The following is a 57,671-nucleotide window of genomic DNA, read 5'->3' as shown; positions in this document are numbered from 1 at the left end:
GGACACAAACAAGAAGCTATAGATACGCTCGCTCGTGAAAAGAGCACCACTTTTAATAAACTCATGCGATTATTTGAATCCGCTCGTGATCAGATCATGCTCGACCATAAACCTATCATCGTCTTTACCACTCAAGATGGCCAAAGTCCGCATATCGGTTTGCTTGTCGATAAGGTAGAAGATAACGTTCACTGTGATGAAAGCGATATTAAATCACTGCAGGAAATGACCAGTATTGGTTTTGAAATAGATGCGCAAACCAAAAAATTGATGAAAGGCTTAGTCAAGATGGGAAAACGCCACAGCGTATTGATTGACCCTAGCGCCATTTTCCGCCCTGAACATTTACAAAATTATGAGCCAGAAGAAACGGAAGAGTACGGCTTATTTTAGAGTTAGCAAATGGAGCACAAAAAAACGCCGCAAAAATTGCGGCGTTTTTTGTATTCTAAGTAACCTGCCTTCAAGATACGTTGTTATCTCAAGTCCAGGTCAACTATTACTTAGCTTGGCGGCTAGCGCGTTTACGCTCGCTTTCAGTCAATAATTTCTTACGAATACGGATGCTTTCAGGCGTTACTTCTACAAGCTCGTCGTCATCGATGAACTCAAGTGCTTGCTCTAAAGACATAACAACAGGTGGCACAAGGTTTTGTGCTTCATCAGTACCAGATGCACGTACGTTGGTTAACTGCTTACCTTTAAGCGCGTTTACCGTTAGGTCGTTATCACGGCTGTGAATACCAATAACCATACCTTCGTACACTTCAACACCGTGACCGATGAATAGGCGACCACGCTCTTGTAGGTTAAATAGTGCGTTTGTTAGCGCTTTACCTGCTGCGTTAGCGATTAGTACACCGTTCTTACGCTGACCGATGTTACCGCCTTTGTGTGGACCGTAATGTGAGAACGTGTGGTACATCAAACCAGAACCAGACGTTAACGTCATAAATTCAGTTTGGAAACCAATTAGACCACGTGCAGGCATCATGAAGTCCATACGCACACGGCCTTTGCCGTCTGGAGACATGTCAGTCATTTCTGCTTTACGCAGACCAAGCTGTTCCATGATAGAACCTTGGTGCTCGTCTTGACAGTCAATTGTCACTGTCTCGTACGGTTCTTCTAGCTGACCATCCACATGGCGCAAGATTACTTCTGGACGAGATACTGCAATCTCGTAGCCTTCACGGCGCATGTTCTCGATAAGAATACCTAAGTGAAGTTCACCACGACCAGATACACGGAAGCTATCTGGGTTATCTGTTTCTTCAACGCGTAATGCAACGTTGTGCACAAGCTCTGCTTCTAGACGCTCAAGGATATTACGAGAAGTTACGTATTTACCTTCTTGGCCTGAGAATGGTGACGTGTTTACAGAGAAAGTCATTGTTACTGTTGGTTCATCAACAGACAGTGGCGGTAGTGCTTCAACGTTATTCTGACAACAGATAGTATCAGAGATTTTCAGCTCACCAAGACCTGTGATTGCGATGATATCACCCGCAGTTGCTTGCTCAACTTCGTGACGATCAAGACCTAAGTAACCAAGTACTTGGCCAACTTTACCGTTACGCGTCTTACCATCAGCACCTACAATAGTCACTTGTTGGTTAGGCTTAACTGAACCGCGTTTAATACGGCCAACACCGATAACACCTACGTATGAGTTGTAATCAAGCTGAGAAATTTGCATCTGGAACGGACCTTCAGGATCCGCGTTAGGCGCTTCAACTTCGTCTACGATAGCTTGGAACATTGGTTCCATATTGTCAGACGGCTCATCTAGGTCAAGTGTTGCCCAACCGTTGATTGCTGATGCGTAGATCACTTTAAAGTCTAGCTGTTCGTCAGTTGCACCTAAGTTATCGAATAGATCAAAAACTTGGTCCATTACCCAATCAGGACGAGCACCCGGCTTGTCGATTTTGTTGATTACAACAATAGGCTTAAGACCCTGAGCAAACGCCTTTTGCGTTACGAAACGCGTTTGAGGCATCGGACCTTCTTGTGCATCAACTAGTAGTAATACTGAGTCAGCCATCGAAAGAACACGTTCTACTTCACCACCGAAGTCGGCGTGTCCTGGAGTATCTACGATATTGATACGGTAGTCGTTCCACTTGATTGCGGTATTTTTTGCAAGGATGGTGATACCACGCTCTCTTTCAAGATCGTTTGAGTCCATCACTCGCTCTTCATTACCACCGCGCTGCTGTAGTGTACCTGATTGCTCAAGTAGCTTGTCTACAAGCGTTGTTTTACCGTGGTCTACGTGCGCGATAATCGCGATATTTCTTAACTTTTCGATGCTCATATTATTACTCAGTGAAGTTGGCCCTCAGTGATCCTAGTCGATCTACGCAAAAATGCGCGTTGAGATTGCCCGATTGAGAATTAAAGGTCGCGTATTATCTACTATTAATGTGACAGATGAAAGTTTATCCAACATTTTTTTCAATAATCCTGATTGGTGCGCGCATAAATCAACAACCTAGTGTGGCTTCAGCACTACTTTTTAAGCTTTTGCAGAGGGTTTGTCATTCCTGCCATATGTGTAAGAATTTCAACGCCAAAAGAGGATTTTCATCTGTCGGCAAATTTGGTTCCTGTAACTTTGGGCTTTTACTTCACAGCTTCAATAAACTAGTTTTTGCTTTATCTGTGCTCTTAAACTATACCAATGCTTAACTTAAGCGAAAACGGCTATCACAGGGAATCGCTTGCACCAACATCGCGCACCACAATGAAACATTTACGCACCAAATTAGTGCACCAAGCTAATCCCTAAATTTCCCAAAAGTTAAAAATCATTATTTATCAAAAACTTAAAAACATGGCACAGATCACGCTTATCTGTGTGCAATTGCAGTACATTGCAGCAAAAAATAACCCAACGAGTCGGAGGACACATGTCACAATCGGTTTTAGATTTTATTAAAGAGCACGACGTAAAATTTGTTGATTTACGTTTCACAGATACAAAAGGTAAAGAACAACACGTATCGATCCCACATCATCAAGCCGATGAAGACTTCTTTGAAGACGGCAAAATGTTTGACGGCTCATCTATCGCTGGTTGGAAAGGCATCAACGAATCTGACATGGTACTTATGCCTGACGCAGAAAGCGCTAAGCTAGACCCATTCGCAGAAGAAACAACGCTTATCGTTCGTTGTGACGTGGTTGAACCAAACACACACCAAGGTTATGAGCGTGACCCACGTTCAGTAGCTAAACGCGCTGAAGAGTTCATGCGTTCAACGGGCATTGCAGACACCGTATTATTCGGTCCAGAGCCAGAGTTCTTCTTGTTTGACGATGTTAAATTTAAAACTGACATGTCTGGCTCAATGTACAAAATCGATGCTGAAGAAGCAGCTTGGAACTCAGACAAGCACTACGAAGGCGGCAACACAGGTCACCGCCCTGGCGTAAAAGGTGGTTACTTCCCCGTAGCACCGGTAGACTCGTCTAATGATTGGCGTGCAGCTACTTGTTTGGTACTTGAAGAAATGGGCCACGTTGTTGAAGCGCACCACCACGAAGTAGCAACTGCTGGTCAAAATGAGATTGCGACTCGCTTTAATACTATGGTGACTAAAGCAGACGAAATCCAAGAGATGAAGTACGTTATCCACAACATGGCTCACCTATACGGTAAGACAGCAACCTTTATGCCTAAGCCAATTGTTGGTGATAATGGTTCAGGTATGCACTGTCACCAATCACTTGCTAAAGACGGCAAGAACATCTTCGCAGGCGACAAGTACGGCGGCCTATCTGAAGAAGCGCTTTACTACATTGGTGGTATCATTAAGCATGCTAAAGCAATCAATGCATTCACTAACCCAGCAACAAACTCTTATAAGCGTCTAGTACCAGGGTTTGAAGCGCCAGTTATGCTTGCATACTCAGCACGTAACCGTTCAGCATCAATCCGTATCCCTGTGATCCCATCAGAGAAAGGTCGTCGTATCGAAGTACGCTTCCCAGATCCTGCGGCTAACCCATACCTAGCTTTCGCAGCTCAGTTGATGGCTGGTCTTGACGGTATCCGCAATAAGATCCACCCTGGTGATGCAATGGATAAAGATTTGTACGACCTACCAGCGGAAGAAGCAGCAGAAATCCCAACTGTTGCAGCATCACTTGATGAAGCGCTTGCTTCTCTAGATGCTGACCGTGAGTTCTTAACTCAAGGTGGCGTATTCACTGACGACCTAATCGATGCATATATCGCACTTAAGTCGAAAGAAGTTGAAAAATTAAACATGACAACTCACCCAGTTGAGTTCGAAATGTACTATAGCGTTTAATCGCTAACCGACTACTACGCTCAATACTGTCGTATTGAGCTTGTAGAGCCAAAACTCATTATGCGTTTCTGGCACTCTTAATCATATGTGTTCTCAAGCCCGTTGTTACGGGCTTTTTTAATGCAATTCAAAAGCTTAAAGAAATTCGCCTTTATGTTGTCATTATGGGAATTATTCATTTGTAACTCGCAATTCCAACTGCGCTATACTACAGTATGAACAGTAGTTTACTGTGGAGATTTGTGGTGCGTCAGTGGTTTCTTATAATGTCGGTTAGCATGACGCTAGCCCTAACAAGCATTGATGCTGCAGCAGAGTCCAATCCAAAAATCTATCGCTGGAAAGACAAAAACGGCCATTGGGTCTATTCGGATGTACCGCAACCTGGCTCGAAAGAAGTCAAACTCAATGCCAATGCCCTAACCATGCCAAGTGTTGATACCAAAATTCTTGAGCAAACGGACACGACACCAACTATTCAATATACAGCTAAAATCACTTCCCCAGAGCATGAGCAAACTATCCGTGATAATAGCGGCAGCGTATACGTAACAGGCACTATAGAACCAAGATTTACCCAAGGACTAAGCGTGCAACTGTTTCTCAACGGAACAGCCATAGGGCCAAAACAAAGTAATACTCAGTTTTCTCTGCGTGGTATCAATCGTGGCGAGCACTCTTTGGTTATGAAAGTGTTTAATCAAAAAGGCATGTTAGTCGCCCAAAGCGATGCTCATAAGTTCTTTTTGCACCGCAATACCGTGAATAATTAAAGCGATATTGCTTACCTACACTGACTTTCAACCAGTAGTTGCAAACATACTATGCTCATTTCCTCTGGTATTGAGGAAGCCAAATTCGACATGTCATTGTGTTCAATCCACAACCTTTGCTCACCAACCTGAACTTGATAGTAGACCTCGGCCTTTGTTCGCAATAAATATTTATCTCGCCAGTTAGGTTGGACGACCCGTATCACACCTGTAAGGGTGGCTTTCTCGCCATTCGTAGCTCGATGTACACTCACAGCTTGAGGAGGAAAGCAGTCACCCTGTTCGGTAACATACTTAGCGCTTTGAAAGTCACACCCGCTCATGCAAAACGTGACAAAAAGACTCCCCCCACAGACACGAGCTAGATGTATACTAATAGTCTCGGCACCTTAAAGTTGGCATGCTTTATTAATAACAAGTTTAGGATACGAGTTCGAAAACCCCTAGTTTCTGAGCTTAAGTAATAATTTACTTCAATGAATGCAAAGCTATGCTATTCTCATTGCACCACATTGGTGCACGGTGAACATATATGGATCAACATAACTCGATTGACTTGGATAAAGTTTGGCAATCTCTCTCAACCGCGATTTTAGTGCTCGATCAAAATTTAATGATCCACTATGCCAATTACAGCAGTAGTGAACTGCTGGGACTCAGCACTAAACGGCTTGTTGGACTGGCGATTGATAGTGTGTTTAATCATCATCATATAGACCTGCCTCGGCTCTCTAAATACGTGCTACAAGATGGTGTAGACTGCCAGCAACACAGGGTAGACGTGGTATTCGTAGATAATCGTGTTGCGACACTAAGTCTGCATGCCAGACGAGTTTACCTTGCAGAAAAGGCGTATATTTTAGTGGAATGTCGCCGTGTTGATGATGCCCTGCGTTATGACCAAGCATCCAATCAAATGCACCAATTTCAGGCAGCTCGAAACCTCATTCGCGGTCTTGCCCATGAAATAAAAAATCCACTTGGTGGGATCCGCGGTGCGGCGCAATTATTGCAGTACGAAACTGATCAACAAGAACGGGAAGAATGTGCCACGCTCATTATTGAGCAAGCAGATAGATTGCGCGAGTTGGTAGATAGATTACTTGGACCCAATCAGTTACCACAAAAAGAGCCGTGTAATATCCATCAGTCGTTAGAATCGGTGATTAAATTAACCACCTTGGAGCGCGATGCCGATATCATCTTGGTAAAAGATTATGATCCCAGTATTCCAGCCATTGTGATAGATCAAGCCAAAATTCAGCAAGTTCTGCTGAATATGCTACGCAATGCTCAACAAGCGCTACAGCATGACGGTACGATCACCATAACAACGCGCATTAAACACCGTCTTCATCATGGTGAGCGGCTATTGAAAAAAGCATTACTCATCCGTATCAGCGACAACGGTCCGGGGATCGCCGATGAGGTAAAAGAGACATTGTTCTTTCCGATGATCACGAATAAAGAAGGAGGATCTGGACTTGGACTCTCTATCGCGCAAACTTTGGTAGAGCAACATCAAGGGTTTATCGAATGCGATAGTTGGCCAGGACACACTGAGTTCAGTATCTACCTTCCCTTTGACAACACCGAAACAGGAAACGTGCAATGAAATCAGTTTGGTTAGTCGATGATGACGCTTCAATCCGATTTGTTTTAGAAAAGGCATTAAAGCGAGCTGAGTTTGAAACCGAGAGCTTCGCCAGCGGTCAAGATGTATTGACCGCGCTTGAATATGAGCAACCCGCAGTGCTGATCTCAGATGTACGTATGCCAGGTATCGATGGCATGGCCTTGTTAGATAAAATTGCAGGGCTCTACCCAAACTTGCCGGTGATCATTATGACCGCGCACTCGGACTTGGACTCTGCGGTCAACGCATTTAAGAAAGGAGCATTTGAATACCTCGCCAAACCTTTCGACTTAAATGAAGCCGTTTCCCTTGTGCAACGTGCATTTCGCGCAGGCCAGCAAACTAAAAAGCAAAAACGCCACAGTGAAAAAGCCAATAGCCCCGACATTATTGGTGAAGCCCCAGCGATGCAGGAAGTGTTCCGCGCCATCGGTAAACTTTCTGCTTCAAGCATGAGTGTATTGATTAACGGAGAATCAGGCACGGGTAAAGAGCTTGTGGCAGGCGCGCTGCACAATCACAGTCCGCGTAAAGACGCTGCTTTTATCGCTCTCAATATGGCCGCCATCCCCAAAGATCTCGTCGAGTCTGAGTTGTTCGGCCATGAAAAAGGCGCTTTTACTGGCGCTGACAGCATGCGCCGTGGTCGCTTTGAGCAAGCCGACGGTGGCACCTTATTTTTAGATGAAATCGGTGATATGCCACTGGACGTGCAAACTCGGCTATTGCGCGTACTCGCCGATGGTGAGTTTTATCGGGTTGGTGGCCACAACAGTGTGAAGGTCGATGTCCGTATCGTCGCGGCTACCCATCAAGACTTAGAGACACTGGTCAAGCAAGGTAAATTCCGTGAAGACTTGTTTCACCGCCTAAATGTCGTCAGGTTAAAACTACCAGCCTTACGTGAACGCTCTGAAGATATCGCCGCCCTGTGCGATCACTTTCTTGCAAAAAGCGCAAAGGAACTAAAAGCCGAGCCAAAAATCATCTCCAAACATGCTCTGCAAAAAATGCAAGCCTATCATTGGCCTGGCAACGTGAGGCAATTGGAAAACACCTGCCGTTGGTTAACGGTAATGGCCCCGGGTGAACTTGTTACCCCAGCGGATCTGCCCGAAGAGCTAGAAAAACCACAACAGATTGACTCCTTAGAACATGGCAATTGGTTGGACGCATTCCAAACGTGGTTAGACGCAGAGTTACGTAAAGGCAAAGACCATATTTGGCCCGATGTGCAGGCACAATTAGAAACACGACTAATCAAATCCGCACTCAATGCCTGTCATGGTCATAAGCAAGATGCGGCTTTAAAGATAGGCTGGGGTCGCAACACGTTAACGCGAAAACTAAAGGAAAGAAATATTCAGGACTGACTCGATTGCTTGAGTCACATAGTTCCGCTACGTGGGCAGCAATTAAGTCAGAAAAATAACTTAACCTAATGATATATAAGTGACTTTAAAAATCCATTAGAACAGTCTACACTCTCTAAGTTGGGTTCAGTTAAATAGTGCTAGTGTGTCATCTTTTATAGTCGCTTTAATAATAACCTCAAGTGCTTTAGGTGCAGGAGAAGCTAAGGTAGAGCATACCTATGAATATGATAGAGCCGAGTATTTTCTCAATAAAGACCCTGCTCGTGCTTTACAAATCATTCAGCAGGTTGAGCCAGATAGGCAAACGAATACAGCTCAATATATCAAAAGGCAGCTTTTAGAAGCTACAGCACTAATGCTGCTGCGAAACAATGATGTTGCGCAACAGCCTGTGGCACGGCTTTTTGAGCTTTCTCAGACTGCGGAGTTTCGAGGCGAGCTTTTCCAAATCACCTTTTTATCCGCAACTTTGCTTAGACGTGCAAATCGCTTGGAAGACGCCACACAAGCTTATACTTGCGCACTTAAACACACAACTAATTTGAAGCAACAGCTGAGGGTATTAAATGGACAAGCAAACACACTCAGAGAACAAGGACTATACCCAAAAGCAAGCGCCATTTACGGTCAAGCAATCAAGGTCGCAGAGCAACTCCCTGATAATATAGCCATAGCTTCTATCTACAACAACTTAGGGGTGCTGCATCTAGATGCCAATAACTTAACAGATGCAAAATCAGCCCTTCAGCATGCTTTTGAACTTTTCCAGCTAGCCACAGTCAAGTCAGCCGTTTTAAATTCCGGTCTCAATCTTCTACTCGTCGCGGTGTTAAGCAAAGATGAAGCCCTTTATCAGCGCCTCCAGCCTAGATTACAAGCACTAACAGAGGATTACTTAAATGAGTCTCGAACGGCTTATCTTGACTGGATAAAAGCAGGACATGCGTTTTCCCAAGGAAGCAGCCTCAACGGATCAGAAAAAGCCAAGTTAGCGGCATCTTTTTTGAAAATAGATGACTTAGGCTTGAAGCGACTATTAAAAACACACTTAGCTGTACCAATGAAGGTGCGCCTAGATGCATCAGCATTTAAGCAAAACGCGTTTTCACTGAGTAGCTCAAAAGCAGATCCTGTGTGGGTCAAAAAGTTACTCAACTGCAACTGGTAAGTTGATTTATTCACGGCAGCTTGTATTCATACCTCAGAATCAACCTGCAAACGGGGGGTAATCATTGACGAGAAAGTCAAAAGCACGCAATATTCATGAATAAATTTGATTACCGAATGGGTTGCATGAAGTTACTTGAAAATGTCCCACTGTTTAAACAACTAGAGATCATTAATCGCTTAGCGTTTTTTAAAGAGTTTACGCTTGCCGAACGCCAGGTGTTACTTGAGTCTTTTGGTCACTTATATCTGGTGCAGCAAGAGCGTCACGCCTTCAAACGCTTTGAAAAAGACAATCGTCTGTATATTGTGTTAAGCGGTGAGTTTTTGATTTTTAAACAAGATGCGGCCCATGATTTAGGTAAGGTTGGTCCTGGTGAATTTTTAGGTGAAGGCGCATTTATCACTAACCGAGAACGCAGCACCAGCGCACAAGCGTTAAAAGACAGCATTATATTGGCAATAACCCCAGATGCACTAACACGCTTGCCCAATGTGATCCGGGAAAAAATCAAAGACAAGCTTATTGAAGGTATGAGCCATCGCATTGCTAAGCTCAATGCATTTATTGAAGGGCAAGACACCTAAATTAGCAGTGGGAGCCGTAGCTCCCACTTTGTATTATGCTAATAGCTCACTAAATGCATCAAACAAGCTATCTAGTTCTTCTATGGTGTTGTAATGCATACAACCAATACGCACCACGCCACCTTTATCCATCACACCCAGCTGCTCACATAAACCTTGGGCGTAGAAGTTGCCATCCCATACACACATGTGCTTTTTACCTAAGAATTCAGACACGGTACGTGGCTCGATGCCCTCAAATGTCAAAGCAAACGTTGGTGTGCGCTCAGCGAGTCGCTCGCGTGATTCAATACCAAAAAGTTTAACCTGTTTAAACTCGGCTAAACGCGTTAAGAAGTGTTGGCTAAGCTGCATCTCATGCGCTTTTGTGCGTGCAAACGCCTCAACCAGCTTCTCTCGGCGTGGTGTATCCGCACTCATCTCGCTTAGTGAAGCAATGTAGTCAATCGCCGCAACGACTCCCGCAAGCCCTTCGAAACTCTGCGTACCAGTTTCCCAACGACCTGGAATAATGTCTTTTGCTGGCTCCACCTTATACGGAGTAAAACCTTCTAAATGCTCACGCTTACCATAAACAATGCCCACATGAGGACCAAAGAACTTATAGGCAGAGCACGCAAGGAAGTCGCAATCCAATGCCTGTACATCGATTAGCTCATGAGGAGCATAATGCACAGCATCAACATATACCAATGCACCAACTTGGTGCGCAAGCTCCACAATCCGTTTGATATCGTTGATTGAGCCCGTTGTATTTGATGCATACGTCACCGCAACCAACTTAGTCTTGCCGTTTAGTAATGATTCAAAATGCGCAAGATCAAGCGTACAATCGGCTTCATTAATACGCACTGCATGCACCGTCGCACCTTTATCTTCGGCGGCTTGACGCCATGAAGAAACGTTTGAATAGTGATCGGCATTGGTCACAATGACTTCATCACCCGCTTGCCATTCGCGGGATAGCGCACGGCTAAAACTAAAGGTTAAGCTGGTCATGTTGGCACCAAATACAATTTGATCTGCACTTGGCGCATTGAGTAAGTCAGCAACTGCTTGGCGCGCTTCACTCATCAAACTGACGGTCTTATCGCTTGAGAAAAATGCACCACCTAAGTTAGAGTTAAAATAACCAAGGTAAGCAGACATCGCGCTCAACACGGACTGCGGGACTTGAGAGCCACCCGGGCCATCAAGGAAAATTGGCGCGGTTCCACCAATACTTTGCATAAGCGCAGGGAACTGACGACGCACTTGATTTAAATCCATACTACCCTCTTAGGCTGTAAATACGAAGCAGTCTAGATAACCAACTTGCTCGGCATCTAGCTTGTTCATCGGTGTTGCGTTATGCCACACTTCACGGTCATTCACGAGTGCAAATAAACCGTCTTTGATTTCCATTTTGAAGCAAGGTTCGGCTTCTTTGTGCTCATATACCAATAGCTCACCACCGGCGATATTTTCGTGAGAAACACCGCAAACACACACATGGTCAAAACCATCTTGGTGCACACCTTCTGGCGCTGGAGGGGTATCGCTTTCAATCGCTAACATGCGAAACTGATGCACTTCTATGCTGGTATCGTCTGCAATTCCTGTCATGGCTTTAAATTCAGCAAGCATATGCTTAAAGCCATCAGTGTTTAACATGTCCAGCTCAAGGTTTTCGTAAACACGCTCAATATTACCTTGGAAAGTATTAATTGAATCGTCTTGAACGAAAGCCTTAGTCGGCTGCAATGTCACTTCACCGCCAGTGAATCTAACCACAGAATAGCGGCGCTTTCTGAATGCACCATCGGCATAAGGGTTATCTGGAAGTTGATTGAAAAAAGGCTTAACTGCGTCGATATGTGACTGCGGTAAAAAGCGTAGTTGTAATAAATTCTGGTTGTTTACTGTTGTCATGATCCTCTCGCCCATTGATGAGAATTTGCCGACAATTCTAATAAAACCAGAGAAAATTACTGTTTAAAAAAACGGGATTTTAATTACCAATACGCAATAAAAACCCAATTATTACCATTTTAGTAGATTACTTATCTAGGTTTAAAATAATGCTTGATAACAACATTTAACTTGAGCGTTTTATGTGCATAAAAAAAGCCAACATGCGCTGGCTTTTTTCTTTCAATGTATTCTAGAGCGAGTAATTAAACCGCTTGTTGAATGATCACTGAGTCTGCCTTTTTAGTGTACTGAGGCATCTTGTGGAAGTTCAAGTAACGGTACGTGTCCGCAGCCGTTGCATTGATCTTCTCTGCATACTCTTGATATTCAGCAGGCGTTGGTAGTTTACCAAGAATAGCAGCTACCGCTGCAAGCTCTGCTGATGCAAGGAATACGTTTGCACCTGTACCTAAACGGTTAGGGAAGTTACGAGTCGAAGTAGAAACAACCGTTGCTTTATCAGCAACACGTGCCTGGTTACCCATACATAGTGAACATCCAGGAGTTTCGATACGTGCACCTACACGACCGTAAATACCGTAGTAACCTTCGTCAGTTAACTGATCGCGGTCCATCTTCGTTGGTGGAGCAACCCACAGTTGCGTTGGTAGACGACCACCGAAATTATCCAGTAGTTTACCCGCTGCACGGAAGTGACCGATGTTAGTCATACAAGAACCGATGAATACTTCGTCGATCTTCTCACCTGTTACCGCTGAAAGTAGACGTGCGTCATCAGGGTCATTCGGTGCACAAAGGATTGGCTCTTTGATATCAGCAAGATCAATCTCAATGGTATGCGCGTATTCTGCATCCGCGTCAGCAGTCATTAGCTCAGGGTTTGCTAGCCACTCTTCCATCTTAGTGATACGACGCTCAATGGTACGTACATCACCATAGCCTTCAGAGATCATCCACTTAAGCATAACGATGTTAGAGTTTAGGTACTCTTCGATAGACGCTTGTGAAAGCTTAACAGTACAACCTGCTGCGCTACGCTCTGCAGATGCGTCAGATAGTTCGAACGCTTGCTCAACCGTTAGGTGCTCAACACCCTCGATTTCAAGGATACGACCGGAGAATTCGTTGATCTTACCTTTTTTCTCAACCGTCAATAGACCTTGCTGGATTGCATAGTAAGGGATAGCGTGTACTAGGTCACGTAATGTGATACCCGGCTGCATTTCACCTTTAAAACGAACAAGGATTGACTCAGGCATATCCAACGGCATTACACCTGTTGCGGCTGCAAATGCTACTGCACCTGAACCTGCAGGGAATGAAATACCTAGTGGGAAACGAGTATGCGAGTCACCACCTGTACCTACCGTATCAGGAAGTAGCATACGGTTTAGCCACGAGTGGATAACACCGTCACCAGGGCGTAGCGATACACCGCCACGGTTCATGATGAAATCAGGAAGTGTGTGATGTGTGTTTACATCGATTGGCTTAGGATAAGCTGATGTGTGACAGAATGACTGCATTGTAAGATCTGCAGAGAAGCCAAGACAAGCAAGGTCTTTAAGCTCATCACGCGTCATTGGACCCGTAGTATCCTGAGAACCTACCGTTGTCATTGTTGGCTCACAGTATTGGCCTGGGCGTACACCTGCCATATTACATGCTTTACCAACCATCTTCTGTGCAAGCGTAAAGCCTTTACCAGAATCAGCCACTAACTTAGGCTTACGGAAGATATCTTCTGCTTCAAGACCAAGTGACGTACGTGCTTTGTCTGTAAGACCACGACCGATGATCAGTGGAATACGGCCGCCTGCACGCACTTCATCAAGAATTACGTCTGATTTCAATGAGAACGTTGAAATAACTTCGTCAGTACCGTGACGCTTAACCACACCTTCGTAAGGGAAGATGTCGATTTGGTCGCCCATGTTTAGTTCGTCAACTGGAAGCTCAATTGGTAGTGCACCAGAATCTTCCATGGTGTTGAAGAAGATTGGCGCAATCTTGCCACCTAGACACACACCGCCAACACGCTTGTTTGGTACGAATGGAATGTCATCACCCATGAACCAAAGTACAGAGTTAGTTGCAGATTTACGAGATGAGCCTGTACCAACAACGTCACCTACATACGCTAGCGGTAAACCTTTACCATTAAGCGCTTCAAGTTGTGCAATTGGACCTACCTCACCTGGCTTATCAGGGTTGATACCATCACGCTCGTTTTTAAGCATAGCCAGCGCGTGTAATGGGATATCAGGACGAGACCAAGCATCTGGTGCTGGAGACAAGTCGTCTGTATTTGTTTCGCCAGTTACTTTAAATACAGTCACTGAAATCTTGTCTGCAACGGCAGGCTTCTCAAGGAACCATTCTGCATTTGCCCATGATTCAATCACTTGCTTAGCAAACTCATTGCCCGCTTTTGCTTTTTCTTCTACATCGTAGAATGCGTCAAACATCAGTAGCGTGTGAGACAAACCTTTAGCAACGATTGGCGCGATAGCAGCATCATCTAGAAGGTCTATCATAGGCGCGATGTTGTAACCACCAAGCATAGTGCCAAGTAGTTCAGCTGCATACTCTCTTGAAATGAGCGGTGATTCCGCTTCGCCTTTCGCTAGAGCAGCCAAAAAGCCTGCTTTTACATAAGCGGCATCATCTACACCTGGCGGTACACGGTTGATAAATAGATCAACGATGAACTCTTCTTCACCTGCAGGTGGAGTTTTTAGTAATTCGATAAGGTCAGCAGTTTGCTGCGCGTCTAACGGCTTAGGCACGATACCTTGCGCGGCACGCTCTTCTACGTGTTTACGATATTCTTGAAGCACAATATTGCCCTCTTGGTGACGTGGACAGACAAGTAAATGATCTGGCTGCGATTATTGATGCAATCGCCTGAACCATTCCCTTGACCATAAAATATAATGAACAATTATAAGGTCTTTGAGTATAGATGAAAATCTTGCATGCGATACCTCGCCTTATAGTCACTATAAATACAATGAATAAGCATACCGAAACAAGTATATTTTGATGAATATTAGTCAAACGAGAATCATTTTAATTTTGCGAAAAGGTATGCTTGGTGGGATCAAAAAAGGCTCCTGAAGGAGCCTTTTTGCATAAGCTAAGTGAAAATTAACGCTTAACTTTTACTTTCTCTTTAGAAGAAACGTGCGCTTCTACACGACGGTTTTCCGCATGTGCTTTTAGCGTGTTTGCTGGGTTTTTCAAACGCTCTTCACCGTAACCAACCGTGGTAATACGCATTGAATCTACACCCATATCAACGAGTTTCTCAGCAACGTTTTTCGCGCGGCGCTCAGAAAGCTTTTGGTTGTAATCAGCATCACCCACAGCTGACGCGTGACCTTCAATCACTACATCTGCATTTTTATGCTCTTTCAAGAACTTAGCAACCGCGTTGATATCATCAACATATTGCTGTGAGAAAGAAGCATCGTCATGCGGGAAGCGGACTAGCAGACTTACTTTGTCTTCTTTAGTTTCGTACAAAGTACAACCAGACGCATCAACAGCATCCGTCATTGGTGTGTTAGCACACTTGTCTTCACTATCCACAACACCGTCTTTATCACTGTCTTGCGGTGCTTCTGCAACTACAGGAGCCGGAGCTGGGGCAACTTCTTCCGACTTACCAGCGCTACCGAACGAGTAGTTAATACCGATTTTACCACCAACATCAGTAAAACCAGCTTCTAGGCCTTGGTAAACTGCTGCTTCTGCATTTACGAACAAGTGATCGGTGAAGTAATGACGAACACCAGCACCTACGTTAGCAAAGGTGTTATCTGAGATTACATCTAGGTTCATCTTTTTGATACCCACTAGACCGTAGAATGGACCACCATCAAAGTGATACAAGCCGTCGATACCGTAACGCTCTGCATCTAGTGAACCATTGCTGATACCACCAAGGTCGAAATCCATATCTGCATATTCGATACGGCCACTCCAAAACTTGTCAAAGCGGTAGCCAATTTCAGCACCCCAGCCTGTAGAGTCTTCTACGTCTAGACCAGCCATATCACGGTGATTCTGCCAATCAGCATCATAGTAATCACCAAATACACCAAGATATACACCTTCTGTAGGCTCAGTAGTATTTGCATTTGCATTGGCTGTCACTGCCATCGCAACTAGTAAGCTCAAAGTTTTAATTTTCATCATTCCTTCCCATCTCTGTTAGTTTACGCATTGACTATCGACTCGGATAGTCTATCAGAAAATGCGTCTACCGATTACGTTGCATAGATAATATTAGCTCGTCTATTAATGTTTACTTAACGTTACATAAGGAATTTTTGCTATTTATGAATTAATTTTGATGACCAAATAGGATTTGATACAGACCTTGTTCCTTTAACAAATCCTTGTGTTCTCCATACTGGGACACTTCACCATCATCTAAAACATAAATTAAGTCGGCTTGTTTTATTGCGCTCAATCGATGTGCAATAATCAAAGTCGTTCTATCAGCCAAAAACGCTTGCAAATTGCGATGAATTTTTGCCTCAGTCTCAATATCAAGTGCCGAGGTTGCTTCATCCAGCACCACCACTTTAGGGTCGGCAACAACCATTCTAGCAATGGCTAACCTTTGCTTCTGTCCTCCGGACAATTTAATTCCGTTGCGACCAACTTGCGCATCTAATTTGTCGGCCAGAGCAAGTACGGTATCAGCTAGCTCTGCAACTCGGAGTGACTGCCACAGTACTTGGTCAGATACCTCTCGTCCCATTGCTAGATTTTCACGGATGCTGGTATTAAAGAGTATCGGCTGCTGCAATACGGTTACTATATTATCTCGCACTGCTTCGTAACCAATTTGCTCTACTGGCGTGTCATTTATATGAATCTCGCCACTTTGCTTTTCATACAATCCCAAAAGCAATTGCACCAAAGTGGATTTACCACCTCCAGACACCGCTACTAACGCTACTTTCTTCCCTGCTGGAATATGCAAAGATACCTGCTTGAGCACGGGTTGCTCTGCAACGTAAGCGAAGTCTATATTGGCAAATTTGATATCAACCTGAGATGAATCAAAGACGGTTTTCGTAGCGGGATATTGTGCTTCTGTCGCAAAATTAAAAACCTGATTTAACCTACTAAGCGCCGCCGAGGCACCATAGTACGCATATTGAATACCAAGAATTTCCTGCACCGGCCCCATCATGAACCAAAGGTAACCAAATACCGCAAATATCTGGCCGACCGTTAAATCAGAAAACACCACCATGAACATAGCGACAGCACGGAAAAACTCGAACCCGACCAAAAACACGGTAAAGCTTAAGCGGTTAACGGCATCCGTTTTCCATTGTGACTGCACCGCGTAATGTTTGAGATCTTTGGCGGCTACTTTAACTTGTGCAAAGTAGTTCCCCTCTCGACGAACGGCTTTTAGCTGAGAAATAGCATCTAGCGTCTCGACTAGTGAAGTTTGCAGTGCTTCAAATGCAGCATTCTCTTCCTTTTTCAGCTCTTTAACATGTTTGCCAAACTGCCGAGAAAAATAGATGACCGCCGGATTGAGCAACAGGATCACCAGCCCCAACATCCAATCAATCCAAAGCAAAATCGCCGCAGTGCCAATGATTGTGAGTAAACCGATTAAAAAGCGTGACAAGGTTTGGCTGATAAATTTATCCAAGGTTTCTACATCGGTAATACAGCGAGAGCTAATTGCAGCACCACCTTGGCTTTCGTACTCCTTAAGTTGAACTTTAGGTAAATGCGTAAGTAAGCGCTCACGAATTTGATAACTAATGTCTTTGCCAATAATAGTAAACTGGCGTGACTGCATCACCCCTAGCACCAAACTGGCCAAGCGCATGGTTATTACAGCCAACAAAATAACCACGATATAGCCACTGGGGCCATGCCATTGCTCGGGCAATACTGAGTTCATCCAAGCCACTGCTCTGCCTGGTGTATCTAGTAAGACTTCATCGACCAGCAACGGCATCATCAAAGGAATAGGTACACTCACCAACGCGGCAAATAAGGCGATGATATGCGCATTAATAAGTGGCCGTTTGTGCTCAAGGACTTTACGTTTAATTTCTTGCCAAGAAAGCTGCTGTTCTGCCATTTAGGTTCCACAAAAAGTTTGATAGTGGGCCGGTGTAGACGCGCTGGTCCACGACTCAGGATAATCTTTGTAATCATAGGGCGACGTCAACGCGGTTAGCCAACTTTCTAGCGTTTGACTCATGCCTTGCTGATTAAATAGCGCAATCTCAGCCTCCACCAACGCATTACGGGGGATTAGTATCGGGTTAGCTTGACTCATCAGGTTAGCCGCAACGTCATCGGCAGCACGCCTTTGTGCCCATTGTCGCCCCCAGCTCTCCAACTCCGTTGGCACGGATAAAGCTTTGTTTGGATGACCAAGCAAACTATTGGTTAGTGCCGCAAAGGTATTGGTAAAGTCTAGTTCATGCTCCGTCATCAACTTGAGTAAGTCACTAAGGAGCATGTCGTCTGCGTCGCTCCATTCATCAATACCAAGCTTAGCCGCCCACATATCTTTGTACTTGCGATTAAACGATTCAGAAAACTCCGCCAAAATTTGACTAAATGCTTCAATTCCCGCTTGCTCATCTTGCCACAACACCAATAAGGCCTCGGCAAGTCGCGCACAGTTCCAATTCATGATGTTTGGCTGATTACCAAACGCATAGCGGCCTTGGCGGTCGATAGAGCTAAACACGGCGTTAAAATCAAACTTTTCCATCATTGCACAAGGGCCAAAGTCTATCGTTTCACCACTGAGCAAAATATTGTCGGTATTCATCACGCCATGAATAAAGCCAACCCGCATCCACTCCACGACTAAGTCAACTAACTGTTCACACACTTCACGAAACAATTCGAGTACATCCTGTTCAGTTTCAACTTTAAAACCCTCGAATAATTGCTCGCCCAGCAAGTTGAGCAGGCTCCATAGCTCATCTTTATTTTGCTGTATGGCCAGATATTGCAAGGTACCGATGCGGATATGACTTTTTGCCACACGACATACAACCGCGCCAGGTACTTCACCTTGACGATAGACATGGTGCCCAGTGGTTACAACAGTAAGGCATTCCGTGGTTGGAACACCCAAGCCAACCATAGCTTGGCTCATGATGAACTCGCGTACCGCTGGCCCTAGCGCACAAAAGCCATCACCGCCTCGAGAAAATCGCGTCGCTCCAGATCCTTTTAAATGCAGATCGTATTGACGTCCGTCATCAAGCTTTACCCCACCAATTAAATGCGCTCGGCCATCACCAAGTAACGGGTTAAATTGCCCAAACTGATGGCCACTGTAAGCTAAGCTCGTCGGTTCAATATTACCTAAAGAACGTTGACCACTTAACAGCTCAGCAAGCGCTGTGGTGTCATATTTTTCTAGCTCAAGCTTAACTAGCAACGGCGTATTGGATAGCAGTAATGTGGGCTGATTAAACCTTGCTGGTTGCTCCTTAAAGAGCAGAGCAGAGCCTTGATAAGGCTGAAAAAATACCATGCGGTCATCTCCATTTTTAGCGCATTTTACTAGCGAATATTATCACCAACACTCATTGACACAATTTGACTTAACTCTTGTAAGCTAAGCCCGCTATATTGACGCATTTCATTGAAAAATTGCTGCGTCGCTTGCAGTGACTTCTGACTTTGCAAGCCACCGTCGATAATCTCCTCAGCACGCAGTACCGTTTCGACATCTTTACTCAGTAAAAACGTATCTTTACCTAACACACGAAGTGCGTAAGGACCGGTATTCCCGCCGAGTCTCGAGCCATGCTTTTTCAAGTACAGCCACAAACCAACAATATTGTCTTCCGGCCAGTTTGCGACGAATTCACTAAAACGACCATGCTGTTGTTGCACTTCAAAAATCATATGGCAATTGTCAGCGATACTTTTTACCTTTTTAGCATTACGAATGATCCGTTCATCCTGACTACGTTGCTCATACATTTCAGGAGACATCATTAACAGCTTCTCGATTGAGAATTGCCAAAACACTTCTCTAAAGCCGTCCCATTTATTATCAACCACTGCCCAATAAAACCCGCTTTGGAATATCTTGCGCGTAAATTCTTCTAGCCATTGATCATCACTTAATGCCAATAACGATGTGGTACTCAATGGTTGACTAAGCTTCGCTTTTAACGCCGCCTCAGAGCCTTTACGCTCAGCAGCCCTATGATAAATTTTTTCGAATACTTTCATGCTCGTATATACGTCCGGTTTGCATTCCCTACAGAGTAACTGATCTCGGGGTTGGATGTGAGGTTTTTAGCGCAAATTACCTTTGAATCGTAGGCTAAAAATACGCACCATCTTATTGCATTTTTACTAAATATTTACAGCCAAGCTTCGTCAACTAGGTATCTAAAATTGCGCCGCAGCGCTGGGAAATGAGGACAAACCATGTTGAGTGAAATATCTGCTTTGCAATCCACCAATACAACGCTTGAGTCCATTGACTTATCACAACAAGCTTTTTTTGTTTCGGGCACACGGTGCCTCGTAACTCAACGGCCGCATCATAGGTTCACTACTCAGATAAAAGATCACGATGTATTAGTGAGCCAGTTAAAACGAGAGCTAGCAAAGTGCAGCAGCAATGATGCGATAGCATTCGGTGTGCTACCATTTTGCAAAACTCAACAAGCTCAATTTATTGTAACTGAGCAAGCGCACCAATATGATAAAGAGACTTTCAAGCAATGGTTAAACGCCAAAGGCACGCTTAAGCAGGACACTATGCCATCGCTTGAGCGTATCTCGCATAGACAATCACAGCATCACTATGAGAGTGCGATACGTGAAGCCAAAAAGCTATTTGCCAAAGAACAATTAGAAAAAATTGTTCTTGGCAAACAAGTAGACCTCTATTTTGATGCACCACTTTCACCGGAAACCATTCTGACAAATTTATTAACCCAAAGCCCTAGCGGTTTTCACTTCTCTTTTCCAACGGAACAAAATTCCACCTTGATGGGCGTGAGTCCAGAATTACTCTTACGCAAACATGGGCAAGCGGTTCTCAGTAATCCCCTTGCAGGCTCAGCTAAACGTTCAAATGATAAGGCTACGGAGTTTAAACTCAAACAAGCATTAATGGCATCAAAGAAAGATCGGTATGAACATGCTGTTGTATTGGTAGAAATGTCACAGGTTTTACAACCTTGGTGTCAAAAGCTTACCATACCCAGCTCGCCCTCATTGCTGAGCACAGCAACGATGTGGCACTTGTCCACAGAGGTTGAAGGTCAACTCGCCGACGCTAACACTCATGTATTAGCACTAGCCAACCGTCTACACCCTACGCCTGCACTATGCGGTAAACCGACTGCCGATGCCTATCCTTGGATCCACTCACTAGAAGGAGAAAGTCGTGACTTTTTCTCAGGGATCGTTGGTTGGTGTGACAAACATGGAAATGGTGAATGGGTGGTGGTTATCCGCAGTGGTGAGATAAGTGCGAATCATGCCAGACTATTTGCGGGAGCTGGTATTGTCGCAGCTTCTGATCCGACTGCTGAATGGCTAGAAACTGAAGCAAAACTTTCAACCATGCTAAATGCGCTTGAATCCAATCAGACTTACCATCAACTTAGCCAAATCAAGATGCGCGCAACTGCTTAACTACAAAACGATAAAAATGCCCAGCATTTTACTGGGCATATTAATTTTCGGAATTAACTTACCTGCGGTATTACACGTTTATAACAGCAGGTGCTAACCCAGTTAAAACTGGTAAGATACACTTGCTTTAATGTTTCTTCCTGGTTCATAGTCCATTAGGAATAATTCACCAAATACTGGGTGAAAAGAAACCCCGTTTTTAGAAGATTGTGAAGAGTAAAACTCATCAAACAAATTATCTACACCTAGACGAACATGCAAACTAGGTACTGATTCAGGCTGCCAGTGTGCGCTGATATTATGCACGGTGAAGCCATCTTTACTGTTGTCTAAGTCTGCGCCATAGAGATCGGTACCTTGTGCTACATCATCAACAACCATAAAATCCCAATTCAGCGTCAAGTTATACGCCGTAATTTGGTAAGTAAAGTCAGCTGAAATAGTATCGCCCTGCTCTCGCTCTAAACGCGCACCATCTAACGAGGCATACTGTGTAAATGCATCAAGTTCACTCTCAGAGTTAGAGTAAGTTAACTGGAAAGAAAACGCATCAAGCGCAAAACCAGCATAAGCTTCAAACCCATCTACAGTCATATCACCGACGTTGTCTTTCCACGTTTCACGGGGTGCGCCGCCAGGTAATGCTGCATTATCAAAAATATAGTCGTCAATTTGCGTTCTGAATATCGTTGCGCCTAAACGGAGTGTCTTGTTGGTCCCAACTTCACCATCATAGGCAATCGAAAACTCGGTATTAACGCCCGTTTCCGCTTCAATGTCTTGATTGCGGTTATCACCTAAACCAGCACCAACAAATACCTCACTTATCTCTGGGCCTTTAAATAGCTCAGTCGAACTTAACTTCACCATTAGATTTTCATTAAATTGATACTCAGCAGCCAATGATAAAGAAAATTCCGAATAATCATTGTTCACTGTGCCTGAATCTATATCGTAGCTATCGTGCCTAACACCAGGAATAACCGCCAAACCATTACCAAAATCAATTTTGTCCTGAATGAAAAAGGCTAGATTTTTCGCACTTTCTTCAGAGTGCTTTGAACCACCTGATGCAATAGCTAGATCGTACTGAGTATCGTGCTTCACATAATCTGCACCATAAGTGAAGGCATGCTCTTCTTCGGCAAAAAGCCCTGTTACCAGTGTTTCACCAAGCAAATTTAGCCCCGTATTTTCAGCTTCACCCGTCACTTCTCCAGCGTACGCTTGGAACCTAGGAGAAGGAGACATAGACCAACCTGATTCGTCGCGATAAAGTTCACTGGTATTGGAATATAAGCTCGCCTTTAATGAAGAGTTTTCGCCCCAGTTAAGATCATAGCTCAGCGTAATTGTGTCTCTTGTAAACTCTGTCGGCCATAACAAAGGGATCTGCAAGCTATTGGTAATAGCAACATCTGTCGCTAAGCCCATATCAGGGCGATAACTGTAGTCACCTTCATCTTTATAAGTCTCGAAACTCAGTGCAAGACGTTGGTTGTTATTAATATTCCAACCAAATTTAATTAGCGCATCAGAAACTTCACCTTCAAGACCTTTTACCTCACCATCAGTACCAGCAACGACTTCATCGTTTTGGTCTAAGATCTTGCCACCACCCACTTCGTAATTATCACGCTCAACATGGTTGTAATATGCAAGAAAGTCGACATCATCGGTCAACAAACCAAAACCCGTTACCGAGTAATTATGCCCGGCATTGTCTGCAGCCCCTGCTGAAACACGAACGGCAAAGCGATCGTCACCAGAAAGCAATTCACGTGCTTCTTTTGTTTCGAACCGCACTGAGCCACCAAGACCGCCGTTAATTACTGAGTTAGTGCCCGTTTCAATATCTACTGACTTTAGAATATCAGCATGAATTTGAAGGTTACCCATGTGGTGGTACATGTAAGTATTTTGTGCTGCACCATCTATTGAAATTTTAAGATCTTTGTCATCCATACTACGGATAGTGATTCGCTGGTTCAGCGAGTGTGCACCACCGACATCAATGCCAGGAATAGAGCGAAGTAAATCAGAAATATGGTCTGCTTGTTTATCCGCAATTTCTTGTTCTTTTAAATACAGTGCAGAAGTTTTTACCGCAGTTGACCAAACTTCTATTCTTTCTATTTTACCTGCATCACCTGAGTCAGCCAAAGCTGGTGCTGATAGTACCCCCGCGAGTGCTAAAGCGAGGGTTGAAGGGCGAAAGCCTAACTGCTTAGTGCGAGAAACCAACATAAATATCCTTTAAATTTTGATGTTAATACGAATCACTCGCAATATTGTACACTTTTACTTTTGTTGCATTTTGAATATTAGTTATGCAAAATCGTCAATCTATTATGCGTTTTAGAAAATTGTGGCACTTACTATGGAAGGGAATATTTCCAACGCGGAGCTCAACAACAAGTTGTTATTGGCGAGCGGATTAAACTGCCGTATCAACGGCTTTGATATTGAGCAACTTATTGCGATTGGTCGACTCTCTTTTTTGCCATTGAGCGATGACCTTCAACTTCATACCTGTCAATGTATCGAGCAGCAGCAAACTAGCAGCTGTGCAGAATTGCAACCAAGTGTGAACATTACTGTATTGCTTAAAGGCGTTGTGGAATTTAGAGTTGCGAATAAATATTACCGTTTCAGCGCTGAAAACGCACCTCAGGCATTTGTCAACCTCATCACTCAGCCCGAGCCTTTCACTCGCTATCTGCAAAAACACCAAGAAGTAGAAAAGGTCACACTGAGCGTCAGTCCTCGCTGGCTCGTTGCGAGACTGTCACAGCAATATCAATCTCTATTTACCACCACGAAAGTGATTGAGTTACCGCTACAAGCAAAAGCAATTTCGCTGTCACAACAACTGCTTCAAACCCCAAAACAACCAAGCTTAGCTGAACGTTTGGAGTGTGAAGGTGTTGTGATGCAATGGTTGAGCTGCTTTCTTCCCCACTTGATAGACAGTAGTAACCAGAGCCACGTGATGTATAAACAGCCCTTTCACTCAGATATAGAGGTCAAAAAAAATAAGATCATCGATTTATTGTCGGAAGGAAAAAGTGTTGAGCAGGTCGCATTAGAGCTTGCTATGAGCTTAAGCAGCTTACAGCGTTTCTTTAAACGCAGCTTTAACACAACACCAAAACAGTACGTTAAACAAAGCAAGCTCAATAAGGCACGACATGCGTTGTTAGTTGAAGGCTTGTCGATTGGAGAAGCGGCATATTTGGCACATTATGACCATGTTGCCAACTTTATTGCTGCATTCAAAAAGCAATTCGGTGTCACTCCGATGCAGTTTGTAAAAGCGCATCGCAGCGACACTCTGGGAGCAACTTCAGGTTAAAGTAATTAGTCGAGTTGCTTTAACCATGTTTTTTGATTTAATAGATAAATCCCTGCCACCAAGACTGCAACTGAAGCGATAGTCATTGCTAGATAAATGAAGAATAACTGAAACCCTAGGCTGGCTATCATCGGTTCAAACAACACAGGGCTAATAAATTGCCCGGTAAAGTAACAGGTTGTCATAATCCCCATCGCTTTTCCCCGCATCGGTGGCGGAACAAATTCGAATAGCCAAACTACTAGGTTTGGTCGAATAAGGCCAAGACCCGCGCCGATTACAAAGCTAGCACAAACGATGCTACTAAAAGTATTTACAAAACCAAGTAACGAAAATCCAGTTGCAACAATAAGCCAGCCAACTAAATGTGCTTGCTTAATATTCAAGTACTGTCTAACCCGACCATAACCCATAGAGACGCATGACATCGCGAATAAAAAGCCCGCTATTACTAAGCCTATAGTGCTGGCTGATGCTTGCTGAGCAGACAAATAAAAAGGCAAATGAATCGTTAATCCATACAGTACTATAATTTCTACCAGTGCTAGTGTACAGCACAGCAAAAAAGTTCGGTTCATCCAACTACTTGGTAGTGATTGAGTTTGTGGTGGCAGGCTAACTGGCGGCACCTTTACCCAAAGCCATACCCCTGGTAGTACCAAAAGTGCGAGTGAGTAAATAGCAAAAACCCAGGTCCAATGCTGCTCTGCTAAAAAACCTGCAAGCGCCAAGAATAGTACGCCACCAAAGCCACCAAAGGCAGCTTGCAATCCCATAAACTGAGAAAATTTGGGCCCTTCGAAGTAACGTCCTGCGATCGTTGTGCCACTCACCATAATAAAAGCAACAGCGACTCCCATCATCGCTCGACTACCAAGGATCAGCCACAACGAATCCTGCCAGTAATAGCCTAGTCCACCACTAAGTACGAACAATATTAGTGCGTTCACTAGTAATTTTTGACTATTCCATTTGTCGACTAAACTTCCTGCTATTGGCGCACAAAGTGCTATCACGAGACCAGGTAATGCTAAGGTCATTTTGGTCCAAAATGCAGCATGTTCAATACCTGAGAAAGCCACTGTCATCGCTGGTAATGCTGGCGCTAGAGTCGCACTAGCAAGCACCGTCATGGTACTTGCTAATAGCAAAAACCAAGTCGCTAATCGCGTTTGATTCATGCTGGACCTCCAATACGTTTGCGAGCGCTCGCCACCGCTTTAAGATAATCCTCAAAAAGCTCGTGCTCATCAAACCGAGTACTACGCCCTGCTTTCACCACTAAATCACCAGCCACCATTACAGAATCTACATCAAGACTTGACCCTGTAACAATAAAAGTTCTCAGTGGATGACCAGAAAGCTTGTAGCGATAGTCATCATTGTTCACTAGCACTAAATCTGCCTGCTTACCCACTTCAATTGAGCCAATTTGTTGCTCCCACCCCAACGCTTTTGCTGCATATAAAGACGCTGTTTTTAAGGCTAAGGTAGGTGGGCAGGCGGTATTACAATTTTGTGCTTCGTTGTGCCCAAGGTGTGCCCCCCGCATGGCTTCACACATACCACCGATAAACGAGATATCGCCATCGGTACTGCTAGAAACCCATACACCATCTTTTAAAAAACGCCCTATCTGCCCAGTTTCACTGATTGTTGCCTCACCAAGCATGCCGTAGTGCGCTGGTGAATGACAGATATTAACACCCGTTTCAATAAGGCGTTGATACTCATCCTCGCTTGCATAAGCTGTGTGCACAGCTAATAGCTTGTCAGTAAGTAATCCCATGGCATCAAAGCGCGCGATAGGCGAGCGACCAAATACGCGTTCAACTTCAGCACGTTCATTTTTTAGCGGCGCTAGGTGTGTGGCATAGGGTACTTGGTATTGCTGGGCGATACTAGCCAGTGCTTCTAGCTGTTTGTCAGAACTACCAAAAGCCCCCATCACGGAAGGCATCGCACCCACAAGTCCTGAGCTATGATTATCCCAAGTTTCGATAAGTGATAGCCAATCCGCTGTTTGTAGCTCGGTATCAGCAATGATAGTGGGTGTCGACTTATGCGCTTCCAGCATTATATCCGACCCCCAACGACTCACCCTTAACCGCATACCTAAATCAATCGCAGCAAGCGCCATTGCGTCAGCTTTATTTGCCGAACCAACATCCCCCAGCGCAGTTGTACCCGAACGCAGTTGCGTCCACATACTCCAACGGGCGATGGCTAAACCTTCCTCTAGCGTCAACTTATCTCCCACGGTGGAGATAAAGCCAAACATGGAACCTAGTGCTTGAATATTACCACCATTTGAATACGCAGTGGCCTCTAAGTGGGTGTCATCAGGTGACTCAGCATTTGGCGCGACAAAACTTTCATGCCAATGAGGATTGATAAGGCCTGGTAGCATTAACTTACCTTGACCATCAATCCGTTGATCGAAGTTACGAGGTTGTTCTCCATCCTCACCCAGCGCTTCAATATGTTTGCCGTGAACAAGTAACCAACCTTTTGGGTAAACAGTATCTCTTGTGTCTGCAGTGTAGATAAAAACATTATCAATTAGCGTGCGCAGTGCATTGTTCTGCGGCTTGTTACAAACCGCTTTTAAGCTTTCAAGTTCACCAACCTGAGCACTACCAAATGCAGCACTTCCTGAAGCGCCAGCAAGTGCTGCAAAGCGCTGTGTCGACAAGCAAGAACAAACCATTAGCTGGCATCCTGAGAATCAAAAAGGCCTGCTTCTTTCATCGCTATTAGTGATGCCCTAACTGCGGCTATTGTTTCGTTGATATGCGCTTCAGTATGTGCGCCACAAATAAAATTCACTTCACGGCGCATAAGCACACCACGTTTTGCCATTTCAGCTAGGAAAGGTACTGCAAACTTTACGTGCTCTTGCGGATCTTTGGCAAATAAGAACATCGGAATTGGGTCATAACCAACTACTTTGAGTGGCACACCTAACTGCAGTGAAACCTGATTAACCTCTGCTTTTAAAATTGCGCCAAGTCTTGCTATATGCTGAGTGAATTCAGTGCGTTGATATTCCTTCAATACAGCATCACACACTGCTAGCGAGAGCATTTCGCCACCAAAAGTAGTCGATACTTGCAGCTCATTAATCCGCGACATCAACTCACGCTTGCCTGCCACAGCAGATAAAGGCATCCCCGCCGCAATACCCTTAGACAAGGTCACTAAATCAGCCTGAATATCGAAGTATTCTTGCGCACCGCCGGGTGCTAATCTAAAGCCCGTTACCACTTCATCAAACACCAAGATCACACCATGCTCACTACAGATCTCTCGCAGCTGTTGTAGGAATGGTTTTTCTAATACACGATTATACGGAACCGATAACAGCACCACCGCTAGCTCATCTTTTCTTGCAATGATCTTTTCAATGATTTTTGGTTCATCTGCAGGCGAAAACAATGGCATGCGATGAGTTAACCCTGCAATAACAGCTGGTACTCCTGGAGTGTCAAACATGTACTGATCATGCCAACCGTTATAACCTACCGTCATAATTTCATCCCGACCTGTCACGTGACGGGCGAGTCTTACCGCTGCAGAGTTAGCATCTGCACCCGTTTTAAAAAAGCGAACTTGTTCGGCATTTGGGATCACTTCAATTAAGGTTTTCGCCGTCTGCACTTCGATAGGTGTAGGCAACGAATGAATAATGCCGTTGTGCAAGTGCTCTGTAATTGTATTGACAACAACAGGGTGATTGTGACCTAAAGTATTGGCCGCTAAACCACAAATAAAGTCGATATATTGATTACCATCAACATCGGTGACAATGGCTCCCTCTCCCTTGCTCAGATAAACCGGGAAAGCCCCTGGTGCAAATTGCTCTGGCTTTTTCATCATTGATTGAGTAAAACCCGCGATCACTTGTTCACCTTCGGTTTGAAGTTGCTGAGATTGCGTCAAAGAAAGTGTTTGATTATTCATATATTCCTCGAAAATTAATGTCCTAGTGTCGCCCCACCATCAACCAACAGATTAGCCATGGTGATGTGTCGAGCTTGGTCACTGAGTAAAAACAAAATACTGTTTGCGATATCCGTCGCTGAAGCGATACGACCTAGTGGAATACCTAATTTGAATTGCGTTAAATCGCCTTGAATGGTTTGCTCAGCACCATTTTCATCGCGCCATAGCTGCTGCTGCATTTGAGTGTCGGTAGACCCCGGCGCAACTAGGTTACACCGAATGTTAAACGGTGCGACTTCTAGGGCTAGCGTTTTAATCATCGCACTCAAGGCCGCTTTTGAAGCGCAATAACTTCCCATATTCACTCTAGGTGTGCTAGCTGCATTACTGCTCACAGCAACGATGGCACCACGCTTTCTTATCCGCATCTTATTCGCCACCGCCTGACATAAATAAAATGGCCCATGGCAATTTACGGCAAACGTATCAAGCCACTGGGCATCGCTTTGTTCTAGCAGCGTTCCCATGTGCAAAATACCAGCGACACTGGCAACATACTCTAGTGCACCGAGCTGGATTTCAATTTCCTCAACTACGGTTTGCACAAGGTTTTTGTTAGTAACATCAAGATGGATTTGGAAGTGATTAGCCGTTACTTCTTGGAGTTGACTCGCGGCAATAGCAATATCTGCCGCAACTACAATCGCTCCGCGTGCTAATAGTTGCTCGACCAGTGCTTTACCTATGCCCTGATAAGCTCCCGTCACCAACGCAATACGCCCTGTAAATTCACATTCATTGGACATCTAGTACACCTCATCCATGATTTCATGGCGGCGTTCATGATAGGTTTCTTCATCCTGACCGCGACGCCAATATGGAATGGCATACAGTTGTTTTTTTGATAACCCAAAACCTTGAATAAGCTGCTTACGACACGCCAGTACTGCACCATTTTCGCCAGCAATAAAAGCACTGATAGAAGTCACACCTGAGGGTATTGCAACATTTGCAATTGCTCTTGCAAGTTGTTCACAGTCACCACTTTGACGCAGCAACCAATGAATATTGACACCTGATGGTGCAGTAATAGTATGCTTATCATCTAATGAATCTATTTCAATAAAGACTTCAGCTCGTCGCTCTGCCTCAAACCCCTCGAGCAGCGCGCTAATCGCCGGAACAGCTGTAAGATCGCCTGCAAGCACGTGCCAATCCGCATCCGCTAGCAATGGATCTGGCCCACCAGGCCCTGCAACCCCAAGTTCAGCGCCAACGTCGGCATTGACCGCCCAGCCAGATGCTGGACTGTGGGAGCCGTGCACTACAAAATCAATATCCAATTCATTGCTGTCTGGTCGATAAGCTCGCACCGTGTAAGCCCTTGTCACCGGGCGATCCGTCGGCCAAACAATTTTACCGCTATCATCACGTGTTGGGAGTGATAATGTGCCGGTTGTTCTATTTGCGAAGAATAGCTTGATATGCGCACCATCATAACCGCTTGGGAAGCCATGTAACGCTTCGCCAGAAACGGTGATCCTCAACAAGTGTGGCGTGATATAGCGCTTGGCTACACAAAATACACGGCGAGGACCGCTAGGTGGAACTGGTTGTCGTTGCTTCATGACAACTCCTCTTTCGATTCAGAAAATTTAGCCTGTAATGTCTGCAGTCGTTTATACGCTTCAGGATGGTGTTCAATTTTTAGCAAGTTGCTGGTAAAGGCATAAATGAGGTAGCGCGCTAAGTCGGCCTTTACAAAAGACTGCAAACTCGCATCGTGTTGGAGACTTGCTGAGATAAAACTCTGATTGCTCGCAACCAATGTCGTCGCTTTTTGTGATTGCTGCGGCTGACTTGTAAAGAAACTCGCAATCGCTAGGTCTTCTTCATCTTGTGACTGTTCAAGAACAGCCAACCAGCTCAACAAAGATTCCACGTTGAAAACAAAACCAAAATCGATAAGCCATTGATACAATTCCGGTAACGACACTAAAGTTTGCGGTGTCACGTTAAAGACAGCCGCAGTAGTAGGCGTTAAAGTTTGTGCGCTGACAAATTTGGCAACTCTATCTACAGGCGTCCACGGCTCAGACACAGCAAGCTCAGGCAAACGATGAAACTTAAGTCCAGAGCGCAAGATGCGCCATACCAAGTCATTGTGGTTAATATAGCCACTTTGTTTGGCCCCCGTAACTCGTGCTAAGCGATATACTTGTGCTGCTACCCCCTGTTGAATAGCGGTTTCTACCATCGCTTCCGCAACCCATTTTGATTGCTGATAACCATCGTGAAGGCCACTATGATAAGGAATAAACGCCTCATCAAGAGGCACTCCGGACTGTGGTGCGACCGCAATAGTCGAGACGTGATTAAATGGCAAACTAAAATATTTCGCGAACATCAATAATTCCGCTGTCGCATCTGTATTTGCCACTTTTAAGCTACTGTAATCACGTAACACAGAGGTATGCGCTGCATTGTGTAATATTCGAGTCACGCGCATGCCCAGCTGTTGATAGTCTGCATCACTCAACCCAAGTTGTGACGAGGCAATATCTCCAAGCAACAGCGTTATCCTAGAACTATCTATTTCACCAAGGTTTTGCATGTCGAAGGCTTGCTGTAACCGTTCGAACCCATGCTCTATGTTATTAGCTCTTACACTGCAAATTACACTTAGATCCGGCTTCGCAAGTAAATGCGCCAGTAACTGCGCACCAACAAATCCCGTCGCACCGGTCAGCAACACCGTTTCCTCACTAGTTTCAGTTAGTGTATGCGGTTGAACCTGCAACAGCCTATCTCTAAATTGAGCAAGGTCTGCTTTTATCGTTGTCGCGATATTCGCGTTCGTCTTGTGTGCTAATTCATCACCAAGCTGTAGTGCATTACACAAGTCGACGAGTTTAGGATGCGCAAATAAAAATGCGACATTCACCGTTTTATTAAGTAGTTGTGTTAGCCGCCCTGCAACTTGAATACATTGGAGTGACTGCCCCCCAATGCTGAAAAAGTTATCGGCTAACCGGACATTACTCACGCCCAGAACTTCCCGCCAAACGGCAGCTATCTGTGTTTCAAAGTCACTCATAACCTCAGCGTCACAGGCGGCATTTTGCTGCTCAGATAATCGCTTGCGATCGATTTTATTGGCCGGTGTTTTAGGTAAAGCTTCATATTGATAAAGCTGTGCAGGTAACATTGGAGCGGGTAACTGCTCACTCAGCACTGTGCGTAAATCATTTAACGCCAATGCGGTGGTACTCACTATATGCGCCGCCAAAGCAGTTGCACTACCTTGCGCATTCTTAACCACAGTCACCGCGGCTTCAAGAATGGCAGGAACACTCAATAGCACAGCTTCAATCTCACCAATTTCAATCCGGTAGCCACTGATTTTTAACTGGGCATCGACGCGGCCAAGATATTCAAGTTGCCCACTTTTATGCATCCGCACAATGTCTCCGGTACGGTAAGCCGCTATGCTCCGCATAGCTTGCGGATCCCAAAATGAAACAAACGCAGCAGCAGTTTGCTCGGCCAGACCCAAATAACCGCTCGATAAACCCACGCCCGTAAGCCAGAGCTCCCCGCGCTCGCCAAATTTTGCGATCTGGCCTTTTTCACGCATTACCACAGCACCGCGTCCGGGTAAGGGCAAACCAATTAAGTTTGGATTTGTTGCTTTACTGAGATCAATGGCAGTAGCAACGACTGTAGCTTCCGTCGGGCCGTAAGTGTTAAGTAAACGTACAGACTGTTTAAACTGCTCACGCCACGCTTCTACACGCTGACGATTAACCGCCTCTCCGCCTATAATGATGGTATGAATTGACGCAGGAAGCATACGGCGAGTCGCGCACAGGTGTCGACAAAGCTCATGCCAGTAAGCGGTAGGTAAATCGAGTATAGTAATACGTTGGTTTTCTAGTTCGGCAAGAAAATCCTCAAAAGACTCCAACATGGCGTCATTACGCAGTATCAACGTCGCACCGGCCGTCAAAGTAACAAAGACTTCTTCAATACAGGTATCAAAATGAAAGGGCGCAAACTGTAATACTCTATCTTGAGCACCTACTTGATAGGCCAGACGTGCGCCACTTACAAAACCTGCCAATGCGTCGTGGCTTATCTGCACCCCTTTAGGCTTACCCGTGGAACCTGAGGTATAGATTAAATAGGCTTGTTCTAATAAAGGAAGTATTGATGGGGTGGCAGCAAACGCTTCAAGCTGAGCATTTGCAAGTTCGCTTGCAATATTAAGCTGTGTAACGCCAGCGTCGCGGATCTCAGCTAACCCTTCACTACTATCATCCACCAATGCTAGGCATGGCTTAGCATCAGCGATAATACTACGATTACGCGCAGAAGGAGCATCGCTATCAATAAAAACGAAGCGGTGCTGCGCAGCAAATACGGCCCACATTGCAATCACTGTATATTGGCTACGAGGCAGTGCTAGTAATACGGTACCATCATCGACGGAAGCTTTGACTCTAAGGCGTTTTGCTAGCCATAGCACTTGCTGTACTAACCGCTCATAGCTAATAGCATGTCCATCTATCGTCTGAACCGCTATTGATTTAGGCGACTTCCTTGATAACTCCAACAAACAACTAAGTACGTCACTCTGCTCCACAGGTGCTGGAGTCTCGCTTATCGCAAAGTCCCGATTGGTAACGCGTAATGGCATTTGCAAGTCCACAGCAACTGCATGGAGAAACTGCAACGTTTCACTTTGTATACTCAACAACTCAGCTTTACTATAGCCACTTTGGTTACCTTCAATCTCGAAACGAATACTGCCGTCCATTTGCTTGATAAAAATAAATGCAATGTCCTCAACAGGCCCAGCAGACACAGTATGACTTGTCACCGCTTCACCCTGGCAGGTTTCATGACGTTCAAAAGGTAAAATATTAACAACTGCACCAAACAATCTTGTTGGCAATTGCAAGGTCACAGCTTCAGCTTTTAAATCTTCATAACGATATCGAAAATGCCTTCTAGCTTGACGCAATTGCTCACTGACCTGACGGATTAAACCTTCAAAACTCTCAACAAGCACAAAGTCCACTGGAACCGGTACAATATTCATATGCATGCAAGGCGTATTCGCAGCTTTTGATGCCATACGATTGGCAACAGGCATGCCCATGATCGTTTTCGCCACCCCAGTGCGTTGATAGACAATAGCGCTAACCACGGTCAGTAATAGTTCAGACCAGTTGGCGTCGACCGAATTGGCTCGAGCCTCCAACTGATTGAGCAAAGTTGCTGATAATTGCGTCGTAACCTTTTCCTTGTCCGCCTCTGTATTTAACACTTGTGTTGTCAGGGCTGCAGCATTATCCAGACCTTGCAGCTGCTGGTGCCAATACAGCCTATCCTGCTGATACCACTTGCTTTGACGGTACTGACTATCTTCAGTGATGACAGCTTGATATTGAGTTTCATCAGCCGTAACTTGAGCCCCCTCATAGGTCTGAATCACTCGATTAGAAACCAGCGCAAAACTAAAGCCATCCATCGCAATATGATGCGCACCAAGTGCCCAATAGTAGTGGTTAGTGGCAAGTCGGATTAACACATGACGATATAAGTCGCCATTGGCTAAGTCATAAGACTGAGCTTGCCACTTTATCAAAAGCTGCTGTGCTGCAAACGCTGCATCATCGCTTTCTGACAAGTCGATATAGTCGCCCAACTTTGCCACTCGCTCAGCTTCGCTGAGTAATTGAGTTGTCGGCACGCCTTGATGTTCAATAAAGCGTACATTGATTGCCGTCGTACTTTGTAGCACTCTAGAAGCAGTTAACAGCCAATCTTCAGCATTTATTGGCACGTTTAACTCAACATACTCAGCAGTGTTATAGCGCGTACTAGTAGGCTGTTTTGCCTGCCCAAGCCAAATCCCAAGTTGCGCAGCGGTTAAAGGCCAATTACTCATGCAGGTTCCATCGCCAGCGGTGCTTTGCCCACTAGAATTTCATACCACTCATTAAGTGTGGTGCTTTCTGCAAGTTCAGCTAGCGTAATATCGATGCCTTGCGCCCGCCACTGATCAATCAATGTCATTACGCGAATGGAATCTAATCCTAGATAGAGTAAATTTTCTTCAGGATCAACCTCTTCCACATCAATGCAAAGCAATGCTGCAATCGCCTCCTGCATCGAGTCCAAAGATAACTTCTGTTGTGTATTTTGTGGCGTGCACGCAGCAATAACCTCGTCCAACAATTGCACCTGCCCACAACGAGAAGAAACATACTCCATCGCATGGAGATGTTCTGCTTCACCAAAGTCTGCGACAGCATCCGCAACAACGAATGCTTTTACGTCATACATAAAGGCGTCTAATGCCGTAGATAAGATACCGATATGGGCATAAATTCCACAGATAATAAGCTGGTCTCGACCTTGTGCCTGCATATCCTCAAGTACGGTACTACGTTTAAATGCGCTGTAACGCCACTTGGTATAAACCTTATCATCGGCAGTTGGAGCAAGTGCAGGTAAAATACTCGTGTCTTGCTCAGTCAGACCAGTTCCCCAAAAATCGGTTAGCAGCGCTCTATCTTTCGGATCTTGATTTGCGGGCTGTGCAGTATACACAACAGGAATACCAGCAGCTTTGGCTGCTACGATTAAATTACTAATTTGTTGGATCAAAGACCGCATCGGTGCTTGCGTTGTATCATAGAAATTCACAAAATAAGATTGCATATCGTGAACCAATAGCACCGCTTTGCTCGGGTTAATTTTCCACTCAGTGCGATTTTCCGGGCGGCTTGATGGTAATGGATATGAAGAAATACGTGGGATTGCCATGAGTTTATCCTATTGAGTATTATGCAGTTTGTGATGAGGTAAGTAGATTAGCGATATGCTCACGCAACGCGCGTTTATCGATCTTTCCAACTTTCGTTTTTGGTAGTGACGCAATAAATTCAAAGCGGTCAGGATACTTGTAATCAGCGAGCCCACGACCTCGAACAAAACGGTTGAGCGTTGCCCTTGTGAGTCGTTGGTCAAGCTCTTCTCGCGGCACGACAAATGCGCATATACGCTCACCCAACAGACTATCTGGCATTGCAACAACCGCACAATCATGAACCGCAGGATGTGCCAATATTTGGTTCTCGACTTCTTCTGCTGCGACCTTTTCGCCACCTTTATTGATTTGATCCTTATCGCGGCCCTCAACAATTATGTCGCCCGATGCAGTTTGTTTAACCACATCACCACTACAGTAAAAACCATCTTCAGTAAATGCAGCTAAGTTATGAAGTTCAGCGTTTAAATAACCACGAAATGTATAAGGTCCTTTAGTCGTTAATAACCCAGCCTCTCCTTGAGGTACTGGTTGATTATTCTCGTCGACGATACGGATTTCGTCAGCTGCACTCATTGGTCGACCTTGTGTATGATGTCGCGTCCATTCGTCATCATCGAGACGGGTATAGTTGACAAGTCCTTCCGCCATGCCAAATACCTGCTGCAACGTCACAACAAGCTCTTTTTCCATTCTGGCAGCGAGGGTGGCACTGAGCTTAGCTCCACCGACTTGGAGCACAGTTAACGAGCTTAGGTCATAGCGTTGTCGCTCTCGGGAATCGAGCCACAACGAAACCGCAGGGGGAACCAAAGCGGCCCAATTTGGTTTATGGGCCTCGATCAGCCTAAAACAGCTGCTTGGTGAGGGTTCTGGAGCACAGATCACTGTACCACCAGCGTAAAACACTCCCAATGCGCCGGGTGAACTAAGCGGAAAATTGTGTGCGGCAGGTAGAGCGCAAAGGTATCGCGTTTGTTTATTCCATTGACACACTTCGACACTTTGGCGAACACTATAGTAATAATCATTGTGGGTACGAGGGATCAACTTAGGTGTACCTGTGCTTCCCCCCGACAATTGAAAGAATGCCACATTGTCCGCTTGATGCTTACGAAAAGGCAGAGAATCAAAATGCTCAAAGCATGCAGAAGCATGCAGCTTTTCACCAAGCTCTTTCGCCCAAGTACTTTGACCACGCAGCAGCACATACTGTAGCTGTGGTGTACACGCTTTTAACTGTTCAAAGAATTGACTATCACCAAACAGAGAATGCTTTGTGTCCGCAATGATCAACTTTGGCTGCAGAGCAGCTGCGTAATGTGTTAACTCGACTTGGTTATGATTCATCAAAGCATTAACAGGTAACACTGCCAGCTTTTGTAAAGCAAAAAATACCACATAGAATTCGTAGCAATTAGGCAATTGCACAATAGCGGTGTCACCGGCACAAAGTCCTTGCGCAGCCAAATAACTCGCCAGTCTCGTCGCCTCTTTTTCCAAGCATGCATAGGACTTCTCGATATCGTTATCGATAACGGCAATTTGAGTCGGATTTTCTTGTACTTGACGCTCTAAGATCTGACTTAACTCTTCATCTATCCAATATCCAAGATTGCGATATCGCTCTGCATCCTCAACAGGCCAACTAACACAACTTTTTAACATAAATACGACCTTATGAAATTTCCTATGTGGGTTATTTCGTTATGCAAAATCCATTCGGCGTTTAGAAAAAATAATGAAATTAAAAATACCACTTAATTATCAAAATCTTAACCCCAAACACCGAGCTCCAATTTGCCGCTAACCCCCTAATGACGATTGCCCCTAAGATTAATTTAGAAAAATTTAAAATAATTCTCATAACTGTTCATATTTTTACCTACGCACCTTTTGATGACACAAACGTTACAAATAAGTAAATTAAAATTCGATTTAGCTATTGACAAAAACCCGATAAAAAACCTAGGATCTAATTGAGAATTATTTTCATTATTAATCGTAGAGGGATAAAATGGCAGCAGTGTTGCGCTCAGATAATACGGTAGATGTTCGTCGTTGGGCCGATATAATTGAAGTACAAAGGGAGAAATTGACTGCATATTTAACCTCAATTCTTCACTGCCAATACCTCGCAGAAGACGCTTTACAGGAAACGTATATTCGTCTGTCAAAAATGCCTGATGAACAAGAGCAAGCCATTAGCAATCATGTGGCTTACTGCTATCAAACAGCAAGAAATATCGCAATTGATATGGTAAGGAAAAAATCAAAGGAAAGCTGGGTTAGCTTAGATAGCGCACTGCTAGGACAATACACTGATAAGCAAGTCAGTGCTGAAGAAACCTTAATTGAGCAAAATCTAGATGGTCGTATGATGCAAGCGGTAAGCTCTCTATCAAAACGCCACCAGAACATTCTAAGCTTGTATAAACGTGGTGATTACAAGCAGAAGGATATTGCCAAGATATGTGCAATTTCACCGACGTTAGTGAATTTTATAATTCAAGAAGTGATTGTAACGTGTCAAACCGTATTAGCACACTAAGTATCTAAACCAGCTTGAACGCGTAATTTGGCAGCAATGAAATCAGGGTGAGCAACATAAAACAGCCCGGCTATTTTCCTAATGATATGGTCTTCATGGCTGTCGAGCTCGCCATCAGCATAAGCAACGTGCCACAATAGCTCAATGATCTCGATGCGCTCAATGTCGCTAGTGTGATTATTCACTTGCTTGGCAAAAGAATACATATCTACCGCCTGTTCCACCAATTGCTGTGCTTGCGTTATCAGTGCACTCACTTGTGGTTCAGGCAATTCACAACGTGTTTTGAGTAGCTCCGCAATTTTATCGAACTCCGACTGTTGTAGTTTGCCGTCCGCTCGCATCACTTCAACCAGTAATGCAGCAAGCGCGGTATTAAAGTCGATTTCTTGTTTCGGTGATGATTCCTGCAAGCTTTGAAATAGTTTTTTAAGTTGGTTAAGCAAGTAGCTAATCTCCCATGTGATATACTGTAAATGTAGCAGACTAAAAGGACAGTTATGCGTAAGTTATCATTGAGACTAAATTCATTAAAGCTAAGTTCCCTAGTCGTAGGTGTAACACTGCTCTCGGCGTGCCAATATACACCGGTTCCACGAGGCGAACCTGAAAAGCTCTATGACTTTGACCATAAAGTACATTATGAGCAAACCACGTATAACGATGACCACTTTCGACTGGCAATTAAGCCAGATAGTTATGCGCATTTTAGGCAACAAAGCGTATTTTTGCTGCGCCATGCCAAACGCTTATGCCAAGGCAGTAACCCACAATTGACATTACTCGGAGGCGTTCAAGGCTTTGATAAGATGCCATTAGAGCCACGACCTTATCAGAATGACTTAACGGTAGACGTAAAATGTGTGGCCAAGTAGCCACACATTTTTGTTAGCGCTATAAATTTGTTTTCGTTACTCGCTCTGGGTTTAGTCTTTATACCAGTTGTATTAAGTAAATGATCTATCTTGAAGCGGGAAAATAGCTTTAGTAGCAAGGCAAAAATTTTGCTATTTAGTTGTTCTAAAAGAGAAATTTTTAACGAAGCTAATATGCTATTTCACCCTTCAAATTGATTAGAGAATTAATTCAATTGGTATTATATCCCCAAGGCGCTGTTGGTGCAGCGACAGGTTTCGTTAAATCAAAGTCCACTCGGAACTCTCGCCCTTCACGCACTAAACGATAGGTAAACTGCTCTGGATAGATATACATCTGCCATGTATTTCCGACTGACTGTGGGATCCCTTGCTGGACGAATAACTGTTTTGAGTATTCATCAGCCGGGAACGACTGCACGGTATTAAATCCCGCATCTAGGGTATGACCACCATACATAGTAGAGACATCGTCGCTGCCATCTTCATGGCGGTGATCGTGCTTTAAGCTCAAACCACTCCCTGTTTTGGTGATGATCCAAGTTCTTGAAGCATCTTTTCCTACATGAAAGGGAACTTGAAGCTCAGCGTCACTGCATTTACGAACGTGCATCACAAGGCGCGCATCACTAAAGCTGCTTGGCCCTTGATTATCCACCGTTACTTTACCTTCGTAGGCTTTACCACAATGCGCTTTAATAGCGTCAAAAAATGCATCATGGCTTGGGATGGAAACCAGCGGGGCAGGACGTGCGAAGGCTGCGCAGCTCAAGGTTGCGAGTAGCGCTAAAGTTAATTTTTTCATTAGAGACACCTAAAACAAATAAAGCCAGAGCTTAATCAGCTTCTGGCTTTGTAGCAAAATTATTCGACCAAATTGAGTAAACAGCTATTATTGCCAAGGTCTTATCGTAGCAAGCTGCTGCTCAAAGGCATCAATTTGGGCATTTAATAATTCGGTCTCACCGATAAAGTCAAGGCCACTCAAGAGGCGTGCTTTGATGTCTTCTCGCACCTCAAAGTCAATTGGTGCAATACCCACCCCGCTTATCTGCTGCGCTTCTAGGTCAATACTCAAATGTACTTGTGATTGTTGCTCGCATGCATCGAAGAGCGCATCTAACGTGCTGGCTGGTAACGCAATGCAAAGCATTTGGTTATTACCACAATTGTTAAAAAAGATATCGGCAAAGCTCTCGGCTAAGATCACCGTAAAACCATATTGCTTTAGCGCCCATGGAGCATGCTCACGAGACGAACCACAACCAAAGTTGTCACGGGTTAACAAGATTGACGCGCCCTGATATTGTCGATAGTTAAGCACAAAGTTCGGATCTGGCTGGCCATCTTCAAGATAGCGCCAATCATAAAACAGCGCTTTATCAAACCCATCGCGGCTGGTTGAAGTTAAAAACTGCTTGGGAATAATTTGGTCTGTATCAACATTGTTTTTGTCTAATGGCGCAACTAGGCCCTGATGAAACACGCTCATGACGCCTCTCCTCGAATATCAGTAAAGTGACCTGCAATTGCCGCTGCGGCAGCCATTGCTGGACTCACCAAATGCGTACGACCGCCTCGCCCTTGGCGCCCTTCAAAATTACGGTTTGAGGTCGATGCACAGCGTTTTTCTGCGCCAAGACGATCATCATTCATCGCCAAGCACATAGAGCAGCCCGGTTCACGCCACTCAAACCCCGCAGCTTTGAAAATATCGGCTAAGCCTTCTTGTTCGGCTTGCTGTTTTACTAATCCTGATCCCGGGACGATAAGCGCTTCAACGCCTGCCGCTACGTGCTTGCCCGCCACCACTTGTGCCGCCGCACGCAAATCTTCAATACGGCTATTGGTGCAAGAGCCAATAAATACGGTGTCGACTTTGGCATCGCTTAGCCTTTGTCCTGCTGTGAGGCCCATATATTTCAGCGCGCTGCGCATCGCATCCGCTTTGACTAAATTAGGTTCATCGTCAGGGTTAGGTACTAGATCATTAATCCCAATGACTTGTTCTGGACTGGTCCCCCAGGTTACTTGAGGTTGCACACTGTCAGCATCCAGCTCCACAACACGATCAAATACAGCATCCGGGTCGCTATGCAAGGTTTGCCAATAGCGCACCGCAGCATCAAAGTCTTCGCCTTGAGGTGCAAATGGGCGACCACGTAAATACGCAAAGGTTTTCTCGTCAGGTGCGATCAAGCCAGCTTTCGCCCCCATTTCAATACTCATATTACAGAGCGTCATCCGCGCTTCCATCGATAGCGCTTCGATCCCCGTCCCACAAAACTCAGCCACATAGCCAGTGCCACCAGCTGTGCCTAATTGCCCAATCACAGCGAGGATCAAGTCTTTTGCAGTCACGGTAGGACGCAAGACGCCATTCACTTGAATTTTTAACGATTTGGCTTTTTTCTGTTGTAATGTTTGCGTGGCCAGCACGTGCTCAACCTCTGATGTACCAATACCGTGAGCCAGCGCACCAAATGCACCATGCGTTGAGGTATGGCTATCGCCACATACAATTGTTGTACCCGGTAAAGTGATCCCTTGCTCAGGTCCCATTACGTGCACTATGCCTTGGTTAATCGAATTCAAATCGTAAAGTACAATACCAAACTCTTCACAGTTTTGTGCCAACGCTTGTAGCTGGTTTTTGCTCACCTCGCTGGCAGCATCAATCGAGCGGCTCTTGGTCGAGACATTATGGTCCATTGTCGCAAAGGTTTTTTCTGGACATCTTACCGGACGATTCTGCTCTCTTAAGCCCGCAAATGCCTGCGGTGAAGTGACTTCGTGTACTAGATGACGGTCAATGTACAAGAGATCGGTTTGCTCGTTTAATTTAGCAACCACATGGGATTGCCAAATTTTATCGTATAATGTTTTTGCCACTTTCTCTTACCTTTATTAAACCCTGTCGACGATCGCTTGCGCGACATCCATAGTAGTAAACCCTGCTTGAGGATAGATATCCGGTGTACCTACACCATCTTTCACCGCCTCAGCTACTGCCTTTTCAATTGCGCGTGCCGCTTCATCCTGCCCCAATGAATAACGTAGCATCAACGCGGCACTTAAGATTTGTGCGATTGGGTTTGCCACCCCTTTACCAGCGATATCTGGTGCTGAGCCGCCCGCAGGCTCATATAAGCCAAAGCCCGATTGATTTAGACTTGCCGATGGTAATAACCCCATGGAACCCGTGATCATTGCACATTCATCAGAAAGGATGTCACCGAACAGGTTATCGCACAGTAGCACATCAAACTGGCTTGGTTGCTTTACCAACTGCATCGCAGCGTTGTCGATATAAATATGATCAAGCGTCACATCTGGGTATTCTTTCGCGACTTCATTGACCACTTCACGCCACAGTACACTGGTTGCCAGCACGTTGGCTTTATCTACAGAAGTCACATGATTGCTTCTAAGTCTCGCTGCATCAAAAGCAAAACGGGCGATGCGTTCGATTTCTTTGCGCGAATAGGTTTGCGTATCAAACGCCGACTCGCTTTCGCCATCACCTTGGCGACCTTTTTCGCCAAAATAAATCCCGCCAGTAAGCTCGCGGACGCATAAAATATCAAAACCTTGCTGGCTAATGTCACTGCGTAGTGGAGAGGCGGCGCTCAATGCGGGCAATAGCTGCGCCGGACGCAGATTACAAAATAGCTGAAAGTGCTTTCTAAGCGGTAATAAAGATGCCCGCTCTGGTTGCTCATTTGGCGGTAAGTGCTCCCACTTAGGCCCACCCACAGAACCAAATAGAATCGCATCAGCAGCTTCACACGCGGCTAATGTCGCCGCGGGTAGGGCTTCGCCAAATTGGTCTATGGCCGCACCACCTATCGCTTGTGGTGACTTTTCTAAAGCAAAGTTGAACTTAGTCGCCACTTTATCTAATACCAGCTCAGCGGCTTGCATCACTTCTGGACCAATTCCATCTCCAGCTAGTACGGCGATTTTGTAGTTTGCTTGACTCATCCTGCTTTCCTTTGTTGTTTTAGGCTAGACACTTTTTGTGCTCTATCAATTAGGTTATATACTCGGATCATGGCTCTCACTGACGCTTCGACAATGTCGGCTGCAAGTCCCACACCGTGATATTGCTTACCATCAAACTTGGCAATAATATCGACTTGGCCTAGTGAACTTGCCCCTTTACCTGTCGCATCAAGGTTATACTCCACCACTTCCACCGCCATGCCAGTGATACGCTCGATAGCTACAAACGCCGCTTCTACAGGACCGTTGCCGGTTGCCGCTTCTTGCTTAAGCTCACCATTCAAGGCAATCCCCACAGTCGCGCTCGCGATGGATTGAGAGTTAGAAGATGCATTGACGAACTGTAATTGGTAGCGCTCGTCTTTATCTTTGATTTGGTTGAAATAAATCATCGCTTCAAGGTCATAGTCGTAAACCGTGCCCTTTTGATCGGCCAACGCCAAGAAGCTTTCATACAGGCTATCCATATCGTAATCCGATTTCTGATAGCCAAGCTCGGTAAGACGATGCTCAATAACATGTCGGCCAGAGCGTGACGTCATATTTAACTGGTTACTCGGTACGCCAACTGTTTCTGGTGCCATGATTTCATAGGTGTTTTGTGCTTTTAAGACGCCGTCTTGGTGAATACCCGAGCTATGTGCAAAGGCATTTTCACCCACAATTGCCTTGTTTGGCTGCACCGGCATATTGCAGATTTTAGCAACTTGGCGCGACGCACGATAAATCTCTTCACTACGAATATCGGTGTGTACTTTTAGGTGGTCTTGGCGCATCTTCATGATCATCGCCACTTCTTCTAGTGAGCAGTTACCTGCACGCTCACCAATACCATTGATGGTACATTCGATTTGTCTTGCACCGGCTTGTACCGCCGCGATTGAGTTTGCCACCGCAAGTCCTAAATCGTTGTGACAATGGACGCTTAGTCTGGCTTTGTCGATGTTAGGCACATTATTTCGAATATGGTAAATCATCGCTGCATACTCGTCTGGCGTGACGTAACCTACGGTATCAGGCAAGTTAATCGTAGATGCACCGGCATTAATCGCCGCTTCAACAATACGACATAGATCAGAGTGTGGCGTACGGCCAGCATCTTCACATGAAAACTCAACATCATCAGTGTACTTTCTGGCTTGAGAAATGGCCTTAATCGCCATGTTAGTTGCATCATCTAGACTCATTCTTAACTTATGTTCTAGATGCAGAGGACTGGTTGCGATAAAAGTGTGAATGCGGCGCTGCTCAGCACCTTTAAGGGCTTCGCCACACGCGTCAATATCTTTACTAACCGCACGCGCAAGGCCGCAAATTGCGGGGCCTTTCACCTCGGCAGCGATGCGTTGTACCGCACGAAAATCAGCCGGACTTGATACTGGAAAACCCACTTCCATGACATCCACATTGAGACGACTAATGGTATGCGCCAGTTGTATTTTATCTTCTTCTGTTAAGCTGGCTTTTAACGCCTGCTCACCGTCCCTTAATGTTGTATCGAAAATCCAGACTTTATCTTGCATACCCTTATCCTCAGCCAAAAAAAACCCCGCAAGTGCGGGGTGTCTACAGTAAATGTCGCTCAATTCGCGCAATTACACCCCACCCCTCTGGTTTACCAGTAGGAGGTTAAGAAGGAGTGAAATACGCGCAGTCATTTTCATTGAGCTAAGTGTTCCTGTTGATGAATTGGCTATGTTTTAACATGCTTTAAAAGCGACAATCAAGCATAAATTATCCCAAAAATAGAGTTTAAACCTCGATTTATTGGCAACTTAAATCACAATAACGCCAGTTTTAGAAAATATATTTCAAGATTAGAAGTGAACACAGATAGGATATGAAATGAGCAGGGGAATTTTGAATTTTAATTACCAATAAAAAAATAGCCAATTTAGGCTATTTTTTTATTGGTTCTGGATGTTTTGCATAACCAGAGGCACCTTTTGCGATATACCGCAACTGCCACTTCAACCGCTCGGTCAGTTCAGCCCGTTGAGGGGGGTCTTGATCCAAAGCCTCAGCACCAGAGCTAAATACTAAGGTGACCATTGCTTCAGCCTGCATGTGGGCGTGATGGGTATCTACTCCCGTTTCCGTTTCAAGATAATGAGCAAGCTCTAAGATAAAATGTTTGATTTCTCTAGCCACGGCGGCTCGAAACGCAGGCGACGTGCCCGAACGTTCACGCAATAATAAACGAAATTGGTTGCTCGACTGCTCAATAAATTCCATAAAGGTGTGCACAGAGGTATTGATCACGCTACCACCTTTAGCGATGCGACGCCTTGCTTGGCGCATTAGTTGTCGCAAGGTTAAACCCGCTTCATCTACCATAGTCAGCCCGAGCTCGTTCATATCCTTAAAATGACGATAAAACGAAGTAGGTGCGATACCCGCCTCTCGTGCGACTTCACGCAGGCTTAAATTCGAGAAACTATGCTCAGCACTTAGTTGATTAAATGCCGCTTCGATAAGCGCTTGACGGGTCTTCTGTTTTTGTTGGGCGCGTACACCAGCCATGGACTTTCCCCAATTCGCTTCGAAAAATAAGAACAATAAACCGCAGTCTAAACCTTGACGCAGCAAGAATGAAATACTATTTTAGCGTACAGTTGTACGCTGAAATTAGATTTTGAGATTAATTGATGAAAAAACCACCCATTTTATGGACCAATGTGCTGTTCTTTAGCTTATCGTTTTTAGCTGCGATCACTTTGGTGCCTTGGTATGGCTTTGAATACGGCTATACCACCAGCCACTGGGTAGCTTTTGTTGCCTGTATGTTTTACGCCGGTCTGTCGATCACCGCAGGGTATCACCGCTTATGGGCGCATAAAGCCTATGACGCCCACCCTGTGATTCAAGTTATTTTTGCGTTGGGTGGCGCATTCGCCTTACAAAACAGTATATTACATTGGAGTAGCGATCACCGTGTGCACCACGGCCAAGTCGACGACCCAGTAAAAGATCCGTACGCCGCAACACGAGGCTTCTGGTATAGCCATATCGGTTGGATGCTGAGAGATTATCAAGGCGAGACTTACGGTGATTATAATAACGCCAGAGACTTACAACGTAACCCTATCGTGATGTGGCAACACAAGCACTATATGAAATTGGTGTTACTTACAAATATCGGCATCCCGTTAGTGCTAGGTTTATTACTCGGAAATGTGTTTGGCATGTTGTTACTTGCGGGCGTACTCAGACTCGTACTCAGTCAACATTTTACTTTCTTTATCAATTCACTGGCGCACATTTGGGGTAGTCGTCCTTACACCGAAAAAAATACCGCGCGAGACAATGGCTTGCTAGCCCTATTCACTTACGGTGAAGGCTACCATAACTTCCATCATATTTTTGCCAGCGACTACCGTAATGGTATTCGTTGGTATCACTATGACCCAACTAAATGGCTGATCCGTACTTTTGCAGCACTGGGCCTTGCCAGTAAGCTAAAACGCACTCCAGTTGAACGCATTGAAAAAGCCAAGGCGGAGACCTTATTGAATAAGACTAAAGTCAGTCTCGCAAAATTGCCTTTGGCGCAAGATAAGCTTACATTGTTACAACAAGAGTATGATTTACTTCTTAAAAAGCTTCAAAACTACTGTACTGTGCAAAAACAGGTACTCGAAGCGAAGAAAGAAGCAGTACTTGCACAGTGCGAACATTCCGCACTGATGCAACAATATAAAGAGCTAGAACAAGCTTGGGAAAGTCAAAAACAAGCTTGGATTGCACTAAATTCGAGGCTACTGAAAACGGCATAATGTTCAGCGGCCTCAACAACTAAAGGGGTGAGGCCGTGAGCAAAAAAGCTTCAGAAAAAACCGAAACTGTTCCACAATCCTATCAATACGATGCCATTATTATAGGCACCGGACCTGGCGGCGAAGGCGCCGCCATGAATCTCTCTAAAAGTGGTAAAAAAGTCGCGGTTATCGAACGCCAGCATGCGGTTGGCGGTGGCTGCGTGCACTGGGGCACCATTCCCTCAAAAGCGCTTCGTCATTCTGTCAGTCGTTTAATTGAGTATAAAGCAAATCCACTTTATCGTTTTACCGAGCGCCCGCAGCGCCATACCTTTCAAGATATTTTGCACCATGCCAGTGATGTGATCTCAAAACAATCAACATTGCGTTCTAGCTTTTATGGTCGTAACCGCATTCACTTATTCCAAGGCGATGCCAGCTTTGTTGACGCAAATACGGTACAAGTCATTCATCAAGATGGTTCGCAAGAGTTACTCACCGCTAAAACCATTGTGATCGCCACAGGCTCGCGCCCATACCGCCCACCAGGCGTTGATTTTAACCACCCTCGCGTCTACGACAGCGACACTATTTTAAGCCTTGAGCATAATCCTCAGCGCGTATTGATATACGGCGCGGGGGTCATAGGCTGTGAATATGCCTCAATCTTTAAAGGACTGGGCGCAAAGGTAGACCTCATCAACACCCGCGACCGCTTATTGGCCTTTATGGATGCCGAGATCTCTGACGCACTCAGTTACCATTTTTGGAATAATGGTATTGTTATTCGCCATAACGAAGAGTTTGCGAAAGTAGAGACCCATGACAAAGGGGTTATTGTGCATCTACAGTCTGGCAAGAAAGTACGTGCTGACTGCATTTTATGGGCCAATGGCCGCTCCGGTAATACCGAAACACTCAACCTTGCAAGTGTAGGTCTAAAGGCTGATAGCCGTGGCCAGCTTAAAGTCAACGAACACTATCAAACTGAAGTAGATAATATTTTCGCAGTAGGAGATGTGATTGGCTATCCAAGCCTAGCCAGTGCAGCGTTCGATCAAGGGCGTATTGCAGCCAATGCGATTGTGCATGGTGCCTGTGATGATCGTTTGATCACCGATATCCCAACCGGCATTTACACCATTCCAGAAATGAGCTCTGTTGGTAAAACAGAGCAAGAGCTTACCGCTGCGCGCATTCCCTATGAAGTGGGCCGCGCCCAGTTTAAGCATTTGGCTCGTGCACAGATCACAGGCACTGAAGTCGGCAGCTTGAAAATTTTGTTCCATGCAGAAACCAAAGAAATATTAGGTATTCACTGCTTTGGTGAACGTGCATCCGAGATCATCCATATCGGCCAAGCCATTATGGAACAAAAAGGAACGGGTAATAATATCGAGTATTTCATCAATACCACCTTTAACTACCCAACAATGGCCGAAGCCTATCGCGTTGCAGCATTAAACGGTATTAATCGCTTACTGGATTAATGCATCGTATGGCATAAATAAGCGTGACACCTTGAGCGTCACGCTTATTGTTATAAATTAAAGCGATACTCCGCGCTGAGTCGCCACACATTATCGCTTTGCTTAGGCTTACCGTTAAAGGCCTCGCGGTTTGCAACTGTGGTTGTCAGACTCAAAAACTCTCCGCCCACCAGCCAATTGTTATTAATTCGATACTTCACTGTAGCGGTCAGTGCATGGCCATCACTTTGATTAGGGTCGAACTGCCAATCATCTTTGTCGATGACTTTGAACTGCTCCCCCCGTAAGGCAAAGCGCCACTCATCGCGCTGATGTGTGAGTAGCAAAAACCAGCTATTAAAGTCATTATCAACGCCTCGATTGGCACCCATTGCGGTATTACCCAGCATGCCTTGTGCGAGTATATGGGTCTGCGGTGTTAACTTGTAACGCCAAGCTGCACTAATAAATTTAGTGTCCCACGCATACTGCCCAGTTCGGTAGTTGATCTTACTTGGATCGCCATTATTATCGTACCAATAGACATTGATCTCACTGCGGTTTGAAAAGTCGCGATGATACCCAAGATAATAACCAAATCGGCCATCTACTTCAGAAAACGGTTCAACATGCTGTGCTTGATGTTGTAGCTGCGGTGTGTTCAACGACTCTACCGCGGCAAAGGGGAGACTTTCGTTAAACACCGACTGCCTATCATGCACGGTAAAGCCTCGCCATGCGAGTAAAGTGCCAGCCGGATCATTACCCTTAAAAACACCAAACACACCTTTGAATCCCTGACCGCGGCTACGACGCGTCTGCGGCTGCTCAATCGCGACTTCACCTCCAAATACCCGCACTTCCTCACCAATCCAAGCGTTGATAGCCGAATACTGGTAGGTATAGGGTGATGACCAGCCAATATCTGGGTTCTCAATAGAAAACTTCGGATAAAAGCCACCTGCTCGCATAATAAAACGGCGACCATTTTTGGGTAGTGTTCGATATTGCAAATACAGTTCTGTAAAACCGAGCTTGTCATCTGGGTCTGGCACATACTGCGTTACCCCATGCAAAGACCAAGCGCTGGCAACATCTACACGCCAATCAATAGCGCCTCGACTAAGCGTAATATCTGACTCCCCTTTGCCAAAACGCGTAACGCCCCACCCTGGCTGATACCAAGCTTTACGATTATCATCATGCTGCCAGGTCGTTTGCAGTTGTCCTTGTCCTGAAATTTCAACGGCACCTACTTGCCCTATGGCGAATAATGCCAGAGCGGCACTGAGCTTAGTAATCATCGAAGCCATCGGAGAAATCCTGAAGTGGAGCAACCAGAGTTTGCTTAATTTGATAGGTAATTGCTTGAGTGTTGTTCACAGCAGAGAACGCATGCTGTTCTATTTTGTCTATATTTTCGAATCTTTCATGCCACACATTCAGCTTTAGTGCGCTGGCTTGCTGAGCACCTAAGTCAATTGATACTTTGCCGCTGCTATCCGTTACCGCAAATAATGGGCTATCTACAACCACGATATAGCCCAGCATCCAATCGTGAATATTACAACCAAGCTCAACCACACCGGTTTGATCAAATAATACTTGTTTCGGGTCATCGCGATACAACTTAAGCTCGAATGGCTTTGCAGCAGAGAACGAATAGACGTGGTGCAGAATGGGATCTAAATTCGGAAACGAGACTTGTGTGCCTGCCTGCACCATCAAAATATGTGGCACAAACGCTTTATCCTTTTGCTCCATTTTATAATCTAGCGTCGTTCTTTTATTATCAAAGCCATCTCCTTGCAACCACACCGCGGCATTCGCGAGCGGCTGTTTATCAGCATCGACAATTTGTATTTCAAGGGCATTGACTAGACCGGCTTGTAGCATTGCCATCACAACAGCAATACGCCCAAAAATTGTTAGGTTTAGCATAAGCAGTTCAACCTATCCTTATTATTTTTCTTAGCTTGTCTACACTAGACCGAGCGGAATAATTATTACATTCATCGCATTTACAGCATGAATACGTATGCAACTTTTACGTGAACGTTAGCATACAACAGTAAGCTTAGCTTATGTGCAAAAGAACACGAATTTTCGTGCCGACAACAAGAAGGAAAAACTATGCGCCCCATGTCACTTTCCCTGATCGGATTAAGCTTGTTTACGACTACGAGCTTTGCCGCATCTTTAGCTGTGAGTTCGCCAGATGGCAAAATCACTTTTACCTTGAGTGATGATAATAGCCAGCCGACCTACCAAGTCAGCTTTAACGACAAAACCATTATTCAACCGTCTAAACTTGGTTTTGATTTCGCAACAGCTGCATCGATGCGCGATGGCTTGAGTATCACCACACATCAGCGCAATAGCGTCGATAGCAGTTGGCAACAACCTTGGGGCGAAGCCAGAGTGATCCAAGATAAGCACAATGAGCTTGCTGTCACCTTTGCTAAACAGACAGACAAGTCGCCGCAATATACTGTGCGTGTAAAAGTCTTTGATGACGGTGTCGGCTTTCGCTATGAGGTTGCTCAAAATCAAGCGCTTTATATCACCAGAGAATTAACCGAATTCGCCTTTGCACAAAGCGATAAAAGTACCGCGTGGTGGATCCCTGCTCGTGGCTGGAATCGCTATGAATATGTATACAACACCACACCACTGCACGATGCCCCACATGTGCACACCCCATTTACCTTAAAGAACCAAGACGGGGTTCATATCAGTGTGCATGAAGCGGCCCTAATTGACTATGCGGGCATGACCTTAAACCAGCGTCGCCCGGGAACATTTGTTGCCGATCTAACACCTTGGTCAGATGGCGTTGCAGTCAAAACTAATGGTAAGTTCAATACACCTTGGCGCACCCTGCAAATAGGCGATGAAGCCACCGACTTGTTGAACTCTCACCTTATTTTAAACCTCAACGAGCCAAATAAGCTCGGTGATGTATCTTGGGTTGAGCCGGGTAAATACATCGGCATTTGGTGGGGCATGCACATCAACAAAAATACTTGGGGCAGCGGCGATAAACATGGAGCCACTACGGCGCGCACTAAAGAATATTTGAGCTTTGCCGCTGACAACGGCTTTGATGGCGTGTTGGTTGAAGGTTGGAACATCGGCTGGGATGGCGACTGGTTCTTCAACGGTGATGTCTTTAGCTTTACCGACGCCTATGCTGACTTTAATATTGACGAAATAGCCAAGCACGGAAAAAAAGTAGGTGCACGCCTAATTGGTCATCACGAGACGTCTGGTAACGTCAGCAACTATCGCAATCAAATGGAGGCGGCCTTCGCACTCTACGAAAAAGCAGGCGTTCGCCAGGTTAAAACCGGTTACGTAGCCGATGGCGGCAACATCAAACGCATTGATGCCAAGGGCAATGCCAGATTCGAATGGCACGATGGTCAATTTATGGCAAATGAGTACTTAGACAACGTCAAACTCGCGGCCAAACACAAGATCAGTATCAATACGCATGAACCAATCAAAGATACCGGCCTGCGTCGTACCTATCCAAACTGGATTGCGAGAGAAGGGGCTAGAGGGCAAGAGTTCAACGCATGGGGCACACCACCAAACCCACCAGAGCATGTGCCAATGCTCGCCTTTACTCGCATGTTAGCAGGCCCAATGGACTTTACTCCGGGTATTTTTGACATGGGCTTCAACGGCCTTGGCGATAAAACCAACCGCCCACAAACCACCCTCGCCAAACAATTAGCGCTTTATGTTGTGCTTTATAGTCCAATTCAAATGGCGGCCGATTTGCCAGAAAATTACCTCGCTAAGCCAGACGCCTTCCAATTTATCAAAGACGTACCCACCGACTGGGAACACAGTATCGCACTTGCAGGAGAAGTGGGTGATTATGTTGTTTTTGCCAGAAAGGAGCGCAAGCATAAACAATATAGTGGTAACGATTGGTTCTTAGGCGCAGTAACTGACGAGGAAGCGAGAGAAATTCCTATTACTTTAGATTTCCTTGAGTCAGGTAAAACCTTTGAAGCGCAAATCTACGCGGACGGTGATAAAGCCGAATGGAAACAAAACCCGTATGAAATGAATATTTACCGTAAAAAGGTAACAAGTGCCGACAAACTCACATTAAAACTGGCTGCCGGCGGCGGTGTTGCTATTCGCTTTAAAGCGCTTTAAACATAAGGTGACTACCCAGCAGCTGGGTAGTCACCGCTTTGATCTGTACATTTAGCAAACTATACAGTAGGGTGAAATAGTCTATTAAGACATTCTTATTTCAAAGGAAAATAATATGAAACTTACCCTAGCAAAGAAAAAACTAAAACAATTAGACTATCAACAGAGCCAACTTGCCGTAAAACTCACACCGCAAGCAGTCGGTGGTAGAGGACCAGAAACCGGCGTTATGTGCGAAACGACTAATAACGATTACTGGTGCCAACGTCCAAGTTCACCGGCTGTTACCTGCAGCGTAATGGAACGCTGTTTATAAGCATTTCCCACCATATATAGGCTAGATATTATAAAAATATGTAGTTAGCCTATTTTTCAGTCAAACTCTCTATATGCTCAACGGCCAGCTCTCACTCGCCGCCGAGCTGAGTTATAAGTAATAATTTACTGACATTGATAGCTTGGTGTTACACCATTAGCAACTTCCCATTTCGCTGTTAATAGCGACGCAGGGCCATTACTGTCATGGGATAGCTCCCAATTCATAATGCCACCGGCATTGAGCTTAGCGTACTGCGTTTTTGCGCGGATCGTCGGGATACCATTGTAGTAGCTGCTACCATCACTATCGCGACAGGCATTGGCAGGGTTCTCTTGTAGTAAGGTGCGATACGCTTTCCAAGTAGGTCTTGCATAAAATGGTACGCCTAATACCGTTTTTTCTTTACTGAGCCCACGACCTTGCCAGTAAGCTATTGAGTCTTTGGCGTATTGCATAGAAGCATGATCAGTATTGTTCGCGTCGTATGCCATTAAATTTAAAAAGTCGATATCTTGGAATACAGATTCCAACACGCCACCACCGGTATAGCCAAGCGCCACCACAGCTGCCGTCAAGAATTTACCTCTGGCGCGTAACTCAACGCTTAGTTCCTTCATCAGTAATGCATAGTTATTTGCTGAAGCACCGGGATCTGGATATTCCCAATCCATATCAACGCCATCTAGATTATGTTGCTCTACAAACGCAATGACCTCTTGCACGAAACGGGCTCTGCCTTGCTGTGAACTGGCGAATGTCTCAAATGCACTATCGTCCCCCCCGTTCCAACCACCAATGGCAATCCCCACTTTCACATTGTTGGCATGCGCCGAATTTACTAGCGCTGTCATTTTGCTTAAATTTTCAAGCGGTCTCAGTGTGCCATCTGCATTGGGTAGTAAAAATGAGTAATTGATATGGGTGAGTTTATCAAACTGAATATCACTCACTGCACCCTGCCAACTTGGGAAGTAGCCAACAATTTTAAAATTAGGGTCGCCAGGAGGAACCTCGTCAGACACGACACTGAAGTTCACCGCACTCGATTCACCTCGTGCCCCAGATACATCAGTTGCATAGACAGTTAATGCGCGATTACCTAGCCCCTGCGCTTGCCACATCACCTCATAAGGCGCACTGTTATCAGAGGCGACAAGCGTGCCATCGAGATAGAATTCAACACTGTCGATTGCTGTGTTTTGCGGATGGCTTACTGCCGCCGCTAGGCTAACTGATGAGCCCACTAACACTCGTGCGTTACTGCTTGGGGAAGTGACCGAAACTTGAGGCAATGGCGTTACAGGATCACAACTGCCATTGGCTTGCCAGACATCATAAGTATTGGAATTTTGCGCTGGGTTTTGGTTTTGTGTCCACCATTTCGCGGTGTATTTAGCTGACTGATAGGTGACTGCGTCGCCACCTGTATATACCTGCTGTGATTGCCATTGCGTTAAGTTGCTACAGTCTACCGCTAGTGCAACTTCCATCGCGCCCAAGAGCGGAAGTGCAATTAATAAATTTGTATATTTCATTACCTTTTCCATGTTGTATGTCGGCTAAAGCAAGTCGTGCCGAGTTTAAATAAATGTTAACTTGCAATTCTAGCCTACCAGCATGGATAAATTTCGTACAACGCAACTCACTACGACCTTAGTCTAATAAAAATAGAAAATACTTCTTTTCTTTACACCAATTATTCATCCGTGATTATGCTAGTTTATAAAATCTCCATACGCTGATTTTTCTAACCAAGCTTTAAACTGTGCCAGTAGCGGTGCGTTTTGTTACTCTCTCGCCACCGGCTTTTCTTACAGGCTCACGGCCTTTGTTGCGTTTTCAATTCGGTATAGCTTTTGAGTATGATTAAGCGTCCAATCTGCTTTTCCAGTTTTACCCTTAGCCTGCATATCTGCGACTGCTTTATGTTTGCACCTTACGTGTGACCAACAGCCAACCTGGGTGGCTGTTGCCTGCTACGCACGCAGCTTAGTCCGCTGATTATAAAATGTCTTGGCGTTGATCTCGTGCTGCAGGAAAAATTCGGTGACGGATAGCTTTCTGCTTATAGCCCTATTCGCAGTGACGGTTTTGGTTTAGGCATTGTAAGCTCCAAATTGAGATTAGAGCGTTACTTTATGAGCCTGAAGCTTCAGCACTAGGTGTGGTTTGGGTGATGCTTACTTCTATATTATCCTTTGTTTAAGAAAAACACTGCCTTTCTTTAAACTAGTCAACTCTTTTTTAATATTGACACGTTTTAACCATCGATCATTACCGTCATACAAGGCATTAAAGCTGCACCGGCCATGTAATATTCTGTAATTATCGACAAAGGCAATATCGCCCGCCTTAAGTGCTAGTCCAAAAGTATTAACCTCTAGGTTGTCGCAAAGGGAGTTAAGAGCACTGCCATATTCACCTTGAGCTTCATCCATAAAATAGCGATCAAGTCTGAGGAATGGTCTGCTCTTATCACCAAAAAAAGGAGCAAACTTGATCCCTTTGCTCATTTCTTCGTTAACTTTTTCCCGGGCTGCCTGTATTTCACCGTCATCAAAAAGACCGTTGTTATATTTTTCTAAATGTGAGTTATCAGGACGAATGATATATTCCTGATGAAACAACAACTCTCTATGCTCAGCCGAAAGTGCATCCAACTTAGGTTTTGAAAAAGTCGTATTTATTTCATTAGGATTACGAATACACATTAATCCGATAAAATCAGCTCTATGCTCATGAAAGGCATCTTCTATATGCAAAGTAATGACTTCGTCAGATCCTGAGCTGATCTGTTCCTGTTCATGTCCCTTTATCGGAAAAATATCATGGACAAACCTGCCATCTTGCTGAGTTGCCCAACCAAAAACATCCCCGATCGCAGCGCTTAATAAACAAAAAAGAAAACACTCTTTTTTAGTCGAGACGTTAGGGTTGGTTTCAAGATCTAGGGGGGTGAGTCCTACCTTTTCCTGATCAATGGGAAAGCCGGAGATTACAAAAATCTCCTCACCAGTCCTTTGCTTAAAAGGGATTAATGCTTCCAGCACCCTCCCCGGCAATTTTGTCGCCAACTGCTGTGATTGCTCAAGAAATCTCGGGTCGCTTTCATTCTCATATAAATTTTCAATTTGATAAAGCAAGGTCTCAATAGTATCTATTTCACTATTTGTTAAAGTCACAACTTTAACCATTTCTTCTTTGTACATATTATTAATCCATTATTCCAAGTTTGTCAGCTACAAATACATCAGGCTAAATCAACCAGGTTTTCTAAAGCTTCGATATACAACTCCATCAGCAAATCAATCTTCCGGACATCGATTAATCCATCCCAGTAATTCACTTCAGAAATAGCTTTTGAACCATCAACATTTACAGAAGTAAAAAAATCTATAACATGATGAAATTTGTCACTTGCGTACTCGACATTTACATGATTCCTTTTATGATTCTTATCACCCATTTTGGAATGGTGAAATTGTACATAGTTAAAACATGCGTATGCACTTCTATCTCTGATACTGTTTAAAGGAAACAGGGAATTGCCATTGCTCTCAACATCAATTAACTTTGTTTGCAATAACTCCAAGGCAGGTAAAAGTTCTTCTTTCCCCATAGCGCAGTGCATAGGTACAAAATTCCAAAACAACCCTAATGCATGCACAGGATCAGATAATCTTTCCGAGCGGCCTGAAGTAACGACATCTATGGTGATGAGATTTTGCTTTAACAAAGCGCTTAAGGCTTTGTAATAAGAAAATAAGAACAGAGTTTTGAGCTGTTTGTTATTAGCTTGCGCGAAAGATTTTAGTTTACTGAATAATGGACTATCGATAACTAAGCGTTTTGAGCAATAGACCAGAGGCTCTCTCCCAAATGTTACTCTAGGCATAGTTTCGGCTTGTTCATATTGACCTCGCCAAAACTCTTTTTTCGCTTTTGATTGTGACGCTTCGACCTCCAGAGCGACACGCTCTTTGAAAACGTTGACAGCAGCATGCTGTAGTTGCAGCTTGTCACCGGCTTTTACCCTTTCATAACACTCAAACATCTCATTGATAAAACTGACAAAGCCCCAACCATCATCAATCGCATGATGTGTTGAGATTAAGAACTTCCAGTCACTGTTACTCACTTTAAAGAGCCGATAGCGTACCATCAAACCTTTGCCGTCAAAGGTGTAAGGACGTTTAGCATCTTCGGCAATAAAGTCATTCAAAAACGCTTTATACTCATCCTGATTTTTTGATGTTAAATCGAATTTTTCGAGGGGAAGTTCGACATCACGATGAACAAATTGTAGGTATTGCCTACTATCTTCACAATAGCTAAAAGTAGTTCTTAATATTGGATGCTTCTGCATCAGAAACGTCAATGAGATTGCAAGCGCCTCAGGGCTAAACTCAGGATCACTAAAAGAGAAAAGCTGCTGGGGGGCATATACGCCACCATATTTTACCCCTTCAATATGCTTCTCTATCATCAAAGACTGCATTTGCGTAGCTGGATAAACATCTTCTATCTCTGAGGGGCAATCTGCCAGATAGTCCGATATTTTTCCTAACAGAGCAAGTGGCGCCGCATCGCCCTTTTTCCCCCGATCAGTCACATACGTTTGCAGGTGTTGCGCAAGCCCGCCAACGGTTTGATGGCGGAAAACATCTTGGGCACTAAAATGCATATCCACTTTGGCCGCGGCATGCACTAATTGCACGACCCTCATGGAATCCCCCCCTAAGCTAAAGAAGTTATCCGTGATACCAAGCTCTTCAAGCCCCAACACTTCTTGCCAGATCCGGCATAAGGTTTTTTCTGTCTCTGTATTTGGTGCGACATGCTCATCTCTTAATAATATATCCTCCGGCGCCGGCAGCGCCTTACGGTCAACCGTGCCGTTGGCCGTCAACGGAAAAG

At 44.9% G+C, this 57,671-nt stretch carries 44 protein-coding genes and 1 pseudogene (1 of these 45 running past the window's edge); 15 read left to right on the top strand and 30 right to left on the bottom strand.

Translation table 11 applies throughout. The features are described 5' to 3' along the window. Positions 1-393: the 3' portion of a CZB domain-containing protein gene (locus A587_RS0122100; RefSeq protein WP_017219335.1), read on the top strand. Its footprint begins 456 nt before the window's first position; 393 of the gene's 849 nt are visible here — the last part of the coding sequence; its start codon lies off the left edge, out of view; the stop codon is at positions 391-393. A gap of 106 nt (positions 394-499) precedes the next feature. Here the strand turns inward: A587_RS0122100 and typA are convergent, their stop codons facing one another. Beyond that, entirely contained in the window at positions 500-2,320 is a 1,821-nt protein-coding gene (typA, locus tag A587_RS0122095; protein WP_017219334.1) for a translational GTPase TypA, read from the bottom strand. Between the two features lie 595 nt (positions 2,321-2,915). Between typA and glnA the strand changes: the two genes are divergently transcribed. The 6 genes from glnA (at position 2,916) to A587_RS0122060 (ending at position 9,862) form a co-directional block, all read left to right on the top strand. Continuing rightward, positions 2,916-4,322 (top strand): glutamate--ammonia ligase, encoded by a 1,407-nt coding sequence (gene glnA, locus A587_RS0122090; RefSeq protein WP_017219333.1) that lies wholly within the window; start codon positions 2,916-2,918, stop codon positions 4,320-4,322. Between the two features lie 266 nt (positions 4,323-4,588). Further along, positions 4,589-5,095 carry a DUF4124 domain-containing protein gene (locus A587_RS0122085; RefSeq protein WP_017219332.1) on the top strand — a complete coding sequence of 169 codons (507 nt, stop codon included), beginning with the start codon at positions 4,589-4,591 and terminating at the stop codon, positions 5,093-5,095. 532 nt (positions 5,096-5,627) lie between these two features. After that, positions 5,628-6,710, top strand: coding sequence for a nitrogen regulation protein NR(II) (glnL, locus tag A587_RS0122075; RefSeq protein WP_017219330.1), 1,083 nt, complete (start codon positions 5,628-5,630; stop codon positions 6,708-6,710). Further along, positions 6,707-8,104, top strand: coding sequence for a nitrogen regulation protein NR(I) (gene ntrC, locus A587_RS0122070; RefSeq protein ID WP_017219329.1), 1,398 nt, complete (start codon positions 6,707-6,709; stop codon positions 8,102-8,104). Before glnL ends, ntrC begins: the two co-directional genes overlap by 4 nt. Before the next feature lie 145 nt (positions 8,105-8,249). Next, positions 8,250-9,275 (top strand): tetratricopeptide repeat protein, encoded by a 1,026-nt coding sequence (locus A587_RS0122065; protein WP_017219328.1) that lies wholly within the window; start codon positions 8,250-8,252, stop codon positions 9,273-9,275. A 125-nt stretch (positions 9,276-9,400) separates the two neighbouring features. Then, on the top strand, positions 9,401-9,862 hold the full coding sequence (locus tag A587_RS0122060) for a cyclic nucleotide-binding domain-containing protein (protein WP_026001094.1): 462 nt from the start codon (positions 9,401-9,403) through the stop codon (positions 9,860-9,862). Between the two features lie 33 nt (positions 9,863-9,895). Here the strand turns inward: A587_RS0122060 and A587_RS0122055 are convergent, their stop codons facing one another. From A587_RS0122055 to A587_RS0122025, 7 genes are all read right to left on the bottom strand, one after another. Continuing rightward, on the bottom strand, positions 9,896-11,131 hold the full coding sequence (locus tag A587_RS0122055; protein WP_017219326.1) for a cysteine desulfurase-like protein: 1,236 nt from the start codon (positions 11,129-11,131) through the stop codon (positions 9,896-9,898). Between the two features lie 9 nt (positions 11,132-11,140). Continuing rightward, a complete protein-coding gene (locus tag A587_RS0122050; RefSeq protein WP_017219325.1) occupies positions 11,141-11,773 on the bottom strand; it encodes a 2OG-Fe dioxygenase family protein in 633 nt (210 codons plus the stop codon). 245 nt (positions 11,774-12,018) lie between these two features. Continuing rightward, on the bottom strand, positions 12,019-14,616 hold the full coding sequence (gene acnB / locus A587_RS0122045) for a bifunctional aconitate hydratase 2/2-methylisocitrate dehydratase (RefSeq protein ID WP_017219324.1): 2,598 nt from the start codon (positions 14,614-14,616) through the stop codon (positions 12,019-12,021). Positions 14,617-14,926: 310 nt separating this feature from the next. Beyond that, the gene (locus A587_RS0122040; protein ID WP_017219323.1) at positions 14,927-15,976 is read right to left on the bottom strand and encodes an OmpA family protein; all 1,050 of its coding nucleotides are present in this window, start codon (positions 15,974-15,976) and stop codon (positions 14,927-14,929) included. A 151-nt stretch (positions 15,977-16,127) separates the two neighbouring features. Next, a complete protein-coding gene (locus A587_RS0122035; RefSeq protein WP_017219322.1) occupies positions 16,128-17,906 on the bottom strand; it encodes an ABC transporter ATP-binding protein in 1,779 nt (592 codons plus the stop codon). Continuing rightward, positions 17,907-19,328: a protein adenylyltransferase SelO gene (locus A587_RS0122030; protein ID WP_017219321.1), complete on the bottom strand. Its 1,422-nt coding sequence runs from the start codon at positions 19,326-19,328 to the stop codon at positions 17,907-17,909. 29 nt (positions 19,329-19,357) lie between these two features. Beyond that, positions 19,358-20,038 (bottom strand): DNA-3-methyladenine glycosylase I, encoded by a 681-nt coding sequence (locus A587_RS0122025; RefSeq protein ID WP_017219320.1) that lies wholly within the window; start codon positions 20,036-20,038, stop codon positions 19,358-19,360. A 201-nt stretch (positions 20,039-20,239) separates the two neighbouring features. Between A587_RS0122025 and A587_RS0122020 the strand changes: the two genes are divergently transcribed. Continuing rightward, positions 20,240-21,460 carry an isochorismate synthase gene (locus tag A587_RS0122020; protein ID WP_017219319.1) on the top strand — a complete coding sequence of 407 codons (1,221 nt, stop codon included), beginning with the start codon at positions 20,240-20,242 and terminating at the stop codon, positions 21,458-21,460. A gap of 102 nt (positions 21,461-21,562) precedes the next feature. Here the strand turns inward: A587_RS0122020 and A587_RS0122015 are convergent, their stop codons facing one another. Beyond that, on the bottom strand, positions 21,563-23,707 hold the full coding sequence (locus A587_RS0122015) for a TonB-dependent receptor domain-containing protein (protein WP_017219318.1): 2,145 nt from the start codon (positions 23,705-23,707) through the stop codon (positions 21,563-21,565). 133 nt (positions 23,708-23,840) lie between these two features. Between A587_RS0122015 and A587_RS0122010 the strand changes: the two genes are divergently transcribed. Then, entirely contained in the window at positions 23,841-24,815 is a 975-nt protein-coding gene (locus A587_RS0122010) for a helix-turn-helix domain-containing protein (RefSeq protein WP_017219317.1), read from the top strand. A 5-nt stretch (positions 24,816-24,820) separates the two neighbouring features. Here the strand turns inward: A587_RS0122010 and A587_RS0122005 are convergent, their stop codons facing one another. Genes A587_RS0122005 through A587_RS0121970 form a run of 8 tightly spaced genes read right to left on the bottom strand, consistent with a single transcriptional unit; the run spans position 24,821 to position 37,269 of the window. Then, a complete protein-coding gene (locus tag A587_RS0122005; protein WP_017219316.1) occupies positions 24,821-25,996 on the bottom strand; it encodes an MFS transporter in 1,176 nt (391 codons plus the stop codon). Further along, positions 25,993-27,525 carry an amidohydrolase family protein gene (locus A587_RS0122000; RefSeq protein ID WP_017219315.1) on the bottom strand — a complete coding sequence of 511 codons (1,533 nt, stop codon included), beginning with the start codon at positions 27,523-27,525 and terminating at the stop codon, positions 25,993-25,995. Before A587_RS0122000 ends, A587_RS0122005 begins: the two co-directional genes overlap by 4 nt. Further along, positions 27,525-28,778 (bottom strand): aspartate aminotransferase family protein, encoded by a 1,254-nt coding sequence (locus A587_RS0121995; protein ID WP_017219314.1) that lies wholly within the window; start codon positions 28,776-28,778, stop codon positions 27,525-27,527. The genes A587_RS0122000 and A587_RS0121995 overlap by 1 nt, the downstream gene beginning before the upstream one ends. A 14-nt stretch (positions 28,779-28,792) precedes the next feature. Beyond that, complete coding sequence (gene dhbA / locus A587_RS0121990; RefSeq protein ID WP_017219313.1) at positions 28,793-29,566, bottom strand: 2,3-dihydro-2,3-dihydroxybenzoate dehydrogenase; 774 nt, start codon at positions 29,564-29,566, stop codon at positions 28,793-28,795. Further along, complete coding sequence (locus A587_RS0121985; RefSeq protein WP_017219312.1) at positions 29,567-30,388, bottom strand: siderophore-interacting protein; 822 nt, start codon at positions 30,386-30,388, stop codon at positions 29,567-29,569. Next, positions 30,385-34,716, bottom strand: a complete 4,332-nt coding sequence (locus A587_RS0121980) for a non-ribosomal peptide synthetase (RefSeq protein WP_017219311.1) — start codon at positions 34,714-34,716, stop codon at positions 30,385-30,387. Before A587_RS0121980 ends, A587_RS0121985 begins: the two co-directional genes overlap by 4 nt. Beyond that, entirely contained in the window at positions 34,713-35,597 is an 885-nt protein-coding gene (locus A587_RS0121975; protein ID WP_017219310.1) for an isochorismatase family protein, read from the bottom strand. Before A587_RS0121975 ends, A587_RS0121980 begins: the two co-directional genes overlap by 4 nt. Before the next feature lie 19 nt (positions 35,598-35,616). After that, positions 35,617-37,269 carry a (2,3-dihydroxybenzoyl)adenylate synthase gene (locus A587_RS0121970; protein WP_017219309.1) on the bottom strand — a complete coding sequence of 551 codons (1,653 nt, stop codon included), beginning with the start codon at positions 37,267-37,269 and terminating at the stop codon, positions 35,617-35,619. Between the two features lie 349 nt (positions 37,270-37,618). Here A587_RS0121970 and A587_RS0121965 point away from each other — a divergent pair, with 349 nt between their 5' ends. Beyond that, positions 37,619-38,152, top strand: coding sequence for an RNA polymerase sigma factor (locus tag A587_RS0121965; RefSeq protein ID WP_017219308.1), 534 nt, complete (start codon positions 37,619-37,621; stop codon positions 38,150-38,152). Here A587_RS0121965 and A587_RS0121960 read toward each other — a convergent pair. Continuing rightward, positions 38,149-38,598 carry a TerB family tellurite resistance protein gene (locus A587_RS0121960; protein ID WP_017219307.1) on the bottom strand — a complete coding sequence of 150 codons (450 nt, stop codon included), beginning with the start codon at positions 38,596-38,598 and terminating at the stop codon, positions 38,149-38,151. The genes A587_RS0121965 and A587_RS0121960 overlap by 4 nt on opposite strands. Positions 38,599-38,652: 54 nt before the next feature. Between A587_RS0121960 and A587_RS0121955 the strand changes: the two genes are divergently transcribed. Then, positions 38,653-39,027 (top strand): hypothetical protein, encoded by a 375-nt coding sequence (locus A587_RS0121955; protein ID WP_017219306.1) that lies wholly within the window; start codon positions 38,653-38,655, stop codon positions 39,025-39,027. A gap of 211 nt (positions 39,028-39,238) precedes the next feature. On the opposite strand, the gene A587_RS0121950 is transcribed toward A587_RS0121955, so the two are convergent. From A587_RS0121950 to fabR, 6 genes are all read right to left on the bottom strand, one after another. Next, complete coding sequence (locus A587_RS0121950; RefSeq protein WP_017219305.1) at positions 39,239-39,832, bottom strand: hypothetical protein; 594 nt, start codon at positions 39,830-39,832, stop codon at positions 39,239-39,241. A gap of 87 nt (positions 39,833-39,919) precedes the next feature. Then, the gene (gene leuD, locus A587_RS0121945) at positions 39,920-40,519 is read right to left on the bottom strand and encodes a 3-isopropylmalate dehydratase small subunit (RefSeq protein WP_017219304.1); all 600 of its coding nucleotides are present in this window, start codon (positions 40,517-40,519) and stop codon (positions 39,920-39,922) included. Further along, on the bottom strand, positions 40,516-41,919 hold the full coding sequence (gene leuC / locus A587_RS0121940; protein WP_017219303.1) for a 3-isopropylmalate dehydratase large subunit: 1,404 nt from the start codon (positions 41,917-41,919) through the stop codon (positions 40,516-40,518). The genes leuD and leuC overlap by 4 nt, the downstream gene beginning before the upstream one ends. Positions 41,920-41,934: 15 nt before the next feature. Further along, positions 41,935-43,011, bottom strand: coding sequence for a 3-isopropylmalate dehydrogenase (gene leuB / locus A587_RS0121935; RefSeq protein WP_017219302.1), 1,077 nt, complete (start codon positions 43,009-43,011; stop codon positions 41,935-41,937). Further along, positions 43,008-44,555, bottom strand: coding sequence for a 2-isopropylmalate synthase (leuA, locus tag A587_RS0121930; protein WP_017219301.1), 1,548 nt, complete (start codon positions 44,553-44,555; stop codon positions 43,008-43,010). Before leuA ends, leuB begins: the two co-directional genes overlap by 4 nt. A 376-nt stretch (positions 44,556-44,931) precedes the next feature. Then, positions 44,932-45,555: an HTH-type transcriptional repressor FabR gene (gene fabR / locus A587_RS0121925; protein WP_010374371.1), complete on the bottom strand. Its 624-nt coding sequence runs from the start codon at positions 45,553-45,555 to the stop codon at positions 44,932-44,934. Between the two features lie 125 nt (positions 45,556-45,680). On the opposite strand from fabR, the gene A587_RS0121920 reads away from it, so the two are divergent. Next, entirely contained in the window at positions 45,681-46,808 is a 1,128-nt protein-coding gene (locus A587_RS0121920) for an acyl-CoA desaturase (RefSeq protein ID WP_010374369.1), read from the top strand. Positions 46,809-46,843: 35 nt separating this feature from the next. After that, positions 46,844-48,280: a Si-specific NAD(P)(+) transhydrogenase gene (sthA, locus tag A587_RS0121915; protein WP_017219300.1), complete on the top strand. Its 1,437-nt coding sequence runs from the start codon at positions 46,844-46,846 to the stop codon at positions 48,278-48,280. A gap of 50 nt (positions 48,281-48,330) precedes the next feature. On the opposite strand, the gene A587_RS0121910 is transcribed toward sthA, so the two are convergent. Both A587_RS0121910 and A587_RS0121905 read right to left on the bottom strand, forming a co-directional pair. After that, positions 48,331-49,572 (bottom strand): hypothetical protein, encoded by a 1,242-nt coding sequence (locus tag A587_RS0121910; RefSeq protein WP_017219299.1) that lies wholly within the window; start codon positions 49,570-49,572, stop codon positions 48,331-48,333. After that, positions 49,553-50,200, bottom strand: a complete 648-nt coding sequence (locus A587_RS0121905) for a methylamine utilization protein (RefSeq protein ID WP_017219298.1) — start codon at positions 50,198-50,200, stop codon at positions 49,553-49,555. The genes A587_RS0121910 and A587_RS0121905 overlap by 20 nt, the downstream gene beginning before the upstream one ends. Before the next feature lie 201 nt (positions 50,201-50,401). Here A587_RS0121905 and A587_RS0121900 point away from each other — a divergent pair, with 201 nt between their 5' ends. Together A587_RS0121900 and A587_RS0121895 are read left to right on the top strand one after the other, a co-directional pair. Continuing rightward, complete coding sequence (locus A587_RS0121900; RefSeq protein WP_026001092.1) at positions 50,402-52,435, top strand: glycoside hydrolase family 97 protein; 2,034 nt, start codon at positions 50,402-50,404, stop codon at positions 52,433-52,435. 115 nt (positions 52,436-52,550) lie between these two features. Continuing rightward, positions 52,551-52,751: a hypothetical protein gene (locus tag A587_RS0121895; protein WP_017219296.1), complete on the top strand. Its 201-nt coding sequence runs from the start codon at positions 52,551-52,553 to the stop codon at positions 52,749-52,751. Between the two features lie 125 nt (positions 52,752-52,876). Here the strand turns inward: A587_RS0121895 and A587_RS0121890 are convergent, their stop codons facing one another. The 4 genes and pseudogenes from A587_RS0121890 to A587_RS24275 all read right to left on the bottom strand — a co-directional run. Beyond that, positions 52,877-54,289 carry a glycosyl hydrolase family 18 protein gene (locus A587_RS0121890; RefSeq protein WP_017219295.1) on the bottom strand — a complete coding sequence of 471 codons (1,413 nt, stop codon included), beginning with the start codon at positions 54,287-54,289 and terminating at the stop codon, positions 52,877-52,879. A 276-nt stretch (positions 54,290-54,565) separates the two neighbouring features. Further along, positions 54,566-54,712: pseudogene (locus A587_RS25470) on the bottom strand (hypothetical protein); the annotation flags it as partial. Between the two features lie 228 nt (positions 54,713-54,940). After that, on the bottom strand, positions 54,941-55,963 hold the full coding sequence (gntD, locus tag A587_RS24280; protein ID WP_017219293.1) for a guanitoxin biosynthesis L-enduracididine beta-hydroxylase GntD: 1,023 nt from the start codon (positions 55,961-55,963) through the stop codon (positions 54,941-54,943). A 41-nt stretch (positions 55,964-56,004) separates the two neighbouring features. Then, a partial coding sequence (locus A587_RS24275; protein ID WP_036965115.1) for a condensation domain-containing protein occupies positions 56,005-57,671 on the bottom strand: 1,667 nt, incomplete at its 5' end.

This window comes from Pseudoalteromonas sp. NJ631 (assembly GCF_000276645.1).
Taxonomy (GTDB): Bacteria; Pseudomonadota; Gammaproteobacteria; order Enterobacterales; family Alteromonadaceae; genus Pseudoalteromonas; species Pseudoalteromonas piscicida.
Note: the sequence above shows the minus strand (reverse complement) of the source record. Positions and strands in the feature narration are given on the sequence as shown.

Coding starts and splice junctions, on each gene's coding strand:
- A587_RS0122055 (WP_017219326.1), bottom strand. CDS start 11,131: ATGGATTTAAATCAAGTGCGTCGTCAGTTCCCTGCGCTTATGCAAAGT.
- leuA (WP_017219301.1), bottom strand. CDS start 44,555: ATGCAAGATAAAGTCTGGATTTTCGATACAACATTAAGGGACGGTGAG.
- A587_RS0121905 (WP_017219298.1), bottom strand. CDS start 50,200: ATGCTAAACCTAACAATTTTTGGGCGTATTGCTGTTGTGATGGCAATG.
- A587_RS0122085 (WP_017219332.1), top strand. CDS start 4,589: ATGTCGGTTAGCATGACGCTAGCCCTAACAAGCATTGATGCTGCAGCA.
- A587_RS0121900 (WP_026001092.1), top strand. CDS start 50,402: ATGTCACTTTCCCTGATCGGATTAAGCTTGTTTACGACTACGAGCTTT.
- leuD (WP_017219304.1), bottom strand. CDS start 40,519: ATGAGCGTGTTTCATCAGGGCCTAGTTGCGCCATTAGACAAAAACAAT.
- A587_RS0121985 (WP_017219312.1), bottom strand. CDS start 30,388: ATGAAGCAACGACAACCAGTTCCACCTAGCGGTCCTCGCCGTGTATTT.
- A587_RS0122025 (WP_017219320.1), bottom strand. CDS start 20,038: ATGAAAGTATTCGAAAAAATTTATCATAGGGCTGCTGAGCGTAAAGGC.
- A587_RS0121970 (WP_017219309.1), bottom strand. CDS start 37,269: ATGTTAAAAAGTTGTGTTAGTTGGCCTGTTGAGGATGCAGAGCGATAT.
- gntD (WP_017219293.1), bottom strand. CDS start 55,963: ATGTACAAAGAAGAAATGGTTAAAGTTGTGACTTTAACAAATAGTGAA.
- A587_RS0121890 (WP_017219295.1), bottom strand. CDS start 54,289: ATGAAATATACAAATTTATTAATTGCACTTCCGCTCTTGGGCGCGATG.
- A587_RS0121995 (WP_017219314.1), bottom strand. CDS start 28,778: ATGAATAATCAAACACTTTCTTTGACGCAATCTCAGCAACTTCAAACC.
- typA (WP_017219334.1), bottom strand. CDS start 2,320: ATGAGCATCGAAAAGTTAAGAAATATCGCGATTATCGCGCACGTAGAC.
- A587_RS0121910 (WP_017219299.1), bottom strand. CDS start 49,572: ATGGCTTCGATGATTACTAAGCTCAGTGCCGCTCTGGCATTATTCGCC.
- ntrC (WP_017219329.1), top strand. CDS start 6,707: ATGAAATCAGTTTGGTTAGTCGATGATGACGCTTCAATCCGATTTGTT.
- A587_RS0121920 (WP_010374369.1), top strand. CDS start 45,681: ATGAAAAAACCACCCATTTTATGGACCAATGTGCTGTTCTTTAGCTTA.
- A587_RS0122060 (WP_026001094.1), top strand. CDS start 9,401: ATGAAGTTACTTGAAAATGTCCCACTGTTTAAACAACTAGAGATCATT.
- A587_RS0121980 (WP_017219311.1), bottom strand. CDS start 34,716: ATGAGTAATTGGCCTTTAACCGCTGCGCAACTTGGGATTTGGCTTGGG.
- A587_RS0121955 (WP_017219306.1), top strand. CDS start 38,653: ATGCGTAAGTTATCATTGAGACTAAATTCATTAAAGCTAAGTTCCCTA.
- fabR (WP_010374371.1), bottom strand. CDS start 45,555: ATGGCTGGTGTACGCGCCCAACAAAAACAGAAGACCCGTCAAGCGCTT.
- dhbA (WP_017219313.1), bottom strand. CDS start 29,566: ATGTCCAATGAATGTGAATTTACAGGGCGTATTGCGTTGGTGACGGGA.
- A587_RS0122015 (WP_017219318.1), bottom strand. CDS start 23,707: ATGTTGGTTTCTCGCACTAAGCAGTTAGGCTTTCGCCCTTCAACCCTC.
- A587_RS0122010 (WP_017219317.1), top strand. CDS start 23,841: ATGGAAGGGAATATTTCCAACGCGGAGCTCAACAACAAGTTGTTATTG.
- A587_RS0122020 (WP_017219319.1), top strand. CDS start 20,240: ATGTTGAGTGAAATATCTGCTTTGCAATCCACCAATACAACGCTTGAG.
- glnL (WP_017219330.1), top strand. CDS start 5,628: ATGGATCAACATAACTCGATTGACTTGGATAAAGTTTGGCAATCTCTC.
- A587_RS0121975 (WP_017219310.1), bottom strand. CDS start 35,597: ATGGCAATCCCACGTATTTCTTCATATCCATTACCATCAAGCCGCCCG.
- A587_RS0122030 (WP_017219321.1), bottom strand. CDS start 19,328: ATGGTATTTTTTCAGCCTTATCAAGGCTCTGCTCTGCTCTTTAAGGAG.
- glnA (WP_017219333.1), top strand. CDS start 2,916: ATGTCACAATCGGTTTTAGATTTTATTAAAGAGCACGACGTAAAATTT.
- A587_RS0121950 (WP_017219305.1), bottom strand. CDS start 39,832: ATGAAAAAATTAACTTTAGCGCTACTCGCAACCTTGAGCTGCGCAGCC.
- leuB (WP_017219302.1), bottom strand. CDS start 43,011: ATGAGTCAAGCAAACTACAAAATCGCCGTACTAGCTGGAGATGGAATT.
- A587_RS0122000 (WP_017219315.1), bottom strand. CDS start 27,525: ATGGTTTGTTCTTGCTTGTCGACACAGCGCTTTGCAGCACTTGCTGGC.
- A587_RS0122035 (WP_017219322.1), bottom strand. CDS start 17,906: ATGGCAGAACAGCAGCTTTCTTGGCAAGAAATTAAACGTAAAGTCCTT.
- A587_RS0121895 (WP_017219296.1), top strand. CDS start 52,551: ATGAAACTTACCCTAGCAAAGAAAAAACTAAAACAATTAGACTATCAA.
- A587_RS0122050 (WP_017219325.1), bottom strand. CDS start 11,773: ATGACAACAGTAAACAACCAGAATTTATTACAACTACGCTTTTTACCG.
- A587_RS0122040 (WP_017219323.1), bottom strand. CDS start 15,976: ATGAAAATTAAAACTTTGAGCTTACTAGTTGCGATGGCAGTGACAGCC.
- A587_RS0122005 (WP_017219316.1), bottom strand. CDS start 25,996: ATGAATCAAACGCGATTAGCGACTTGGTTTTTGCTATTAGCAAGTACC.
- A587_RS0121965 (WP_017219308.1), top strand. CDS start 37,619: ATGGCAGCAGTGTTGCGCTCAGATAATACGGTAGATGTTCGTCGTTGG.